This is a genomic window from Streptomyces sp. NPDC020192 (genome assembly GCF_044388685.1).
GTDB lineage: Bacteria > Actinomycetota > Actinomycetes > Streptomycetales > Streptomycetaceae > Streptomyces.
In genome coordinates this window covers 112,287-167,404 of the sequence record NZ_JBIRXG010000019.1, presented here as the reverse complement: position 1 = coordinate 167,404, position 55,118 = coordinate 112,287, and the positions used below count along the sequence as shown (strand labels likewise).

The window sequence follows — 55,118 nt, the reverse complement described above, 5'->3', positions numbered from 1 at the left end:
CGGCGGCGATGACGGTGACCGGCGGCGCGGACGCGCTGCTGCACGTGCGGGCGCGGGACGTGGAGCACTTCGAGGAGGTGCTGGAGCGCATCCGCGCCGAACCGTTCATCCGGAAGACGATCAGCGTCATGGTGCTGTCCCACCTGCTGCCCGAGAGCCCGGAGGCGGGCGCGACCCATCCGGCCCCGGAATGACGCGTCCTCCCTGGGCGGCGCGAACTATGCGCACCACTCATGCGTAAATCCCACCCAGAGCGCAGTGATGCTGCGTATGCGCGCAGCTTTTCTCGCTTGTCGGCCGTCGATCTCTGTTTCTACTGTTGTGTCACCCCTCAGTGACACACAGGAAACCGGAGGAAACCCTCTGTGGCCACAAGCCGTGTGCCGCGTTCCCGGCGCTTTCTCGTCTGTGAACCCAGACATTTCGCCGTCAGCTACGCGATCAATCCCTGGATGCATCCCGACCGACCGGTCGACGTGGATCTCGCCCAGGAGCAGTGGCAGGCGCTGATCCGCGCCTACCGCACCCACGGGCACACCGTCGAGTCGGTCGAGCCGGTGCCCGGCCTGCCCGACATGGTCTTCGCCGCCAACGCGGCGTTCGTGGTCGGCGGCCGGGTCTTCGGCTCGCTGTTCCACGCGCCCGAACGGCGCCCCGAGTCGGTGCACTACGACACCTGGTTCAAGACGGCGGGCTACGACGTGTACCGCCCCGAGTCGGTGGCCGAGGGCGAGGGAGACCTGGTGTGGACGGGCCGGTACGTGCTCGCCGGCACGGGGTTCCGCACCACCCGTGAGGCGCACCGGGAGGCGCAGGAGTTCCTCGGCCACCCGGTGATCGGCCTGACCCTGGTGGACCCGTACTTCTACCACCTGGACACGGCGCTGTTCGTGCTCGACGACGACAACGTCTGCTACTACCCCGAGGCGTTCTCGGCGGGCAGCCGCGAGGTGCTGCGCCGGCTGTACCCGGACGCGGTGCTCGCCACCCGCGAGGACGCGATGGTGTGGGGCCTCAACTCCGTGTCCGACGGCCGCAACGTCTTCATCGCCCCGCAGGCCGAGGCGCTCGCCGAGAACCTCGCCGGCCACGGCTACGTCCCCGTCCCCGTCGACCTGTCGGAGTTCCACAAGGCCGGCGGTGGCATCAAGTGCTGCACCCAGGAGATCCGCTGATGACCGCACCCGCCCAGGCTCGTACGTCCGCCGAGCTGATCCGCGCGGAGGAGCCGGTCCTCGCGCACAACTACCACCCGCTGCCCGTGGTCGTCGCCCGGGCCGAGGGCACCTGGGTCGAGGACGTCGAGGGCCGGCGCTATCTCGACATGCTCGCGGGCTACTCGGCGCTGAACTTCGGCCACCGCCACCCGGCGCTGATCGAGGCCGCGCACCGCCAGCTCGACCAGCTGACGCTCACCTCCCGCGCCTTCCACAACGACCGGCTCGCCGAGTTCGCCGAGCGGCTCGCGGAGCTGACCGGGCTGGACATGGTGCTGCCGATGAACACCGGCGCGGAGGCCGTGGAGAGCGCCGTCAAGGTGGCCCGCAAGTGGGCGTACGACGTCAAGGGCGTCCCGGACGGACAGGCCACGATCGTCGTCGCGGCGGAGAACTTCCACGGCCGTACGACGACCATCGTCAGCTTCTCCACCGACGAGACGGCCCGCAGCGGCTTCGGCCCGTTCACGCCCGGCTTCAAGGTCGTGCCGTACGACGACCTGGCCGCGCTGGAGGAGGCGGTCGACGAGACGACGGCGGCGGTGCTGATCGAGCCCATCCAGGGCGAGGCCGGCGTCGTCATCCCCGCCGCCGGCTATCTCGCCGGGGTGCGCGAGCTGACCCGGCGCAAGGGCTGTCTGTTCATCGCGGACGAGATCCAGTCGGGCCTCGGCCGTACCGGCCGTACCCTCGCCGTCGAGCACGAGGACGTCGTGCCGGACGTGCTGCTCCTCGGCAAGGCGCTCGGCGGCGGCATCGTGCCGGTGTCGGCGGTGGTGGCCCGGCGCGAGGTGCTGGGCGTGCTGCACCCGGGCGAGCACGGCTCCACGTTCGGCGGCAACCCGCTCGCGGCGGCGGTCGGCACGGCCGTGATCGACCTGCTGGAGACCGGCGAGTTCCAGCGGCGGGCCACCGAGCTGGGCGTGCTCCTGCGCGACGGGCTCGCCGAGCTGACCGGGCACGGCGTGGTCGGCTTCCGGGCGCGCGGACTGTGGGCGGGCGTCGACATCGACCCGGCGATCGGCAGCGGGCGCGAGGTCAGTGAGCGGCTGATGCGGGAGGGAGTCCTGGTGAAGGACACCCATGGCTCCACCATCCGGCTGGCGCCCCCGCTGACCATCACGGCGGAGGAGCTGCGCTCGGCGCTGGCGGCACTGGAGAAGGTGCTCGGTTCGTGACCGGGGGCGGGGGCGGTCGTACGCCGCCCCCGCCGCTTCGAGAGGCCCCCGCCGGACGCCCGAAGGGTGAAGATTGAGCCACGAGGGGGTAGAACCACTCTCAGCGACAGAGAGGCCGGCCGTGGGCACTCACGAGAAGCAGGACGCTGCCCCGCAGCGGTTCGACGTGGCCGATGCCGCGCCCCTGCTGCTCGACGCCCGGGGCGTGGTGACCAGCTGGACCCGGGGTGCCCAGCGGCTGCTGACGTACACGGCCGCCGAGGTGGTGGGCACCGACGCGACCGGTCTGCTGTCCGCCGAGGACGCCGCGCGGGTGCCCGAGCTGGCCGAGCGGTGCCGCAGGGACGGCGGCTGGGCGGGGCTGCTGACCGCGCGCCGCAAGAACGGGCAGCCGGTCCGGGTGATGGTGCGGGTCACTCCCGCGATGGAACCCGGCGGCGCGCCGCACTGGCTGGTTCTGGTCTCCGACGTCTCCGGGGCCCGCGGCTGGGACATGAGCCGCGCGGTGCTGGAGCAGATGGTGGCCGAGTCCCCCGTCGGCATCGCGATCGTGGACACCGATCTGCGCTGCGTGTGGTCGAACACGGCCCTGGAGAGCTACGGCGGCGGCTCCCCGCGGCAGCGGCTGGGGCGCCGGCTGGCGGAGATCCAGCCGGGCATCGACTCCGAGGGCATCGAGACGCAGATGCGGCGCGTGCTGAAGACCGGCCGCCCGATCGTCGGGTACGAACATGTGGGCAAGGTGCGCTCCGCGCCGCTCCGGGAGACGGCGCACATGATGTCGTTCACCCGCCTCGACGACGACCAGGGCCACCCGATGGGCGTGTACTACACCGTCGTCGACATCACCGACCGGCACCGCGCCCGGCAGCGTCTCGCCCTGCTGGACCGGGCCGGCGAGCAGATCGGCCGCAGCCTGGACATCGTACGGACCGCGCAGGAACTGGCCGACGTGGCCGTGCAGGACTTCGCCGACTTCGTCATGGTGGACCTGCTGGAGTCCGTGCTGCGGGGCGCGGAGCCCGAGCCGCCGGGCGACACGGATCGGGTGCCGCTGCGGCGCGCCGCGCACCAGTCGGTGGACCCGGGGGTCCCGGAGGCCCTCGTCGGGATCGGTGAGGTGGCCAGCTATCTCGCCGGATCGCCCCTGATCCGCTGTCTGACCACCGGCCGCTCCTGGCGCGAGGAACGGCTCGAGCCGCTGGCCGGGGGGTGGGCCGCGGACATCCCGAGCGACCGGGAGGAGACCTTCCCGGACCTGGGTCTGCACAGCGTGATGATCGTGCCCGTCCGCGCGCGGGGCGTCACGCTGGGCGTCACCTCCTTCTTCCGGCGCCATCACCAGGACCCGTTCGACGAGGACGACCTGAGTCTCGCCGAGGACCTGGTGTCCCGGGCGGCGGTCTGCGTGGACAACGCCCGCCGCTACACCCGCGAGCGGGAGGCGGCCCTGGTCCTGCAGCGCAGCCTGCTGCCGCAGCGGATGCCCGAGCAAGCGGCGGTGGAGGTGGCCGCCTGTTACCGGCCGGCGGATGAGCTGACCGGCCTCGGCGGCGACTGGTACGACCTCATCCCGCTGTCCGGTGCGCGTGTCGCCCTGGTCGTGGGCGAGGTGCCGGGGCACGGGATCGACGCCGCCGCGGCCATGGGGCGGCTGCGCACCGCCGTCCGCACCCTCGCGGCACTCGATCTGCCGCCCGAGGAGGTCCTCGCGCACCTCGACGACCTGGTGGCGCGGACGGCCGACGAGGAGGGCGGGCCGCCCGAGCCTCCGGTGGCGGCCGGCGCGGAGTCGGTGGGCTCGGGGTGTCTGTACGTCGTCTACGACCCCGTCGACGGGCGGTGCAGAATGGCCGCCGCCGGCCATCCCGCGCCCGCCGTCGTCCGGCCCGACGGCGCCGTCGGCTTCGTCGCCCTCCCGCAGGGGCCGCCGCTCGGGGTGGGCGGTGCGCCCTTCGAGGCGGTCGAGCTGACCCTGGCCGAGGGCAGCACGCTGGCCCTGCACACCGACGGTCTGCTCGCGCACGGGTACGGCGACGGGACGGCCGACGCGGACCGCGACCGGCTGCGCCGCGCCCTGGAGGAGCGCGGCGACTCGCTCGACCTGTGCTGCCGGACGGTCATCGACACCCTGGTCCCCGCCCGGCCGCACGACGACGTGGCCCTGCTGCTGGCCCGCACCAGGCTGCTCGGCGCCGGCCGGGTCGCCGACTGGGAGCTGCCCGCCGACCCGGCCGTGGTCGCCGACGCCCGCAAGGAGGCCGCCCGGCAGCTGGACGAGTGGGGTCTGGAGGAGCTGGCGTTCACGCTCGAACTGGTCGTGAGCGAGCTGGTCACCAATGCCATCCGGCACGCCGAGGCTCCCATCCGGCTCCGGCTGATCAGGAACCGGACGCTGATCTGCGAGGTCTCCGACGGCAGTGCCACGGCGCCGCATCTGCGTCATCCGCGTGCCATGGACGAGGGCGGCCGCGGACTGCTGCTGGTCTCCCAGTTCACCCAGCGCTGGGGGACCCGCTTCGTACCCGGCGGGAAGGTGATCTGGGCCGAGCAGTCCCTGACGGATCCGCCGGCCTGACATGCGAGGCACGCACATACGTCGCACGAGGTGGGAAAATGGCGTGACTCCGGTGGATGGACGGTAGCCATGAACGACGCGGCCATCGACTACGCGGGGGTGTTCCAGGCGCTCCCGGGCATGGTGGCGCTGCTGACGCCCGACCTGATCTACGTGGACGCCAACGAGGAGTATCTGCGGGTGGCCGGGCGTACGCGCGAGCAGGTGGTAGGGCGCCACCTCTTCGACGTCTTCCCGGACAACCCGAACGACCCCGGCGCCTCGGGCATGCGCAACCTGGCCGCCTCGATGGCGCGGGTCGTGGCGACCGGCGAGCGTGACGCCATGGCCCTGCAGCGGTACGACGTCGAGGATCCCGAGCGGCCCGGAGAGTGGGAGGAGCGGTACTGGAGCCCGGTCAACGCGCCGGCTTTCGGCCCGGACGGGAAGGTGGCGCTGGTGGTGAACCGGGTCGAGGAGGTCACCGAGCTGATCCGGGCCCGCGGCGGCCCCGGCGGCAGCCGGTCCCGCGTCCTCGAGGCCGAGCTGTACACACGCGCCCGCGAACTGCAGGAGCTCAACGAGCGGTTGCGTCAGGCCCACGCCCGCGAGCGCGAGGTGGCCCTCGCCCTGCAGAAGGCGATGCTCCCCGCCCCCCGGCAGGTCGGCCACCACCAGGTGGCGGTGCGCTACCGGCCCGCGGCCGGCGCGCTGAACGTGTGCGGGGACTGGTACGACATCGTCGACCTGGTGGGCGGCCACGGCATGGCCGTGGCCGTGGGCGACGTGGTCGGGCACGGTCTGGAGGCCGCCGGGGTGATGGGCCAGCTGCGCAGCGCGCTGAGCGCCGCCTCCCGGGTCGCCGTGGGGCCGGGCGAGGCCCTGAACGTGCTGGGGCTGTACGCGCACGTCGTCGACGGGGCCGAGTCGGCCACCGCCGTCTCGACGTTCATCGACTTCGACCACCACACGATCAGCTACAGCAGCGCGGGGCACCCGCCGCCCGTCCTGGTCCACCCCGACGGCCGCGTGGAGTTCCTCGACCAGGCCACCGACCCGCCGCTCGACGCCCGCCCCGACCCGTTCCCCAGACCCCAGGCCTGGACGGCCTACGCCGAGGGCGCCACGCTCGTCCTCTACACCGACGGCCTGATCGAGCGCCGGGGCGAGGACATCGACACCGGTCTGGCCCGCCTCGCCGACTCCCTCGACCGCCACCGCGAGGAGGACCCCGAGGACCTCGCGGACGCGGTCCTGCTGGAGCTGCTGCCTCCCGGTGGCGCCACGGACGACACGGCGCTGGTCATCGTGCGGCTGTAGCGGGTGCGCGGGCATGAGGGGGGTGCCGGGTGGTTACGTATGACTTACGTATCACCGCAGACGTACGAGTGAGGGGCGAGCCGTGTTCTACTACCTGCTCAAGTACGTGCTGCTGGGACCCCTGCTGAGACTGGTCTTCCGGCCCCGGATCGAGGGGCTGGAGAACGTACCCGCGGAGGGGCCGGCCATCGTCGCCGGGAACCATCTCTCCTTCTCCGACCACTTCCTGATGCCGGCGATCCTCAAGCGCCGGATCACGTTCCTGGCGAAGGCGGAGTACTTCACCGGCCCGGGGCTCAAGGGCCGGCTCACCGCGTTCTTCTTCCGCAGCGCCGGCCAGATCCCGGTGGACCGCTCGGGCAAGGAGGCGGGGCAGGCGGCGATCCGCGAGGGGCTGAACGTGCTGGGCAAGGACGAGTTGCTCGGCGTCTACCCGGAGGGGACCCGGTCGCACGACGGGCGGCTCTACAAGGGCAAGGTCGGCGTCGCCGTGATGGCGCTCAAGGCCGGCGTACCGGTCGTACCCTGCGCGATGATCGGCACGTTCGAGGCCCAGCCGCCCGGCAAGGTCATCCCGAACATCCACCCCGTCACCATCCGCTTCGGCAGACCCCTCGACTTCTCCCGCTACGCCGGCATGGAACGGGAGAAGGCGATCCTGCGCGCCGTCACCGACGAGATCATGTACGCGATCCTGACGCTCTCCGAGCAGGAGTACGTCGACGAGTACGCGGCCGTCGTCAAGGCCCGCCAGGCCGCGGAGACGGGCGGGAAGGAGCGCAAGTTCCCGCGGGCACCGCTCAGTTGACGGCCGTTGCGTGAGTGAGGGGCGGCCGGAGCATCCCGGCCGCCCCTCGTCACCGTACGGAGGTCACGGCTTGGGCGTGGCGTGCGGGCCGCAGGTCACGTCCGCGCCGTCCAGCTTGCCGTCGATCAGGTACGCGTCGACGCGCTGGTTGATGCAGGGGTTGACCAGGCCGGTCACACCGTGGGAGCCCGCGTCCTTCTCGGTGATCAGACGGGAGCCCGCGAAGCGGTCGTGCAGCGTGACGGCGCCCTCGTACGGGGTGGCGGCGTCCCGGGTGGACTGCACGATCAGCACCTGCGGCAGGCCCTTGTGAGTCGTGACGTCGACCGGGTTCTGCTGCTTGACCGGCCAGGTGGCGCACGGCAGGTTCATCCACGCGTTGGCCCAGGTCATGAACGGGTACTGCGCGTTGAGCCGGGTGTTGTCCCGGTCCCACTTCTTCCAGCTGGTCGGCCACTTGGCGTCGGTGCACTCGACGGCCGTGTAGACGGCGTTGCCGTTCTCCGAGGCGATGTTGCCCGCGGTGTCGGACATGTTGGGCGCGGCCGCGTCGACGAGCGCCTGGGTGTCACCGGCGACGTACTTGCCGAACACCGTGGCGACCGGCACCCACGAGGAGTCGTAGTACGGCGCCTTCTGGAAGAAGGAGATCAGCTCGGCCGGGCCGACGACCCCTCCGATCGGGCTCTTCTTGGCGGTGGCGCGCAGCTGGAGCCACTTGGCCTGGACGGCGTCGCGGGTGGTGCCGAGGTGGAAGGCGGCGTCGTTCTTGGCGACCCAGTCCTCCCAGTCCTTCCAACGGCCCTCGAAGGCGATGTCCTGGTTCAGGTTGGCCTGGTACCAGATGTTCTCGCGGGCGGGGTTGACCACGCTGTCCACGATCATGCGGCGCAGGTGGCCCGGGAAGAGGGTGCCGTAGACGGCACCGAGGTAGGTGCCGTAGGAGACACCGAGGTAGTTGAGCTTCTTCTCGCCCAGGGCCGCGCGGATGACGTCGAGGTCGCGGGCGGTGTTGGGCGTGGTCATCTGCTGGAGCATCGCACGGCCGGTGCGGTCCAGGCAGCCGTCCGCGTACTGGCGGGCCAGCTTGCGCTGGGCCAGCTTGTCCGCCTCGGAGTCCGGCACCGGGTCCATCTTCGGCGCCTTGGCGAACTCCTGCGGGTCCTCGCAGGAGATCGGCGCGGAGTGGCCGACGCCGCGCGGGTCGAAGCCGACGAAGTCGTAGGCCTTGGCGACGTTGGCCCACACGGGGTTCTTGGTGGTGACGCGGCGCGGGAAGCGCAAGCCCGAGCCGCCGGGGCCGCCCGGGTTGTAGACGAGCGCGCCCTGGCGCTCGGCCTTGGTACCGGTGTTGCCGATGCGGTCGACGGCGAGCTTGATCTGCTTGCCGTACGGGTGGGCGTAGTCGAGCGGCACGCTGACCCAGCCGCACTGGATGGGCTTCTCCAGCCCCCAGTCGGCCGGGCAGTCCTGCCAGTTGATGCCCGCCTCGGCGGCGCGGGCGGCGGCGATCTCGGCGCCCCTGGCCTCCCGGCCCTGGCTGGGCCGGCCGGCGGCGCTGGCCGCGGGTGCCGTCACGGCGCCGGCGACCAGAGTGGCGGTGACAAGTGCTCCGGCCGAACCGAGCGCCAACAGGCGGCTCTTCGGTCTGTTCTCCCTCAAGTGGGCCCCTCCCCCTACATCAGGATCACTGCGAGTGGTCAGTTCGGGGGATCCTCTCGGCTGTGAGCCGTCTGGGAACAGGGGTCGCCTGCCATCTTTACCAATCCGATAACCGGACGATCATGTTCGGCTGCTGAGCCGTGCTAGTGACTCGTCGAGGAGTCGTCGTAGCCGTAGTGCGTCCGGTGCCACGGCGCTGACCAGTGCCGCGGGACCGGCCAGCGGTATCAGAGCGGCGCACTCGTCCAGCATCCGGGGCTCGGCCGGGTGTGTGGCGAACTCGGGTCGTACGACCACAAGTTGACCCACCGCGCGATGCCCCGCCAGCACCGCCGGACCGTCCCAGCCGTCCGGCGCCCCAGGCCCGCAGGCCAGTTCCTGGTCCAGCACCGTCCGGCCCGCGACGCGTACGGTCAGTCGGCCGGTGAGCCGCCCGGGCTCCTCTCCCGCTCGCCCGAGCACCTGTTCCTCGCGCAGTACGAGCCGGGCTCCGGCGGCGAGTTCGGCCCGCGTGGTGACGTGCAGATCGCTGCCGTGGGCCGAGATCAACTGCTCGGGGAGCCAGTGCAGTTCGGCATCGTCGGCCACGTCGAGCCGGACGTCGTAGCGGGCCTCGTCCTTGGTCTGGCCCGGCAGGGCGATGGTGGCGGCCGCCGACCCGACGTGCAGCCGCGCGCCCGCCGCGACGCTCGCCGACAGCGCGAGGCGGTCGCCGCCGAGGGGGCCGCTCATCGCGCCGACGACCATCACCTTCGCCTCGCCGTCGACGGCCCGGGTACGCCGCAGGGCCAGCGGGCCCTCTCCGTCCAGCACGGGCAGTGCGGTGCCGCCGCGGCCGTCGGGGCGGGCGACGATCCGCGCGTGCGCCCGGACGCCGGTGGTGGTCACGCCGTCCACGCGGCGAGCCGTTCCCGTACCCAGGCGGCTACGTCGGCGACCCCGTGCTCGCCGCGCAACGACTGGAAGACGACGGGGAGTTCGGCGCGCTGCGCCTTGGCGTCGGCGGCCATCCGGGCGAGATCGGAGCCGACGTACGGCGCGAGGTCGGTCTTGTTGACCACGAGCAGGTCGGCGGTGGTGACGCCGGGGCCGCCCTTGCGCGGGATGTCGTCGCCGCCGGCCACGTCGATCACGAAGATCTGCGCGTCCACGAGCCCCCTGGAGAAGGTCGCGGTGAGGTTGTCGCCGCCGGACTCGACGAGGATCAGGTCCAGCGGGCCGACCGCGTCCTCCAGGTCCTCCACGGCCTCGAGGTTGGCGGAGATGTCGTCGCGGATCGCCGTGTGCGGGCAGGCGCCGGTCTCCACGGCGGTGATCCGCTCGGGCGGCAGCACGGCCTCCCGGAGCAGGAACTCGGCGTCCTCGCGGGTGTAGATGTCGTTGGTGACGACGGCGAGGGACAGCTCGTCGCGCAGCGCCCGGCACAGCGCGGCGACGGTCGCGGTCTTCCCGGATCCGACGGGCCCGCCGAGCCCGATGCGCAGGGCACGGCGGGTTCCGTCGGGGCGGTGCGCGTCGGCGCTGACGGCGGCGGGGCCGGTGTGGGTGTGGTCGAGGTGCATGTACGGCTCCTATGTGGGTGGCCTGGTCCCGGGGACGGCCACTCTTGGTTCAGGCGGGTCGGGCGGGCGACGTCATGAAGCGAACAGCCGTACCGCCCAGGCCGCGTGCCACTGCGCGCCCACCTCCAGCAGGGGCCCGGACGCCGCGGGCAGCGCGTCGGCACCCTCGTCGAGTACCCTCCGGGCCGCCGCCACCGCCGTATCCGCCACGCGGTCCAACTCCGGTGCCAGCCGGGCCAGTACGCCGGTCGCGTCGAACGGGTCCAGGCTCAGCAGCCGTACCGTGGCCGTGGCCGGTCCGCTGACGCTCTCGTAGAGCGCGCAGTAGGCCGCGTCCTGCGGGGCGAGTCCGGCCGCCCGCGCGGTCAGACCGAGGACCACCGGCTGGTGCGCGCCCTTGGGGAACTGCCGTGCCAGCGCGTCGAGTTCGGCCGACGGCCAGCTCGCCCGCGCCGCCCGCAGCAGCTGTCGGCCGAGGCGCCGCGCAGCGGCCCGCAGGGCGGGCGACGGCGTGCGGGCGTCCGCCGCCGCGTCCAACTCCCCGGGATCCACACCGAGTACGGCGGCCGCCGCCAGCGCGCCCGCGACCAGTCCGGCGGTGTGCAGCCGGCCCCGGCAGAAGTCCTCCAGGCTCGCGGCGGAGGTGATCCGGCCCGCCTTGACGGCGGCCTCCGCCCCGCCGGAGTGCGCGTGCCCTCCGGCGGGAAAGCGGCCGTCGGCCAGGACGAGCAGTGCGGCCCTGCTCATCAGAAGAGGAAGTAGCGCTGGGCCATGGGCAGTTCGGCGGCCGGGGTCGCCTCGACCAGTTCGCCGTCGATGTGCACGGCGAAGCTGTCGGGGTCGATCCGGACGTCGGGCCGGGCGTCGTTCTCGCGCATGTCGGCCTTGGTGACCTGGCGCGTGGACTCGATCGCCACGAACCGCTTGCCGAGCTGCAGCCGCTCCGGGAGTCCGTCGTCGATCGCCAGCTGGGCCACGAAATTCACCGAGTTGGCTGCCGGGGCGCGGCCGATCGCGCCGTACATCGGGCGGGGCAGGATCGGCTGCGGGGTGGGGATGGAGGCGTTGGCGTCGCCCATCTGCGCGTACGCGATCTGCCCGCCCTTGAGCACGAGGAGCGGCTTGACCCCGAAGAACGCGGGCTCCCACAGCACCAGATCGGCGAGCTTGCCGGTCTCGACGGAGCCGATCTCGGCGGCGAGGCCCTGGGCGAGCGCCGGGTTGATCGTGTACTTGGCGACATACCGCCGTACCCGACGGTTGTCCGCACGGCCGTCGCCGGGCAGGGCGCCCCGCCGCCGCTTCATCACATGCGCGGTCTGCCAGGTGCGCAGGATCACCTCGCCCACGCGCCCCATCGCCTGGGAGTCGGAGGAGATGATCGAGATCGCGCCGAGGTCGTGGAGGATGTCCTCCGCGCCGATGGTGGACGGCCGGATCCGGGACTCGGCGAACGCCAGGTCCTCGGGGACGGCGGGGTTGAGGTGGTGGCACACCATCAGCATGTCGAGGTGTTCCTCGGCGGTGTTGACGGTGAACGGCCGGGTCGGGTTGGTGGAGCTGGGCAGCACGTTGGGCTGCGAGACCACGGTCATGATGTCCGGCGCGTGCCCGCCGCCGGCGCCTTCGGTGTGGTACGAGTGGATGCCCCGGCCCGCGATCGCGGCGAGGGTGTCGCCGACGAAGCCGGCCTCGTTGAGGGTGTCCGTGTGGATGGCGACCTGGATGCCGGTGCGGTCCGCCACGGTCAGCGCGGCGTCGATGACCGCCGGGGTGGAGCCCCAGTCCTCGTGCAGCTTCAGGCCGGCCGCGCCGCCGCGGATCTGGGAGAGCATCGCCTCGTGGCTGACGGTGTTGCCCTTGCCGAGGAAGCCGACGTTGACCGGGTAGGCCTCCATCGCCTCCAGCATCCGGGCCAGATGCCAGGGGCCGGGCGTCACGGTGGTCGCCTTGGAACCCTCGGCGGGACCGGTGCCGCCGCCGACCAGGGTGGTGATGCCGGAGGCCAGCGCCTCGTCGGCGATCTGCGGGCAGATGAAGTGGACGTGGGCGTCGATGGCGCCGGCGGTGAGGATGCGTCCGTTGCCCGCGATGATCTCGGTCTCGGGGCCGATGACCAGGTCGGGGTGGACGCCGTCCATGGTGTCGGGGTTGCCGGCCTTGCCGAGTGCGGTGATCCGGCCGTCGCGGATGCCGACGTCGGCCTTGACGACGCCCCAGTGGTCGACGACGACGGCTCCGGTGATCACGGTGTCGGGGGTGCCCTCGGCGCGGGTGGCGCGGGACTGGCCCATGGACTCGCGGATGACCTTGCCGCCACCGAAGACCGCCTCGTCCCCGGAGGCGCCGGGGCCGCCGGAGCGGTCCTCCTCGATCTCGATCAGCAGATCGGTGTCGGCGAGCCGGATGCGGTCACCGGTGGTCGGGCCGAACAGGTCGGCGTAAGCACCGCGGGAGATCTCAGGCACCTGCTGCTCCGTTCGCTTCTCCGCCCGCGAGGCGCCCGCGCGGGTTGTCGGTCGTCTGCGGCCCGGCGGCCTCGCGTGCGTCGCTCACATCGAGGGCACCTCCGGTCTCCCCGCGCAGCCCCGGCACGATCCGGGCGCCGGTGAGGGGGACGAGTTCGACGTCGGCGGGGATGCCGGGCTCGAAGCGCACGGCGGTGCCGGCGGCGATGTTCAGCCGCTTGCCGCGGGCCGCGGCGCGGTCGAACTCCAGGCCGGGGTTGGCCTCGGCGAAGTGGTAGTGGGAGCCGACCTGGACGGGCCGGTCGGCGGCGTTGAGAACGGTCAGACGGGTGATCTCGCGACCGTCGTTGACCTTGACGGGTTCGTCCGCGAACAGGATCTCTCCGGGAATCATCGCGGCGCCCCTCAGATGATCGGCTCGTGCACGGTGACGAGCTTCGTGCCGTCCGGGAAGGTGGCCTCCACCTGGACGTCGTGGATCATCTCGGGGACGCCCTCCATGACGTCGTCCCTGGTGAGGAGCTTGCGGCCGGAGGACATCAGCTCGGCGACGGTACGGCCGTCACGCGCGCCCTCGAGGATGTGCGACGTGATGAGGGCGACCGCTTCCGGGTGGTTGAGCCTGAGTCCACGGGCCCGGCGTTTCTCGGCGACGTCGGCCGCCACATGGATGAGCAGCCTCTCTTGCTCGTGCGGGGTCAGTTGCACGTCCCACCTCACAGTCCTCGCTCCGGACCGTGCGGGGTCCGGTTACCGCAACCACCACGCAGCAAAACTCCTGGTGGCGTGGATCGGCAGGCTAGTTCGGCGGAGTTTCAACGACGTTAACCAGACCTTGATCACTTCATGGCCGTACGACGGTCACGACACCTCGGGACCCCGGTGCTCGGCCGCGATCCCGAACCGCTGCTGTTCGCGCCGGGCGGAACCGGCCTCGCGGATCCCCGAGACCGAGCTGACGATCTGCTCTTCGACCTGCCCCTCGGCCGGAGCGTCCAGCGCGTCCAGCCGTTCCAGATCGGCGGCCGAGACCAGCGCGACCAGCGGCTTTCCATGCCGGGTCACGACGACGCGCTCACCGCCGTACACCACCCGGTTGATCAGGTCGGCGAGCTCAGCCCTGGCTTGTGTCACCGGAATCTCATAGGCCATGCCCCATTCTAACGTCACGTACATCCTGTACATTTTTTACAGAAGCTGAGCCGCGCCGACGGCCGCGTCACGAGGAGGGGTATGTCCATGTCCCGGGAATCCGCCAGCTACGCCCGCTATGTCCTGCCGGAGTTCACCGAGCGCACCAGCAGCGGCGCGCGCACGCTCGATCCCTACGGCAAGCTCTTCGAGGACCGGATCGTCTTCCTCGGCACCCCGCTCGACGACACGGCGGCCAACGACGTGATGGCGCAGCTCATGTGCCTGGAACACGCGGCCCCCGAGCGGGACATCACGCTGTACGTCAACTCCCCCGGCGGCACCTTCCAGGCGATGACCGCGATCTACGACACGCTGCGCTACGTCAGTTGCGACGTGGCCACCTACTGCCTGGGCCAGGCCGCCTCCTACGCCGCGCTGCTGCTCGCGGCCGGCACCCCGGGCAAGCGGTTCACGCTGCCCGGCGCGCGCATCGTGATCGAGCAGCCCCGGCTGGCCGAGCCGGTGCAGGGGCAGCCGAGCGACCTGCTCATCCAGGCCGAGGAGTTGAGCCGGATGCGGGCGCTGGCGGAGGAAATGCTCGTACGGCACACCGGGCGCACGGCGGAGCAGGTGCACGCCGACCTGGAACGGGACGTGGTGCTGGACGCCCCGGCCGCCCTGTCCTACGGTCTGGTGGACGGCATCGTGCCCAGCCGGCGGAGCATGCCCGGCGCACCGGACGCGAGGTGAGCCGCCGATGCTTCCGGAGCTGCCGCCGCTGCCCGCGCTGACCCGTGCCGAGGGCGACCTGATCGACCGTTACCTGGAGGCGGTCGACCTGCTGGGCAGGATCAACCCGGCCCTCGACGGCGACACCTACCGGGGTCTGCGCGCGGCCCAGGCCCTGGTGCGCAAGGCCGCAGAGCTGCGTGACGCCCTCGCGTCGATGCATCAGCGGGGCGAGACGGAGCTGCACGGGGACACGCTGGCACGGGCGTTGCGGGTGCTGGACGGTGAACGCCGTACTGCGCGCGTCGCGCTCCCGCCGGACGGCGTCCGCTGATCCGGACGCCCGAGCGGACCGACGGGACCGCGGTGTCGACATGTGCCGTTCGGACGCGACACAAACGGCCCGAACGACGTACCACCGGCCGGTGGATGTCCAGATCGTTTTCGGGGTCTTCCGACTTGCGCACAGCGCCGGTTCGGCGATCGCACGAAGGTGCATTCTCCCAGGTCCGGGGCTACGTACGGGAACTGACGATGCCTCGAACACACCACTGTCCACCCGAACGGGTGAGTGGTGAGTAACGCCACAAATCCCCGGATCCATTGGGTTTTTCGGACAGCCGTGGGTGAAGATCCGTGACTGACGACAAGCCCCCGCCACCGCGGCGGGGCGATCCGGGCGGACGCCGAGTCCTGCCGCCGCCCGGATGACCGGTCGACAGGAGTGGATCGGCAGGAGTGGAGGACCCGAGCAAGACGGGTCGCCGGAACGGATGTTCGTCTGTGCGTCACTGGCAGACGGCCGGACGTTCCGAGCAGCCCTTGGGGTGAAGCCGCGGCAACGCGGCCGGGCACCTTCGCCAGCCCGAATCCGACAGGTCATCCTTCACAGGCGGCTGACGAAGGGTTGCGCATGACTGCGCTCAATCGTGTCCCGTCGCTCATGGCCCGGGCCGGTACGGCCTCGGCCCTCACCCTCGCCGCCGTCGGCGGCTCGATCGTGGTCCCGGGTCTCGCCACCGACGCCTCGGCCGCGAGCCTCGCGACGAAAGCCCTCCAGGTCGCGGCCTCCGAGAAGGGTGCCCCGTACGCGTGGGGGGCCACCGGACCGCGCCGCTTCGACTGCTCGGGGCTGACGCTCTACTCGTTCAAGAAGGCGGGCAAGACCCTGCCGCGTACCGCAGCCGCGCAGTACAACAAGACGCACCACATCTCGGCCGGCAGCCGCCGCGCCGGTGACCTGGTGTTCTTCCACTACGGCTCGAACGTCTACCACGTCGGCATCTACGCCGGTCACAACAAGATCTGGCACGCGCCGAAGACCGGGGACGTGGTGCGGCTCCAGAAGATCTGGACCAGGAGCGTCTGGTACGGCCGGGTCAGCTGATCCGCCGTCAGGGCAGGAGCGGCTCCAGCAGCAGGGCCGCTCCCCCCACCGTCAGCGCCACCCCGGTGTCCGCCTGAAGCCCACGGGCGGCCCGGGGCCACTGCTGGTCGTCCCTTCACTGCGCCGTCGGCACCGCCCACGGCAGTTCGATGGAGACCGTCTTGCCGCCCTCCCGGGTGGGGCGGATGCGGAGTTTGCCGCCGCATTCGGCGGTGAGCCAGCGGATGATGACCATGCCGCGCCCGTTGTCCTGCTGGACGGCGGCAGGCAGTCTTTTCGGGAAGCGCGGATGACTGTCCGTGACGCCGATCCGCAGGTGTTCGTCACGGTGCAGCGCGATGTCGACCGTGAAGGTGGGTGACTGACCGAAGGTGTGCTGTACGGCGTTGGTGGCGAGTTCGGAGACGATGAGCCGCACGGTGTCGGCCGCTTCGGTGTCCGACGGCAGACCCCATTCCGCGAGGGTGCCCACGACGTACGAGCGGGCGGCGGAGACCGAGGCGGGATCGCTCGGCAGAGTGACGGATGCTTCCAGGTGGTCTGCCATGGCGACGTCGTCCCTTTCCCACGGGACCGCAGTCCGACAAGGAGCGGATTCGAGTACGGTCCCGGACTGGTGCTTCTTCGTCAGACTGCCATCACCGGGCCGGTCACGGGGAGCGATCCACCAGGATATGCATATATCTGTCGCCCAAAGCGGTGAACTCTACGACGCGAGACCGTATTCGGGCGGTCCGGAAGGAGTAAGGAGGAGCCCATGCAGAACGGGCCGGCAGTTCGGCGCCGCAAACTGGGCGCCGAACTGCGCATGCTGCGTACCGGTGCTGGGCTCACGAGCGGTGAGGCGGCCCGGCTGGTCGGCTGGCACCAGTCGAAGGTGAGCCGGATCGAGACCGGTGCCAGCGGGGTGAAACCAGCCGATGTGCACTCGCTCCTGGACGCCTACGGGGTGCGGGACGGGCATCTGCGCGAGTTGCTGCTGATGCTGGCGGGCTCCGAGGGGGCGGGCGACCGGCACCGCTGGTGGCACGCCTACCGCGGGGTGCTGCCGCCCACGTACCGGGATTTCATCAGCCTGGAGTCGCAGGCCAGCGCCATGCGCACCCTGGAGACCACGGTGGTGCCGGGGCTGCTCCAGACGCCCGAGTACGCCCGCGCGGTGACCCGGGCGGCCGTGCCCGATCTGGACGAGGAGCGCCTGGACACGCTGGTGGAGGTGCGGCTGGCCAGGCAGGACGTGCTGCGCGAGGACCCGCCGCTGAAGCTGTGCGCGGTGCTGGACGAGGCGGTGCTGCGGCGCGAGGTCGGCGGCCCCGAGGTGATGACCCGGCAGCTGGAGCGGCTGCTGGAGGCCGCCCGGCTGCCCCAAGTACGGCTCCAGGTACTGCCGTTCGGCGCCGGAGCCCATGTGGGCCTCACCGGACCTTTCGTTATTTTCTCATTTCCGAGCACTTCTGATCTGGACGTGGTTGTTCTAGACCAGTTGACGAGTAGCCTCTACCTGGAACGGAAAGAAGACCTCATGGCCTACTCCGAGGCCTTCACGACCCTTCAGTTCCACGCCCTTTCCCCCGAGGACTCGTTGGACTACATCGCCGGGATAGGTGACGGCGCGTAAGGAGGCACGCCCCCCATGTCAGCACTGCCTCGGAACGTCCCTGCCAGTACCGACCTGCACGACGTGCGCTGGCTGCGCAGCAGCTACAGCACGGGAGCCAACAACTGCGTGGAGACGGCACGGCCGCGCTCCGGCCCAGGGGCCGGAGCGCTCGCCGTACGGGACTCCAAGAGCCCGGCCGGACCCGCACTGCTCTTCTCGGCCGACAGCTGGGCGGAGTTCCTCACCGCCATCTGATCAGCACCGGTGCAGCACGGCCGTGTCACGCCGACTCATGGTCGCGTTTCGCCGATCACCCGTACAGCGCGTTCGATCTCGGCCCCGGACAGGTCCGCGCGGGCGGTCAGCCTCAGCCGCGAGATGCCGTCGGGCACGGAAGGAGGACGGAAGCAGCCCACGGCCAGCCCTGCCGTACGGCAGTCGGCCGCCCAGCGCACGGCCTGCTCCGGGGACGGAGCCCGCACGGAGACCACCGCGGCATCCGGACGCACCGCCTCCAGACCCGCGGCGGTCAGCCGTGCGTGCAGTTCCGCGGCCACCTCACGCGCCCGCGCCGCGCGCTGCGGCTCCCGCACGAGCAGCCGCAGTGCCGCCAGGGCCGCACCGGCCGCCGCCGGGGCCAGACCCGTGTCGAAGATGAAGGTCCGGGCCGCGTTGACCAGATGGTCGATCACCCGCGCCGGTCCCAGCACCACCCCGCCCTGACTGCCCAGCGACTTGGACAGGGTGGCCGTGACCACCACGTCCGCGGCGCCCGCGAGCCCGGCCGCGTACGGCGCGCCCCGGCCACCGTCGCCCAGCACCCCGAGCCCGTGCGCGTCGTCCACGACCAGCCCGGCACCGTGCTCCCGGGCGGCCTCGGCCAGCGCGGCCAGCGGTGCCGCGTCGCCGTCCACGGAGAACACCGTGTCGGAGACGACGATCGCCGCGCCCGCGTGCCCGGCCAGGGCCTTGCGCACCGCCTCCGGGTCCGCGTGCCCGACGACCTGCCGCTCACCGCGGGCGAGCCGGCATCCGTCGATGAGCGAGGCGTGGTTGCCCGCGTCGGAGACGATCAGCGAGCCGTGCGGGCCGAGCGCGGTGACCGCGGCCAGGTTCGCGGCGTAACCGGAGGAGAAGACCAGGGCCGCCTCGACACCGCAGAAGGCGGCCAGCTCGCGCTCCAGCTCGGTGTGCAGCTCGGTGGTGCCGGTGACCAGCCGGGAGCCGGTGGACCCGCCGCCCCAGGTCCGGGCCGCCCCGGCGGCGCCCTCGGCGACCTCGGGGTGGTGGGCGAGGCCCAGGTAGTCGTTGCTCGCCAGGTCCAGCAGGGCTGAGTCGGCGGGGCGCGGGCGCAGGGTCCGTACGAGTCCGGCGCGGCGGCGCGCCTCGGCCTGGTCGTCGATCCAGCCGAACGCCATGGGTCCTCCGGGGCTTTTGTAGGTAGCGGACAGACCCTAGCGGGACGACCAGCCGCCCAGGGTGTGGCAATACCCACACGGTGAACCGTCTCCGTTGTGCAAACTCTCCTTGGCCCGGGGCGGCCCCGTAGGACAGGATCGGACCTCATGGACCTGCTGAACACGCTGGTGGACAAGGGGCTTCGGCGCGAGCTGCCGACCCGCGAGGAAGCGCTCGCCGTTCTGGCCACCTCCGACGACGACCTGCTCGATGTGGTGGCCGCGGCCGGAAAGGTGCGCCGGCACTGGTTCGGGCGACGGGTGAAACTCAACTATCTGGTGAACCTCAAGTCGGGCCTGTGCCCCGAGGACTGCTCCTACTGTTCCCAGCGGCTCGGCTCCGACACCGGCATCCTTAAGTACACCTGGCTGAAGCCCGACGAGGCCTCCAAGGCCGCGGCGGCCGGGCTGGCCGGCGGCGCCAAGCGCGTCTGCCTGGTGGCGTCCGGCCGGGGTCCGACCGACCGCGACGTGGACCGGGTCGCCGGCACCATCAAGGCGATCAAGGAGCAGAACGAGGGCGTCGAGGTGTGCGCCTGCCTCGGGCTGCTCTCCGACGGCCAGGCCGAGCGGCTGCGCGAGGCGGGCGCGGACGCCTACAACCACAACCTCAACACGTCCGAGGGGACGTACGCGGACATCACCACCACCCACACCTACGCCGACCGGGTGGATACGGTGAACAAGGCGCACGCCGCCGGTCTGTCCGCGTGTTCCGGGCTGATCGCGGGCATGGGCGAGAGCGACGAGGACCTCGTCGACGTGGTCTTCTCGCTGCGCGAGCTGGACCCGGACTCGGTCCCGGTCAACTTCCTGATCCCGGTCGAGGGCACCCCGCTGGCCAAGGAGTGGAACCTCACCCCGCAGCGCTGTCTGCGGATCCTCGCCATGGTGCGGTTCGTGTGCCCGGACGTCGAGGTGCGCATCGCGGGCGGCCGTGAGGTCCATCTGCGCACGATGCAGCCGCTCGCCCTGCACCTGGCCAACTCCATCTTCCTCGGCGACTACCTGACCACCGAGGGCCAGGCCGGCAAGGCCGACCTGGAGATGATCGCGGACGCCGGGTTCGAGGTGGAGGGCGCCGACGAGGTGACCCTGCCCGAGCACCGGGCGACGGCGGCCGCGGGCGGCTGCGGGTCGCACGAGAGCGCCGGGTGCGGGTCCGTTTGTGGCTCGCACGAGGGTGCGGACGTGTGCGGTACGGCGGCCACGCCCGCGGTGTCCGTCGCGAACGAGGCTCGCACCGACCTCGTCGCCGTCCGCCGCCGGGGTGCCGGAACGGACCTCGCGCCCAATGCCTGAGCTGGGTGTACCCCACCTGCTGGAGCTGGACCGGCGGCACGTCTGGCATCCGTACGGACCGATGCCCGGGCGTGTCGAACCGCTCGTCGTGGAGTCGGCGAGCGGGGTCCGGCTGCGGCTCGCGGACGGCTCGGGCGATCTGGTGGACGGCATGTCGTCCTGGTGGTCGGCGATCCACGGCTACGGCCACCCGGTCCTCGACGAGGCGGCTCGGCGGCAGCTCGGCCGGATGAGCCATGTGATGTTCGGCGGGCTCACGCACGAGCCCGCCGTACGGCTCGCGAAGCTCCTTGTCGACATCTCGCCCGACGGCCTGGAACACGTCTTCCTCGCCGACTCCGGCTCGGTGTCGGTCGAGGTCGCCGTGAAGATGTGCCTGCAGTACTGGCGCTCCCTCGGCCGCGCGGGCAAGCGGCGGCTGCTGACCTGGCGCGGTGGCTACCACGGCGACACCTGGCAGCCGATGGCGGTGTGCGACCCCGAGGGCGGGATGCACGAGCTGTGGTCCGGCGTGCTCCCGCGCCAGGTCTTCGCGGACGCGCCGCCCGCCGCGTACGAGGAGGCGTACGCGGACCATCTGCGCGAGCTGATCGCACGGCACGCGGACGAGCTGGCCGCGGTGATCGTGGAACCGGTGGTGCAGGGCGCGGGCGGGATGCGCTTCCACTCCCCCGCCTATCTGCGGGTGCTGCGCGAGGCGTGCGACGCGCATGACGTGCTGCTGGTGTTCGACGAGATCGCCACCGGGTTCGGCCGTACGGGTGCGCTGTTCGCGGCGGACCACGCGGCCGTCACCCCGGATGTGATGTGTGTGGGCAAGGCGCTGACCGGCGGCTACCTGACGATGGCGGCGACGCTGTGCACCGCGCGCGTGGCCGACGGGATCTCGCGGGGCGAGGTGCCGGTGCTCGCGCACGGCCCGACGTTCATGGGCAACCCGCTCGCGGCGGCCGTGGCCTGCGCCTCCGTCGAGCTGCTGCTGGGCCAGGACTGGCTGTCGGAGGTCAAGCGGATCGAGTCGGCCCTGCGAGAGGGCCTGGCACCGGCGTCCGGCCTGCCGGGGGTCCGGGACGTCCGCGTGCTGGGCGCCATCGGGGTCGTCCAGCTCGACCACGAGGTGGACATGAAGGCCGCCACGGAGGCCGCCGTACGGGAGGGCGTGTGGCTGCGCCCGTTCCGCGACCTGGTCTACACGATGCCGCCGTACGTCACCTCCGACGACGACGTGGCACGGATCGCGCGCGCGGTGTGCGCCGCGGCGCGGGAGGGATGAGATGCCGGTACTGGTGATCACGGGGACGGGCACGGAGGTCGGCAAGACCGTCACCACGGCCGCCGTCGCCGCCGCGGCGCTCACGGCGGGCCGTTCGGTGGCCGTGCTGAAGGCCGCGCAGACGGGCGTACGGCCGGACGAGCGCGGGGACGCCGACGAGGTCGCGCGGCTCGCGGGTCCGGTCACGGCGACCGAACTGGCCCGCTTTCCGGAGCCGTTGGCGCCGGGTACGGCGGCCCGGCGGGCCGGGATGGCGCCGGTGCACCCGCGGGAGGTGGCCGACCGGGCGGCCAAGCTGACCACCGAGCACGATCTGGTGCTGGTCGAGGGTGCGGGCGGGCTGCTCGTCCGTTTCGACGCGGCCGGCGGCACGCTCGCTGATGTGGCCCGGCTGCTGGACGCACCGGTGCTGCTCGTGGCCTCGGCCGGGCTCGGCACCCTGAACACCACGGAGCTGACGGCCCGCGAACTGCGGCGGCGTGAGCTGGAGTTGGCCGGCCTGGTCATCGGCAGCTGGCCCGGCTCCCCCGACCTCGCCGCCCGCTGCAACGTGGCCGACCTGCCGGAGGTCGCGGAGGCCCCGCTGCTCGGCGCGATTCCCTCCGGGGCGGGAGCAGTGCCGCCCGGCGACTTCCGGAGTGCCGCGCCGGGCTGGCTCGCGCCTCGGCTGGACGGGGTGTGGGACGCGGAGGCGTTTCGGGTGCGAGTGGCGTCGTAGGGGTGCCCTCGTGCTTCCCGGGGGACAATCACCCTGAGAACGTCCTCCGGGAGGTGCCATGCGACTGGCGTCGGCTGGGTCTGCCAAGGTGGCCCCGAGTCCCGTCCACCATCCGGTGTTCGCCCGGTTCTACGCCCGCTGCAGCGTGGGCGCCGAGACCCGGCTCGGTCTGGCCGACATTCGGGCGCGGCTGCTCACCGGGCTGTCCGGGCGGGTGATCGAGATCGGCGCGGGGAACGGGCTGAACTTCGCGCACTACCCCGCCGCCGTCGCCGAGGTCGTCGCGATCGAACCGGAGCCGCTGCTCAGGCGGTTGGCGCTGCAGGCCGCGCTGCGCGCCCAGGTACCGGTCGACGTCGTACCGGGCGCGGCGGAGGCGCTGCCGGTCAAGAGCGAGGGCTTCGACGCGGCGGTGCTGTCGCTGGTGCTGTGCAGCGTGCGGGACGTGGCGCGGACGCTGGCGGAGGTACGGCGGGTGCTGCGGCCAGGCGGCGAGGTGCGGTTCTTCGAGCACGGGCGGGGCGGCGGCCGGGCGATGACGCTGACCCAGCGGGCCCTGGACCGCACCGTGTGGCCCGCTCTGTTCGGCGGCTGTCACGTGGCCCGCGAGCCGGTCGCCGCACTGCGCGAGGCCGGGTTCGAACTCGGGCCGCACAGGCGGCTGTTGCTGCCGGAGCAGGGCCCGAAGCTGCCGACGTCGTACACCGCGCTGGGCGTCGCCTGGCGGCCGAGGGAGCCGGAGGACCGCTGACCGGCCCCGGCAGGGCGACGTACGTCAGATGCTCCAGCGGCGCAGCTCCCGCGCGATGTCGTCCACGTCCGTCCCGCCGTCCTTCACCAGCCGGGCGAGGTCGCGCACCTGCTCGGCCGTGGTGACGACCTTGACACCGCTCGCGACCAGGTAGGCGTAGGCGACCGCCGAGGCGAAGAGCGCGTTGGAGCGCTCCAGCGCCGGTACGTGGATCAGCAGCTGGAGCAGGGACGCGGCGCGGGCGTGCGGGTCGTCGTAGACGGGCACGCCGAATATCTCGGCCCGGTGCCGGGCGACGGCGGCGATGAGCGCGCCCCAGTCGGTGACCTGCGGGTCCCCGGGCGTGCGCTGTTCGGCGAGCATGAGCAGCCAGGCGAGGTCGATGCTGAGCTCGTTCAAGGGATCAGCGGCCGTCCTCGGTGCCGGTGCCGGTGCCGCGGGTCTCGGTGAACTCCTCGGCGAACACGGTCTCGTACTGCTTCATGAAGTCGGCGGCGGCCTCCACGAACGTCCGGCCCGCCTCTCCGGTGTCCTGTCTGACCAGCTCTTCGATGTAGCGGTTGACGCTGATGCCACGGGCCAGGGCGCGTTCGCGGGCCGCGCGGGCGGTGCCTTCGTCCACGCGCACGTTCAGCTGGGTCTTCGCCATGCTTAGACGCTAGCGCCCAGATGCTAGCTACGGCAAGGGCGCGCGGAACCGGCGCGCCGGGCCGGCCTGTCCCTCACGCGCTCCGTCCCCTACGCTCGCCCGGGACGGGCGGTTCACGCGACCGGGAGGCGGTCTTGTCCACACCTGCTGCACAGCACGTGCCGGGCCCCGCGCCGAACGGCGGGATCGCGGCCCGCGCCCGGGGGCTGACCAAGGCCTACGGCTCCGGCGAGACGGCCGTTCTCGCCCTGGACGCGGTGGACGTCGACATCACACGCGGCCGCTTCACCGCCGTGATGGGACCCTCGGGGTCCGGGAAGTCCACGCTCATGCACTGCCTGGCGGGGCTCGACACCGTGTCGGCCGGGCAGGTGTGGCTGGGCGACACCGAGATCACCGGGCTGAAGGAGCGGGAGCTGACCCGGCTGCGGCGCGACCGGATCGGGTTCATGTTCCAGTCGTTCAACCTCATCCCGACGCTCACGGCCGCCGAGAACATCACGCTGCCGATGGCCATCGCGGGCCGCAAGCCCGACGAGAAGTGGCTGGAGCAGGTCATCGACACGCTCGGCCTGCGGGACCGCCTGACCCACCGGCCCGCGCAGCTCTCCGGCGGCCAGCAGCAGCGGGTCGCGTGCGCGCGGGCGCTGGTCTCCCGGCCGGAGCTGATCTTCGCCGACGAGCCGACCGGCAACCTGGACTCGAGGGCCGGCCTGGAGGTGCTGGGTTTCCTGCGCGGCGCGGTGGACGATCTCGGGCAGACGGTCGTCATGGTCACCCACGATCCCGGCGCCGCCGCCCACTCCGACCTGGTGCTCTTCCTCGCGGACGGGCGGATCGTGGACGAGATGCAACGCCCGACGGCCGAAGCCGTACTGGAACGGATGCGCATTCTTCCTGGGGGGAACCCCCAGACCCCCAGGTTCGACGTCGTCCGGGACCGGCTCGGCGACGACAGCGCCGCCACCCAGGAGGACTGACCCGGTGCTCAAGGCGACCCTGAGGAGTTTCCTCGCGCACAAGGGGCGGCTCGCGCTGTCCGCGCTGGCCGTGATCCTGTCCGTGGCGTTCGTCGCGGGCAGCCTGATCTTCTCCGACACCGTCACCCGTACCTTCGACCGGCTCTTCGCCTCCACGGCCGCCGATGTGACCGTGCAGCCGAAGCAGGACCTGAAGTCCCCGGTGCCCGGCGGCACGGTGCAGACCCTGCCCGCCGCGCTGCGGGACCGGGTGGCCCGGGTGCCCGGGGTCACGGCGGCCCGCGCGGACGTCAAGGTGCAGAACGTCGTGGTGGTCGACGGCCGTGACAAGTCCGTCGGTCCGACCACGGGCGCTCCGACCATCGCCACCGCCTGGTACGTCAGCGACCGCTCCCCGGTGCGGCTGACCTCCGGCCATGCGCCGCGGGGTGCGGGCGAGGCGCTGCTGGACACGGACACGGCGGACAAGAAGCACGTACGGATCGGCGACCCGCTGACGGTGCAGGCGCAGCCGGGCACGTTCCGGGTCCGGGTCGTCGGGATCGCCACGTTCACCACGACCAACCCGGGCGCGGCCCTGGTCTTCCTGGACCCGGCGGTGGCGGGCCGGGAACTGCTCGGCTCCCAGGCGCTGGCGACCAGCGTCTCGGCGGACGCGGCGAAGGGCGTGTCCGACCCGGAGCTCAAGCGCCGGATCGGCGCGTCGATCGGCACCGGCACCTACGACCTGAAGACCGCGAACGAACAGGCCAAGTCGGCGGCGGCCGCGCTCGGCCCGTTCCTGGACGTGATCAAGTACGTGATGCTCGGTTTCGCCGGGGTCGCGCTGCTCGTCGGCGTGTTCCTCATCGTCAACACGTTCTCCATGCTGATCGCCCAACGCACCCGTGAACTGGGCCTGTTGCGGGCGCTCGGCGCGGACCGGCGGCAGGTGCGGCGCTCGGTGCTGACCGAGGCGCTGCTGCTCGGGCTGGTCGGCTCGACGCTCGGTCTCGGGGCCGGGATCGGGCTGGCGCTCGGGCTGATCCGGCTGATGAGCGCGTTCGGGATGAATCTCAAGGCCACGGAGATGGTTCTCGGCTGGGAGACGCCGGTGGCCGCGTACGTCGTCGGCCTCGGCGTCACCTTCGTGGCCGCGTATCTGCCCGCGCGGCGGGCGGCGGGGGTGTCGCCGATGGCGGCCCTGGTGGACGCGGAGGTCGCCGGTGTCGGCAAGCCGCTGAAGGCGCGGGCGATCGTCGGCGCGGTGCTGGGGGCGGCCGGGGCGGCGGCGCTGGCCGGATGCGCGGCGGCCACGAGGACCGCGCAGGCGGCCTCGCTGCTGGGCGTCGGCGTGGTCCTGACGCTGATCGCGACCGTGGTCGCCGGGCCGCTGCTGGTGCGGCCGGTGATCCGGGTGCTGGGCGCGGCCTTCCCCGCGCTGTTCGGCCCGGTCGGGAGGATGAGCCAGCGCAACGCGCTGCGCAATCCCCGCCGTACCGGCGCCACGGCGGCGGCGCTCATGGTGGGCCTCGCCCTGGTCGGCGGGATGTCGGTGGCGAGCGCCTCGATGTCGGCGTCGTTCGACCGGCAGATCGACCGGACGCTGGGCGCCGACTTCATCGTCCAGAACACCAACTACACGCCGTTCACGAAGGAGGTGCGGGACACCGTCGTCGCCACGCACGGCGTCGGGCGCGTCGTGCGGCGGCGGCTCACCCCGATCGCCGTACGGCTGCCGAACGGGGACCGGGTCGAGACGGCCGCCGTCGGATACGGCCCCGGGCTGGACGACGTCGTGCACATCACGTACGCGCAAGGAGGCACGGCGGCCGCGCTGGCGGACCGTCACCTGGCCATGGACGCCGGCTTCGCCAGGGACCACGGCGTGCGGCTCGGCAGCGTGCTCCCGGTGGAGTTCCCGGGCGGACGGCACACCGAGCTGACCGTCGGAGCGCTCACCGAGCAGGACACGGCGGAGGGCTTCGGCGCCCAGGGCGCCCTGTACTTCGGGCTCGCCACGTTCGAGAAGTACGTGCCGAACGGCCAGGACTCCGTGCTCTACGTCAACGCGGCCGCCGGTACGAAGCCGCAGGACCTGCGCCCCCGGCTGGAGCGGGCGCTGGGGCCCTTCCCCCAGGTCCAGGTGCGCAACCAGACCGACTACAAGCAACTGGTCCACGATCAGATCGCCGTCCTGCTGTACCTGGTGTACGCCCTGCTCGCCCTGGCGATCGTCATCGCCGTACTCGGTGTGGTCAACACCCTCGCCCTGTCGGTGGTGGAGCGGACGAGGGAGATCGGCCTGCTGCGCGCGATCGGGCTGGGGCGGCGGCAGTTGCGCCGGATGATCCGGCTGGAGTCGGTGGTGATAGCGGTCTTCGGCGCGGTCCTCGGTCTGGCGCTGGGCCTGGTGTGGGGCCTGAGCATGCAACGGGTGCTGGCCCTGCGCGGGCTGAGGGAGCTGGCGATCCCCTGGACCACGATCGTCGCGGTCGTGATCGGCTCGGCGGTGGTGGGCGTGGTGGCTGCTCTGCTGCCGGCCCTACGGGCGTCACGGCTGAACGTACTGGCGGCGATCGCCCACGAGTGACGGCCCTCGATCGGTGATCACTCACGGCTGACGGGCGCGTCCCCCGGTGCCGGCCGTCGGCGTGATGGAATCGTGGGACGAGGCTCAAGTCGTCCGCTGTCGAGGAGAGTTCATGTCGCGCCCGTTCCGCTTCGGGGTCTGTCTGTTGACGCCCGCGCCCGCCGCCGAGTGGCGGGCGAAGTGCCGTCGTGCCGAGGAGCTGGGCTACGACGTGATCCTCGTCCCGGATCATCTCGGCATGGTCGCGCCCTTCCCGGCACTGGTCGCGGCGGCCGAGGCGACCGAACGGCCCCGGCTCGGCACGTTCGTGCTCAACGCGGGCTTCTGGAATCCGGCGCTGCTGGCCCGTGAGGCGGCGACCACGGACGCGCTCACCGGCGGGCGCCTCGAACTCGGGCTCGGCACCGGGTATGTGCCGGCCGAGCACGAGGCGGCCGGGCTGCCGTACGGCTCGCCGCGCGAGCGGGTGGACCATCTCGCCCACACGGTCGACGAGGTGGCCCGGCTGCTCGGCTCGGCGGATCTCCCCCGGTCCCGGGTCCCGCTGCTGATCGGCGCCAACGGTGACCGGATGCTGCGGCTGACCCCCGAGCACGCGGACATCGCGGCCTTCACCGGGGCCCGGCCGGGGTCCGTGCCCGGGACCCTGGAGCCCCTCACCGCCGGGGAACTGGACGAGCGGGTGGCCCGTTACCGAGAGCTGGCGGCGGGCCGGGCCGAGGCGGCGGAGCTGAACCTGCTCCTCCAGCTGGTGGCGGTCACCGACGACCCCGAACCCGTACTGAAGCCTCTGCTGGAACGGCAGTCGCAGCTGTCCCTGGACCAGGCGCTCGCCCTGCCCATCGTGCTGGCCGGACCGCTGGACGACCTCGTGGCACGTCTGCGGGCGCAGCGCGAGCGGTTCGGGTTCTCGTATCTGACCGTCCTGGAACCGTACATGGAGGCGTTCGCGCCGGTGATGGAACGGCTGCGCGACGAGTCCGCATAGTGGAAATCGGCCCGGCGGACCTGCTGTCCGTGATCCGCTGCTCCCATGACCGATCTGCGGATACGCCCTGCCCTCGCCGACGACCTCGATGCCGTGCTCGCCTTCTGGAAGACGGCCGCCGAGGGTACCAGCATCAGCGACGACCGGGACGGGGTGGAACGCCTCGTCGCCCGTGATCCCGAGGCCCTCATCCTCGCCGAGCGCGGCGGCGAGCTGGTGGGCACGGTGATCGCGGGCTTCGACGGCTGGCGCTGCCATCTGTACCGGCTCGCGGTCCATCCGGAGCGGCGCCGGCAGGGCATCGGCTCGGCGCTGCTGGCCGCGGCCGAGGAGCGCTTCGTACGGCTCGGCGGGCGGCGCGCGGACGCGATGGTGCTGGTCCGCAACGAGACCGCGCACCACGCGTGGGGTGCGGCCGGGTACGAGGCACAGGAGCACTGGCGGCGCTGGGTGAAGCCGCTCGCCGACTGAGCCTGAAAGGCGACTCCGGAAGGCCTGTTTTGCGCATCCTTTACCATTGAGGGAGCACTCGGCACTCGATCCTCGATGAAAGGTTGTGAGCGTCCGCCCATGGGCGAGCCTCCCAGTCCGCGACACCGCGCGTTCCGCCCTGCCCTGTCCGAGCATGGGACGGGGGTGACCCGATGACCGAAGTGCTGCTCCTGCTGGTGGCGATCCTGCTGTCGCTCGCCTGCGGTGCCTTCGTGGCGGCGGAGTTCTCGCTGACCACGGTGGAGCGCGGCGAGCTGGAGCGGGCGGCGGAACGCGGCGAGCGCGGTGCCGCGGGCGCCCTGAAGGCCGCACGGAACCTGACCTTCCAGCTCTCCGGCGCCCAGCTCGGTATCACCGTGACCAACCTGGTCGTCGGTATGCTCGCCGAGCCGTCGATCGCCAAGCTGCTCGCCGGCCCGTTCCGGGCGCTGGGCCTGTCGGGCGGTACGGCGAGTTCGGTCGCCCTGGTGGTCGGTACGGCCCTGTCGACGGTGTTCCTGATGGTCGTCGGGGAGCTGGTGCCGAAGAACTGGGCGATCTCCGCGCCGCTGGCCATGGCCAAGCGGGTGGGCAATCCGCAGCGCTGGTTCAGCGCGGCCTTCCGGCCCTTCATCACGCACCTGAACAACACGGCCAACCGTTTCGTGCGCCGGCTGGGCATCGAGCCGGCCGAGGAGCTGGCCTCGGCGCGCGGCCCGCAGGAGCTGGCGGCCCTCGCCCGGCACTCCGCCAAGGAGGGCGCGCTGGAGGCGGACACCGCCGAGCTGTTCGTGCGCACGCTGAACCTGGCCGACCTGACGGCGGAGAACGTGATGACCCCGCGCGTCCAGGTGATCGCCCTGGAGGCCCAGGCGACCTGCGAGGACGTGGCGAACGCGACCCGGGCCACCGGTCTGTCCCGGTTCCCGGTCTACCGGGGCACTCTGGACTCGGTCGTCGGCACCGCCCACATCAAGGACGTGCTGGCCATGCCGGCCGAGCAGCGCCGCCACCGCCGCGTCTCCCAGGTGATGCGCGAGCCGCTGCTGGTCCCCGAGTCCCTGACCGTCGACCGGCTGCTGGACCGGCTCGGCGGCAAGCGCACCATGGCCGTCGTCATCGACGAGTACGGCGGCACGGCGGGCGTGGCCACGCTGGAGGACATCGTCGAGGAGGTCGTCGGCGAGGTGCGGGACGAGCACGACCCGCACGAGACGCCCGACCTCGCCCCGGCCGGCGCGGACGACCGGGGCCGGGCCCTGTACTCGGCCGACGGCGCCGCCCGCACCGACCAGCTCGCGCGCGTGGGACTGCGTGTGCCCGAGGGGCCGTACGAGACCCTGGCCGGCCTGGTCGCCGCCCGGCTCGGCCGGATACCGCGGACCGGTGACTCGGTCGAGGTCGCCGGGTGGCGGCTGGACGTGGTGGACGCCTCCGGCCACCGGGCGGCCCGGGTGCTGCTGCACGCGCCGCTGGACGACGAGCAGACCCACGAGAGCCCGGAGGAGGCGCGATGACCGCCGTACAGCTGCTGATCGGGCTGGCGACGCTCGTCGTGAACGCCTTCTTCGTCGGCGCCGAGTTCGCGCTGATCTCCGTGCGCCGCTCGCAGATCGAGCCGCTGGCCCAGGAGGGCGACCGGCGTGCGAAGAGCGTGCTGTGGGGGCTGGAGCACGTCTCGGCGCTGCTGGCCGCCGCGCAGCTGGGCATCACGCTGTGCACGCTGGTCCTGGGTGTGGTCGCCGAGCCGGCGATCGCGCATCTGCTGGAGCCGGTGTTCCACGCCGTCGGGGTCCCCGTGAGCGCGGGCCACGCGGTGTCCTTCGTGATCGCGCTGACCCTGGCGACGTATCTGCACATGCTGCTGGGCGAGATGGTCCCGAAGAACATCTCCCTCGCGGAGCCGGTGCGCAGCGCGCTGCTGCTCGGCCCGCCCCTGGTGGCGCTGTCCCGGGCGCTGCGCCCGGTGATCTTCACGATCAACGCCTTCGCGAACGGGCTGCTCAAGCTGCTGCGGGTGGAGGCGAAGGACGAGGTCGCGGCGACCTTCACGGACACCGAACTCGCCGAGATCGTCAAGGACGCCAGCCAGGCGGGCCTGATCGACGACCGGGCGCAGGAGCGCCTGCACGACGCCCTGGAGCTGGGCAGCCGACCGGTGCGGGACGTCGTCGTGCCGCTGGAGAAGGTGGTCTACGCGCGCGTGGGCGTCACCCCGGAGGAACTGGAGCGTCTGTCGGCCGAGTCGGGCTACTCCCGGTTCCCGGTGGTCGACGTGGGCCGCCGCATCGTGGGCTACCTGCACGTCAAGGACGCGCTGGACGCCTCGCCCCAGGACGTACCGTTCCGGCTGCGGGACATGCGCCCCATCGCCCGCGTACGGGAACGCACCCCGCTGGACGACGTCCTCACCGCCATGCGCGGCAGCCGCACCCACCTGGCAGCCGTACTCGGTGACGACGGCCGGCTGTCCGGCCTGGTGACCATGGAGGACGTCCTGCGAGAACTCTTCGGCCAGCCCGCGTGAGCCTCCGGCGGATCCGGCGGGCGTGGACTGCGGCGTGCCCGGGCTGTTTGGGGGGCTGACCGACCGGCGGGTATGGCGGCGGGATACCATCGCTGACGCCATGCAGACGAATCCCGCATCTCCCCCGTACAGCAGCCTGGTCGCGGTCGGCGACTCCTTCACCGAGGGCATGTCGGACCTGCTGCCCGACGGTTCCTACCGGGGCTGGGCCGATGTGCTCGCCGCGCGGATGGCGGTCCGTGCCCCGGGCTTCCGGTACGCCAACCTCGCCGTGCGCGGCAAGCTGGTCGGGCAGATCGTCGACGAGCAGGTGGACCGGGCGGCGGCCATGAACGCCGACGTGATCACGCTGGTCGGCGGCCTCAACGACACGCTGCGGCCCAAGTGCGACATGGGCCGGGTGAAAGGCCTGCTGACCGAGGCCGTGGAGCGCCTGGCGCCGTCCTGCCGGCAGCTGGTCCTGATGCGCAGCCCCGGCCGCCAGGGCCCGGTGCTGGACCGGTTCCGGCCGCGCATGGAGGAGCTGTTCGCCTGCGTGGACGAGCTGGCCGGGAAGCACGGCGCGGTCGTCGTCGACCTGTACGGCGCGCCCGCGCTGGGCGATCCCCGGCTGTGGGACGTGGACCGGCTGCACCTGACGGCGGAGGGGCACCGCAGGGTCGCCGAGGCGGTGTGGCAGACGCTGGGGTACGAGCCGGAGGACGCCGAGTGGCACGTGCCGATGCCGGCCTCGCTCCCGCCGGACTGGGTGACGCGGCGGGTGGCGGACGTACGCTTCGCCCGGCAGCACCTGCTGCCGTGGATCGGCCGCCGCCTGACCGGCCGCTCCTCCGGCGACGGCCGGACAGGCGCCCACTTCAGCGCTGAGCTGGGCAAAGCCTTCTGGGTCACCCCTGCGGACCACACGAACCCCGGCTCTGTGACGGACTGGCGACGGGTGGGGCCCTGACCTGGAGCCCGCCCGGCTGCCACGCACCGACTGAACATGGACCTGCCGGCCACCGCCCTCCCCCGGCGGATCCACGATCACGCGACGCTCAGCCATAGCCTCACACACTCCGCCACGGGCCTCGAAGGCCGCCCGATCAGTCAGCCTGAATCCGGCCTGCTTCGAGCAGCTGCTTGAGGCGGGCCAGATCCTTCGTGTTCGCCCGGCGCATCGCGGCGGCCATCACCGGCGCAGCGACCCTCGCGAAGCCGGCGGGTTCGCCGCGGTTGCGCAGGGTCATCCGAGTGTGCGTCGCGTCGACGGATTCCCAGGTGTAGGTGGTCTCCATCGGAAACGGGCCCTGCGCGGTCCGCATCACCATCTTGTCGGAGCTGTATTCGAGGACCTCGTAGGTGTAGGTGAGGGCGCGTCCGAGGAAGTTCGCCACGAAGTCCACCTGCGAGCCGACGACGAGCGGCGGCTCGGTACGCCAGCGAACGGAGACGATGTTCACGTACCACTCGGGCGCCTTGTCGGGATCCCCGGCGTATGCGGCCACCTCAGCACGCGGACAGGCGATCACGGTCTCGGTCAGCACGTCGACTGCCACGGTCTTCTCCTGAACTCGTGCCGGCTTCACATGGTGACGGATCGTTCGCTCCTGCCGGAGCAGCGCGCCGCGATCACCGGGAACCGTGTGGCCTCGTACCACCAGCCGGTGTAACGTCGTGATCAGCAGTCGTGGTTCCGAAGTCCCGTTCGCCCGTGATCGCAATCACGGGCGTTTTTGCTGTTCAACGCCTCTCCGGACCAGGGCGATCACCTCCGGGTCCCGCACCGTGCGGGACCCGATACGACTCCCCTCTAAGGAGACAGAAACATGGCCAAGGGCACTGTGAAGTGGTTCAACTCGGAAAAGGGCTTCGGCTTCATCGAGCAGGACGGCGGCGGCCCGGACGTCTTCGCCCACTACTCGAACATCGCCGCCCAGGGCTTCCGCGAGCTCCAGGAAGGCCAGAAGGTCGAGTTCGACATCACCCAGGGCCAGAAGGGCCCGCAGGCGGAGAACATCCGCCCCCTGTAGTCCCGAACACCGAAGAAGCCCCGGCCAGTGGGTACATCCCGGCTGGGGCTTCGTCGGTTCCGCCCGCCTCGATGAGCCCACCGATCAACTGAGCGACCATCGGTCGACTCCTGACGGTCCAAGGCTCAGCCGAACGCCCTCGGCTTGGACGTCAACGCCCGATCGAGGCCGGCGGAATCACTCACGGGCGCCCCGTATCTCTGCCTGACGGCCTCAGCCGGTGAAGGAGAACGGTCATGCGGTAGCCCCTTGAATCCGGTGTTCGGGCTGCTCGGGAGCGCGCCGATCGTCGGGGGGCTCCTCGGAGGACCGCACGGAGGATGACGTGCGGAGCAGCCGCGTGCACGAGGGCTCGCCCAACGGGCCGACTCAGGTTGTCTCGCTCGTCTCCGGCTGCAGCCGAGGACGCCTGGGCACCGTGACCGGCCTTGCCAGCACCTGGTCCAGGGTGTCGGCGAGGAATCGCGCCGGGTCCGGGACCGTTGTCATGACCCGCAGGGCGACGATCGCGTCCGGTCGCACCAGCAGGGCCCCGGCGTCGGACAGCCACGGTGCGCAGACCTGGTGCGCCGGTAGGCCGACGTCCGCCGCGGCGGCGAGCCACCGGTCGCCTGCGGCGCCCACCAGCAGGGTCCACCGGGACGCGACCAGGTCGAGCGTGGAGACCCCGTCGACCCACGCGTGGGGCACCCGTGAACCCGGCGACCCGTCCAGCGCCACCGCCAGGTCCACCGTGGACGGGAGTTCCGGCCGCGAGTCGACGACGGCGGCCGAGTCGTACCGCTGGCCGAGGTGCACGATCGGCGCCGCCCATACCCCCGCGGCCGCCCTGGCGGCGTCGGCCTCGGGTCCACGCCCCCAGTGCAGCTGCGGGTCGGCGACCCTGCGCATCGCCTGGTCCAGCGTCGCTGCGGCGACCGGCTCGCGCTCTTGCGCGTAGGTGTCGAGCAGCCCGGCGCCGGCCACACCCTTGTGGACGGCGGCCAGCTTCCACGCCAGGTTGTGAGCGTCGGCGACACCGGTGTTGAGGCCGAACGCGCCCAGAGGTGCCACAGTGTGCGCGGCGTCGCCGACGAGGAAGACGCGGCCGACGGCGAAGCGTTCGGCCAGGGAACTCCGGGGCCGCCACGGGAGCACGCTGCGCATCTCGACGTCGAGGTCGGGATCGCCGACCGCCGCGCGGACGACCGCGGCACAGCGCTCGGGCGTGAAGTCCTCGGGGTGCTCGCCCCCGTCGACGTCGCAAGCGACGTGGAAGACCCAGTCCGTCTCGCCGTCCACGGTAACCAGCAGGCCGGGCGCCTCCGGCGTGGTGATGGTGCAGGTACCGAAGGACATCCCCCGTAGGTGGGCTCGGAGGTCGGCTCGGAACAGGATGTTGATCATCGACTTGCCCAGGTCGCCCGCCCCGGAGGTGCCCACGCCGAGCGCGGTCCGCACGGCGCTGCGCGCGCCGTCCGCGGCCACCACGCGCGCGCAGCGCAACGAGTAGCGGCCGTCGGGCCCCTCCAGTTCGACGTCGACCCCGTCGGCGTCCTGCGCGATGCCGACCAGTCGGGTCGACCAGCGCAGATCCGCTCCGCGGCGCGCCAGGTCGGCCGCCACCACGTCGTCGAGGCGGTCCTGCGCGCAGACACCGCGCAGCCTGAACGGCGTCGTTTCCAGTTCAGCGGCCGACGGCGGCGGCATGGGAACGGTCACGACGTCGCCTGCGCCCATGTCGACGACGGTTCGCGCCACCGCCTTGGCCGTGGCGCCCCGAAGGTCGACCGCGACGGCGTCGACGGCGGTGTCGAGCCCGAGCTCGCGGAGGACCTCTACGGTACGCGACCCGATGCCGGTGGCGCGCGGGTGGACCGACGGCCCGGGCCGGCGTTCGACGAGCACTGCGGGGACGCCGTGGTGGGCGAGCAGCGCCGCGGTGAGCAGCCCGACGCTGCCGCCTCCAACCACGAGAATCGGCACTTCTGGATACGTTGTTTCCGTCATGGATACATCGTATCCACAAGATAGGATGCCCATCAAAGAGGAAGGGAACCACCCGATGACCGAACCCGCTCCCTGGTCGGTGTGGACCAGGCCGCGTCCCGAACCGCGCCGACGCGCGCCGGCGGTGGAGCAGTACGTGGCCGCCGCGCTGGCCATCGCCGACGCGGAAGGCTTGGCCGCGGTGTCGATACGCCGGGTCGCGGGCGACCTCGGTTCCGGGACGGCCACCCTCTACCGCTACATCACCAACCGCGACGAACTGGTGGACCTGATGGTCGACGCGGCGCAGGGTGAGGACCCGCTCCCCGAGCCCACGCGGGACTGGCGCGCCGACCTGGCCGCGGTCGCGCGCGCGCTGCGCGCGACCCTGCTGCGGCACCCGTGGCTGGCGGGCGAACTGGCGGGCAGGCCCTCGCTCGGCCCCAACTCGTTGCGGCGGTCCGAATCCGCGCTGCGCGCCGCCGTCGGGCTCACGCCCGACATCACCCAGGCCTCGCAGGCACTCGGCGCCATACACGCGTACGTGCTCGGCTCCGTGGCCGCCCAGCAGGCCGTTCGGCGCGCCGAGCAGCGCACCGGCCTGACCGAGGAGCAGTGGCAGCGCAGCGTCGGCCCCTACATCAGCGAGGTCCTCGCGGCGGGCAAGCACCCGATGCTCGCCCGCCGCGTCCTCGAAGCCCAGGAACCCGACCCCGACGTCGACTTCGCGTTCGGCCTGGACTGCGTCCTCGACGGCCTTGCAGCCCGAGTGGGTCACTGACCGGTCAATACGCGTGCCAGTTCACGTCACCCTTCGCTGACAGCGACAGCACCATGTCGTCGACACCGGTCAGCCTGCGCTGCCGCTTCTTCACGATCTGCGGTTCGAAGGTGCCGGCGGTGTCGCGGGGCACCTTCACCTCGACCGGGCCGACATCGGTCAGCACCGTCTCCGCCCGCGTGCCGTTACGGGAGTTGCCGTTGTTCCTACCTGCCGCGTCGCGCTCGCCATGGCCGACGTGATCAGTGATCTCGCCCTCCAGGACGGACTCCAGCACCAGCTAGCGCCGCTTGCGCTTTTTCTTGCTCCGGTTGTCGGCGCTCGGCTTGGCACCGCTCGGCCGGCCGGGCGCCGTCGGGTTCGCCGCGGCCTCGCGCAGGCCGATCCGGCGAGTCTGCCAGACGGTCAGCTCCCACAACCCGATCGCGACGCCGACTCCCACGACGCCGACGGGGAGGGAGCTGAAGTCGGCATCGGCGGGCTGCGGAGCCAGCCAGCCGCTCGGGTCCACCAGCAGGTCCTCGGCGGTGCCCGCGTCCTCGGTGCCGTTGCAGCCCATGCCGACGATGTCGGCGTGGGCCATCGGCCTGCCGTCGGTCCGTTTCAGCCTGCAGTGGTAGATCGGGCCGGTCCTGCCCTTGGTGGTGTACACCGAGGTGATCCGCACCTCGGTACGCTGCCCCCGGCTCTGCATCAGCGCGGCCTGGAAGACCAGCCCGGAGCCGAGCACGACGGCCAGTCCGGTGATCAGCCCGGCGAAGAACACCCACCCGTTGGTCGCGGTCGCCATCAGCACCGCGATCGCGAGGGCCACGGTCAGCACTCCGAGGATCAGCGCCGCCGAAAACCAGTCCGGGCTGGTGCCGAGCACGCCGATGCCCACCATCAGCAGGGGGACGAGCGCGGCCGTGCGGGCGAGCCGCCGCACCACGTGCGGGGGCCAGGCCACGTTCTTCCGGGACCCGGGCGCCATCAGCGGCCCTCGAACCGGCGCAGCCCGGCCCGCCGGGACAGCCAGACCAGCAGCTCGAAGAGTACGAGTACGACCGGCAGGGCCCACGCGGCGATGTCGATCCCGCTGTAGTCCGTGTCGGCCGGCTGCGGCGCCGTCCAGCCGTGCGGGTCGACGAGGACGTCCTCGGTCTGCCCGACTTCCATCGGCCCGTCGCAGGAGTCGTTGCCCAGCTCGGCGTGCTTGAGCGACTTGCCGTCCACCCGCCCCAGAAGGCAGGTGTACTCCGGCCCGTGCTTGCCCTGGTACGTCTTCACCGAGGTGACCCGCACCTCCACCCGCTGCCCTTGGTGCGCCATCACCTCCGCCTGCAGCACCGGCCCCGGCCCGGACAGCGCGGCGATCCCCACGATCACCCCGCCGACGATCAGCCACCCGTTCGGCGCTGCGGTGATCATCAGCGAGAGAGTCGCGATCAGCGCGCAGGTCCCGAACGCCAGTCCGACCCCGCTCCAGTCCGGATTGGCGGCCAGCAACGACAGCCCGACGATCACCGGCGGACCGAAAAACGCCATCGTGGTGAGGCGGCGTACCTGCCGGGACGAGGCGGCGGTGGCTATGCGAGGCACGGCGTCAGTGTGACGAACGGGGTCGTCAGGCTGAAGAGCGGGGTCCGTTACTACAGTCGTCGCTCTCGATGAGCACCTGTGACCCGAGCGATGTGGCATGCCTGGCGCACCGGGCACCGGCCCTGGCGTGAGGAGATGTCCCGGCCCGGCGAGCGTGCGATGGTGCACGTATGGGGAGGTGACGTATTCCTCCGGGGCGGTGGAGCTTTACTTGCCCGCCGACGTCCGGGCAGCCAGGGCACTCGTCCTGCTCTACGGCGCCAAGATCACCCGCATCTCCACCCTCAAGACGGACGACGTCCACCGCACCGCGAAGGGCAGCAGCACCATCGCCCTCGGACGCCACCCCACCATACGGGGGGCAGGCGTAACGTCCTCCGCGTTGCGCCTACGACCGGGCGGAGCCACCTGCGGTGCGACAGCGCCCAGTGACGCGGGTCTCGTAGCTTCCGCCGAACAACCCCATGGCGCTGGCCTGCACAAACCGCCAGTAGAATCTGGACACGTGACTTCTGCGCCCGCCAAGCCCCGCATCCCGAACGTCCTCGCCGGACGATACGCCTCCGCCGAGCTCGCCACGCTCTGGTCCCCCGAGCAGAAGGTGAAGCTGGAGCGGCAGCTCTGGCTCGCCGTGCTGCGGGCCCAGAAGGACCTCGGCATCGAGGTGCCGGACGACGCGATCGCCGACTACGAGCGCGTCCTCGACACCGTCGACCTGGCCTCGATCGCCGAGCGCGAGAAGGTCACCCGGCACGACGTGAAGGCGCGGATCGAGGAGTTCAACGACCTCGCCGGGCACGAGCACGTGCACAAGGGCATGACCTCCCGTGACCTCACCGAGAACGTGGAGCAGCTGCAGATCCGGCTGTCGCTGGAGCTGATGCGCGACCGTACGGTGTCCGTCCTGGCTCGTCTGGGCAAGCTGGCCGGCGAGTACGCCGAGCTGGTCATGGCCGGCCGCTCGCACAACGTGGCCGCGCAGGCCACCACCCTCGGCAAGCGGTTCGCGACCGCCGCCGACGAGCTGCTCGTCGCCTACGGCCGTGTCGAGGAGCTGCTCGGCCGCTACCCGCTGCGTGGCATCAAGGGTCCGGTCGGCACCGCGCAGGACATGCTGGACCTGCTCGGCGGCGACGCGGCGAAGCTCGCCGAGCTGGAGAACCGGATCGCGCGGCACCTGGGCTTCTCGCAGGCGTTCACCTCGGTCGGCCAGGTGTACCCGCGCTCGCTGGACTACGAGGTCGTCACGGCGCTGGTGCAGCTGGCGGCGGCGCCGTCCTCGCTGGCCAAGACGATCCGGCTGATGGCCGGGCACGAACTGGTCACCGAGGGCTTCAAGCCCGGCCAGGTCGGCTCCTCCGCCATGCCGCACAAGATGAACACCCGCTCCTGCGAGCGCGTCAACGGCCTGATGGTCATCCTGCGCGGCTACGCCTCGATGACCGGCGAGCTGGCGGGCGACCAGTGGAACGAGGGCGACGTCTCCTGCTCGGTGGTGCGCCGGGTCGCGCTGCCGGACGCGTTCTTCGCGCTGGACGGTCTGCTGGAGACCTTCCTGACGGTCCTGGACGAGTTCGGCGCCTTCCCGGCGGTCATCGCCCGTGAACTGGACCGCTATCTGCCGTTCCTCGCCACCACCAAGGTGCTCATGGGCGCCGTGCGCGCCGGGGTCGGCCGTGAGGTCGGGCACGAGGCGATCAAGGAGAACGCCGTGGCCACCGCGCTCGCGATGCGCGAGCAGGGCGCCGAGCGCAACGACCTGCTCGACAAGCTCGCCGCCGACGAGCGGCTCCCGCTCGACCGCGAGCAGCTCGCCGCGCTGATGGCCGACAAGCTGTCCTTCACCGGTGCCGCCGCCGACCAGGTCGGTGTCCTCGTCGGCCGGATCGAGGAGATCGTCAAGCAGCACCCGGAGGCGGCCGGATACACCCCCGGGGCGATCCTCTGACCCGCTTCAGCCGGGAGGAACTGGAGGCCGCCCGCGACCGTCTCGTACCGGACGTCGTCGGGGACGGCCTCGACATCCTCTTCTGCGGTATCAACCCGGGCTTGCTCACGGCGGCGACCGGTCACCACTTCGCCCGCCCCGGCAACCGCTTCTGGCCGGTGCTGCACCTGTCCGGTTTCACGCCGAGGCTGCTGAAGCCGGCCGAGCAGCGGGAGCTGCTGTCGTACGGGCTGGGCATCACGAACGTGGTGGCGCGGGCGACCGCGCGGGCCGACGAGCTGAGCGCCGAGGAGTACGTCGAGGGCGGGCGGCTGCTCACCGAGAAGGTGGCGCGGCTGACGCCGAGGTGGCTGGCCGTGGTCGGGGTGACCGCGTACCGGGCGGCCTTCGGTGACCGGCGGGCTCACGTGGGGCCGCAGGAGCGGACGTTCGGGGACACCCGGGTGTGGGTGCTGCCCAATCCCAGCGGGCTGAACGCGCACTGGACGGCGGCGACGATGGCGGAGGAGTTCGCCCGGCTGCGGGCCGCCGCGTCGGCCTAGGCGGTCACGGCGGGTCGATCTCGGTCACTATGCCCAGGAGCTGGAACGGAAGCTCCTCGTACCCCTGGGACACACCGAGGGCGAACCATCTGCCCGGCACGGGGGCCTGCCACAGGTGGACGTCCGGCACGTGCTCACTCAGCCCGGCCCAGGGCTCGTCGATCTCCTCGCCTTCGAGCGTCCGCAAGAAGACGCCGCGCAGGCTGAAGCACTGCGGCGGCCCCCACCGACCGGTGAGCAGCTCCGTGAGGCCGTCCCGGTCGGCCTCGTACTGTGCCGCCGCGTCCTCCCGGTCCGCGGCGTCGCCGTCCCAGAAGTCGCCACTCGTCCGTAAGGCGGCTATGTGGAATCCGGGCCCGCTCTCGCCGCGCTCCGTACTGCCGTGCGCCGTGGGGAACTCCCGTGCGCACAGCGACTCGATGACGGTCAGGCACTTCGCGATGTCCATGTGATCCAGTAAAGCGGGGGCCACTGACAATTGGCGGGCCGTCAGGCGTCCCTGCGGTGCAGGCTCCACGCGCCCGCGAGCAGGGCGGCCGTCGCCCACAGCGCGGTGACCGCGAGCCCGCTCCACGGGCCGAGGGCGCCGTCCCAGGTGCTGTGCAGGGCCACCTGACCGGCGCGGTCGGGGAGGAAGTCGGCGACGCCGCCGGACAGGTCGCCGACGACGAACGACACGATCAGCACGAACGGGACCAGCACGGACAGGGTCGCGACGCCGCTGCGCAGCACGGCCGCGAGTCCGGCCGCGAACAAGGCCATCAGGGTCAACTGGAGGGCGCAGCCGACGGCGCCGCGCAGGCCCTCGGTCCACTGCGGACCGGCCGTGCCGAGGACCGCCTCGCCGACCAGCAGGGTGACCAGCCCGGTGAGGAGGCCGGCCGCCAGCACGGGCAGGGCGATCGCCGTGACCTTGGCGGCGAACCACCGCCACCGGTCCGGCACCGCCGACAGCGTCAGCCGCAGCGCGCCGCCCCCGAACTCCGCCGAGACGGCCGTCGTACCGAAGGCGATCGCGGCGATCTGGCCGAGGTTCACGCCGAAGAACGCCGAGTACAGCGGGTCCTCGCCGGCACCGCCGGATGCCGAGGCGGCCGAGAAGGCAGTGGTGGCGAGGAGGATTCCGGCAAGGCCGCCGAGCAGCGAGCGCAGGGTACGGATCTTGATCCACTCGGCGTGCAGCACGGGTGCGAAGGGCATGGTCAGGCCTCCTGGGGCAGTGCGGTGAACTCGGCCTCGGTCGCGGTCAGATCGAGGTAGGCCTCCTCCAAGGTGGCCTCCCGCGCGGCGAGTTCCAGGACGGGGACACCCGCCTCGGCCATGAGCCGGCCGAGGTCGTCCACGCGCGCGTGCCGCACGGTCCGGGCCCCCTCCGCGTCCCGGGTGGCGTCGAGCCCATGGCGGGCGAGCAGGTCGTCGAGCACGGCGGGGTCGGTGGTGCGGACGCGGACGTGGGGCCGTACGCGTGCGTGGATGAAGTCCCGGACCGGTGTGTCGGCCAGCAGCCTGCCCCGGCCGAGGATCACGAGGTGGTCGGCGAAGGCGGCGGTCTCGCCCATCAGATGGCTGGAGACCAGGACCGTGCGGCCCTGCACGGCGAGGCGGCGCAGCAGCGTCCGGATCCAGACGATGCCCTCGGGGTCGAGGCCGTTGGCAGGCTCGTCGAGCAGGATCACCTCGGGATCCCCGAGCAGGGCGGCGGCGATGCCGAGCCGCTGGCGCATGCCGAGGGAGTACGTCCGCACCCGGCGCCGCGCCACCGCGGCCAGGCCGGTCTCCTCCAGGACGGCGTCGACCCGGCGGTCCGGGATGCGGTTGCTCGCCGCGAGGGCACGCAGATGGTCGCGTGCGGTGCGCGAGCCGTGCGCGGCGCGGGCGTCGAGCAACGCGCCCACCGTGCGCAGGGGTTCACGCAGTGCGCCGTAGGCCCGGCCGCCGATCGTGGCGGTGCCCGAGGTGGGCCGGTCGAGGCCGAGGACGAGACGCATGGTCGTGGACTTGCCGGCGCCGTTGGGGCCGAGGAAGCCGGTGACGCGGCCGGGGCGCACGCTGAAGGTGAGCTGGTCCACGGCCCGCCGTCCGCCGTACTTCTTGGTGAGGTCGCGTACGTCGATGCTGGTCATGGCGACCAGACTGGCGAACACGGGACCCCGGGTCCTCCCCCGCCGGTGGAGAGTCCCTCCCCCGTGCGGGGGAGGCCCGCTGTCGGTGCCGCCTGCGACGATGGCGTCATGGCCTGGATGTCCCGCTTCCTGCGCCCGCTGCTGCGCGGGACGACGTACACGCGCCTGCTGCATCTGTGGGTGCCGATGCTGATCGTCAGCATCTGGCTCTTCATCGACAAGTCGACACCCTGGGCGCCCGCGCTGGTCCTCGTCCCGGTCGGTCTGCTGCCCGCGGTGCGGATGGGCGAGGGCGTGCAGGCGCGGCTGTTGCTCACTCCGGGCGAGGCGGAGCCGGGCATCTCCGTGGTGCCGTCGGCGACCTGGCGGGACCGGCTGCGCACGGTGCTGTGGCTGGAGCTGCGGATGCTGCTGGGCGCGGTGGCGATGTTCGCGACGGTGTGGCTGCCGGTCATCGCCTTCGAACTGGCCCGCTGTGCCTGGGGACAGGCGCCGTCCGGGGTGCCGCTGCTGGACCGGCTGCCGCCGTACCGCGCCTGGGCGTTGCTCGCACCACTCGCGCTGCTCGCCCTGTACGGCGTGGTCGTCGGGCTCGGCGAGCTGATCACGGCCTGCGCGCGCCGCCTGCTGGGGCCGTCTGCGGCGGAGCGGCTGGCCGCGCTGGAGGAGCGCACCGAGCAGTTGCTGGAACGCACGCGGATCGCACGGGAGTTGCACGACTCGATCGGGCACGCCCTGACGGTGGCGGTGGTGCAGGCCGGTGCGGCGCGGGCGGCGGGCGATCCGGAGTTCACCGAGCGCGCGCTGGACGCCATCGAGGAGACCGGCCGGGCGGCCCTGGAGGACCTGGAGCGGGTGCTGGGCGTGCTGCGGGAGACCGGGCGGCCGGTGAGCGCCCGGCCCACACTGGCCGACGCCGGCCGGCTGCTGGAGTCGGCGCGGGCCTCCGGGGCGAAGGTCGACGCCGAGGTGACCGGTCCGGTCGCGGCCCTGCCGGGGACGGTGTCCCGGGAGGGGTACCGCATCCTGCAGGAGGCGCTCACCAACGTACTGCGGCATGCGGGAGCCGTGCCCGTGCGGGTCAGGGTCGCGGTCACCGACGATCTGCTCGCCCTGGAGGTCCGCAACCCGCTGCCGGCCCCGATACCCGGCCCCGGCCGGGGCAGCGGCCTGCGCGGCATACGCGAGCGGGCCGCGCTCCTCGGCGGCAGCGCCCGTACCGGCCCGGACGAGGGCGACTGGCAGGTGCGGGCGCGGCTGCCGCTCGGCTGATCGCGGCGGATCGGGCCGCTCAGCTGATCTACGCTGGGCGGATGCCGGTCACCGTTCTCCTCGTCGACGACGAACCCCTGGTCCGCGCGGGTCTGCGGGCCGTGCTGGAGGCGCAGCCCGGCATCGAGGTGGTGGGCGAGGCGGCCGACGGGGCCGCGGTGATCCCCCTGGTGCGGCAACTGCGGCCGGACGTGGTCGCCATGGACGTACGGATGCCGTTGCTGGACGGGATCGAAGCCACGCGCGCGGTGGTGCGCACGGTGGCCGACCCTCCGAAGATCCTCGTGGTGACCACCTTCGAGGACGACGAGTACGTGTACGAGGCGCTGCGCGCGGGCGCCGACGGGTTTCTGCTGAAGCGGGCCCGGCCTGCCGAGATCGTGCATGCGGTGCGGCTGGTGGCGGAGGGCGAGTCGCTGCTCTTCCCGGCCTCCGTACGACGCCTCGCCGCCCGGTACGGCGACGGCGAGCGCCCGGCGCGTGCCGTGCTGGAGCGGGCCCGGCTGACGGAGCGGGAGGCGGAGGTGCTGCGGCTCATGGCCCGCGGCCTGTCGAACGCGGAGATCGCCGCCCGGCTGGTCGTGGGCACGGAGACGGTGAAGTCGCATGTGAGCGGCGTACTGGCGAAGCTGGGCGCGCGCGACCGCACCCAGGCCGTGATCGCGGCCTACGAATCGGGGTTCGTGGAACCGGGCTGAGCCGTACCGGCGGCGCTCGTGGGCGGGGCCCGGCACTCGCCGGGGTGCGTCCGGCCGAGTACGATCCGCCCAACACCCCCCCCCCGCGAGCTGGAAGGACGGACGGTGGCGCAGCTGACCGGCGGCGATCCCTCGCTGCTGCGAAGGATCAATTCCGCGGTGGTGCTGCACGCGCTGCGCGCCACGGACTGCGCGACGCTCACCGAGATCACCCGGGTCACCGGACTGTCCCGGCCGACCGTCGAGGGCGTCGTCGAAGGGCTCATCGAGGGCGGACTCGTCGTGGAGACGGCCGACGACGGCGGCACCGCGCGCCGTCAGGGTCGGCCCGCGCGCCGGTTCCGGTTCCGGGCCGAGGCGGGGCATCTGCTGGGCCTGGAGATCGGGCCGCACCGGGTCGCCGCGCTGCTGTCCGACCTGGACGGGCGGGTGCTGGGCGCGCAGGCCAAGGAGGTCGACGAGACGGCTTCGGCGGACGAGCGCCTGGACCGGCTGCGCGGGGCGGTCGCCGAGCTGCTGCGCCGGGCCGGGATCGCGCGCGGCTCGCTGCGGGCGGTCGGCGTGGGCACGCCGGGCATCGTGGAGACCGACGGCACGGTACGGCTGGGCACCGCGCTGCCGGAGTGGACCGGCCTGAAGCTGGGCGAGCGGCTGAGCCGGTCCTTCCGGTGCCCGGTGCTGGTGGAGAACGACGCCAACGCGGCGGCCGTCGCCGAGCACTGGAAGGGTGTGGCGACCGACTCCGACGACGTGGTGTTCGTGCTGGCGGGGCTGAGCCCGGGTGCGGGTTCGCTGATCCGCGGACGGCTGCACCGGGGGTACGGCGGGGCGGCCGGGGAGATCGGCGCGCTGCATCTGCTGGGCCGGGAGGCGACGCCCGAGACGCTGTTGTCCACCACCGACGAGCCGCTGCACCCGCTGGACGAGCCGGCCGTCGCCGAGGTGTTCGCGCTGGCGCGTGAGGGCGATCAGCGGGCGCGGGCGGCCGTCGAGCGGTTCATCCAGCGGCTCGTGCACGACGTGGCCGCGCTGGTGCTGGCGCTCGATCCCGAGCTGGTCGTGATCGGCGGGTGGGCCGCCGGCCTGGACGGCGTTCTGGAGCCGCTGCGGCGCGAACTGGCCCGCTATTGCCTGCGGCCGCCTCAGGTGGCGTTGTCCTTGCTGGGTGAGGCGGCCGTGGCGACGGGTGCGTTGCGGTTGGCTTTGGACCACGTCGAGGAGCAGTTGTTCGCGGTGGATGGCTCGGTGACAGCCCGTCGGTGAACGATGCGCCGTGACAGTGTGGGTCGTCGTACGACTGCCGCACCGTCGTGGTTGATCGCGCCCACGCGGCGGAGCCGCATATCGGATACAGCCTCGCGCCCCCTTGAGGAATCGCCCCCGCCCGGCGTTCCACACGTGCCCCGAGCTTTGGAAACGATCAGGAAGCCTGGCGCTCCGGATCGTGGTGTATCTCCACCCCCGCCGAGTCCCCGAAGGTCAGCCGGCAGGTGTCCGCGCGGTAGGTGGCGATGGACAGCGCGGCGGTGCGGGCCTCGGCTACGAAGCGGGTGGTCACGACCAGGACCGGGGAGCCGGGGAGGCGGTCGAGTTCCTTGGCGTCGTCCGCGCGGGCGGAGCCGAGTTCGACGGAGCGGTCCTGGCCCTCCAGGGTCAGGTGCTGGAGTTCGCGCAGCACCGCACGCGCGCGTGCCGGGCCGGACGGGGCGTCGATGGCGGTGAGGTCGGGCACCGAGGCCGCCGGGATGTAGAGGAGTTCGGTGGCGACCCGCTGGCCGTGGGACGTGCGGGTACGGCGCACGGTGTGGACGGGCTCGTCGGCGCCGGTCCCCAGGGCCGTGGCGACAGCCGCGGGCGGCACTGCCTGCTCACAGTCGACGGGCTGCCAGGCGTCTCCGGCGGCGCCCGGCCAGGCGTGCTGCTCGGTGCCGACGGCCACACCGACGCGCGGCGGCGCCACGGTCGTACCGACTCCGCGGCGGCGCTGCAGCCGGCCCTCCAGCTCGAGCTGTTCGAGCGCCTGGCGGAGCGTGGCACGGGCCACGCCGAAGCGGGCGGCGAGGTCACGCTCGTTGGGCAGGATCTCGCCGACCGAGAACTCGGAGTCCAGTGCCTCGCTGAGCACGGTCTTGAGATGCCAGTACTTCGGTTCCGGTACCGATTCCAGCTGCGTGGTCCCCACCCTAGTCCTCCGCAAGAGCCGTGGTCCGGCGGTTTTTAGCGCCCTTGTTTATTAAAGGTTGTTGCACTTCTCTGCGACCATAGGGCGGCCGTCACCCTTGGTCAAGACCAATCCTCGATCCCTTGGGGAACGCGAAGGCCCCCGTCGCACGACGGGGGCTTGAACGGGACGGCGCCTTTCGTCAGCGGGCCGTGAGGTGCCGGAGCTTGTCCGGGTTGCGGACGATGTACACAGTCGTGACGCGGCCGTCGGCGATCTCCAGCTGGAAGAGGTTGTCGGGCTGGTCGCCGTGCATGACCAGCACGGCCGGGCCGCCATTGGCCTCCACGAAGCGGTACGACATCCCCGCCGGGGCCTGCGGCACGGTGGCGGCCAGGAAACGGCCGACCTTGTCGGCGGTGTGCACGATCCGCACGGGCGTCTTGACCTTGCCGCCGCTGTCGCCGACCAGGCGGACGTCGGGGGCGAGCAGCGCCATGAGCCCGTCCAGGTCGCCCTCCGAGGCCGCGGCCAGGAAACGCTCGGTCAACTCGCGCCGTTGGGCGGGGTCGACCTCGTAGCGCGGCCGGCGTTCGTCGACGTGCCGGCGGGCCCGCCCGGCGAGTTGACGTACCGCCGCCTCGCCGCGGTCGAGCAGCGAGGCGATCTCGGCGTACGGGTAGCCGAACGCCTCCCTGAGCACGAAGACGGCCCGCTCCAGGGGCGAGAGCGACTCCAGGACGACCAGTACGGCGAAGGAGACGCTGTCGTCGAGCAGGACGCGGTCGGCGGCGTCCGGGGCGGTGTCGCCGGACTCGGTGACGTAGGGCTCCGGCAGCCACGGACCGACGTACGCCTCGCCGCGCGTCCGCACCTGGTGGAGCCGGTCGATGGCCAGGCGGGTGGTGATGCGCACCAGGTAGGCGGCCGGTTCCCGGACCTCCGCCCGGTCGACACCGGACCAGCGCAGCCAGGCGTCCTGGACCACGTCCTCGGCGTCGGCCACGCGGCCGAGCATGCGGTAGGCGACCCCCATGAGCAGGTGCCGGTGTTCTTCGAAGACGTCGGTCGCGGTGTCGGCGCTCACCGCCCCATCCCATCCGACACGCGCGTCGCGTGTCCAGTCGGATCCCTCCGACACGCGCCCGGCGCGTCCGGCCCGAATCGGCACGTCCGGCGCCGGTCCGGATCACAATGACCGCGGACCGCCGGGGGTCGGCGGCCAGGTGCGCGAGAGGTGGCCGATGCGGTACGGGGTACTGGGCACGGGCGAGGTGGGCCGCACGCTGGCCGGCCGGCTGGTGGAGCTGGGGCACGAGGTGACCCTCGGGTCGCGCACCAGGGACAATCCGGTGGCGGCGGAGTGGGCCACGGCCGCGGCGGGCCGGGCCCGCGCGGGCACGTTCGCGGACGCGGCCGAGGCGGGTGAGGTCGTCATCAACGCGGTGAGCGGCCGGGTGGCGCTCGACGCCCTGCGGGCCGCCGGTGCGGAGCACATCGACGGCAAGGTCCTGGTGGACGTCTGCAATCCGCTGGCCTTCGAGGACGGGCAGCCGCGGCTGGACCCGGTGGAGTCGGACAGCGTGGGCGAGCAGATCCAGCGGGCGTTCCCGCACGCGCGCGTCGTGAAGACGCTGAACACGGTCAACTGCCAGGTGATGGTGGAGCCGGGGCGGGTGCCGGGCGCGCACAACATCTTCGTGAGCGGTGACGACGCCGGGGCAAAGGCGGAGGTGACGGCGCTGCTCGGGGAGTTCGGCTGGCCGGCGGAGCGGGTGCTGGACCTGGGCGGGATCCGTTCGGCGCGGGCGGTGGAGATGTATCTGCCGCTGTGGCTGACGATGTTCCGGAACACCGGGAGCGCGGACTTCAACATCGAGGTGCGCCGGACGGGTTGACCCTCCGGGATCACCCCGGGGGCTACCGGCGGGTAGCAATTGCTGACAAGCTGTCTACGGCATTCGTCGGCACCCACCGCTCGTCACACCCCCATCGTCCGTCGCACTCCGACCGTCCGTCAGCACCCAGACGAGGAGCACCCCATGTCCGCCACCGTCTCCTTCCCGGTCCCCGGTCCGCGCGGCCCGAAGGACGTGACCGTGTCCTACGCGCGCGTGGGGCGCGGCGAACCGCTGGTCCTGCTGCACGGCATCGGTCACCACCGGCAGGCCTGGGACCCGGTGGTGGACATCCTCGCCACCGAGCGGGAGGTGATCGCCGTGGACCTGCCGGGCTTCGGCGCCTCGCCGGGCCTGCCGGACGGCCTCGACTACACCCTGCCCGCCACGAACGCCGTGCTCGGCGCCCTGTTCGAGGCGCTGGAGCTGGACCGCCCGCACATCGCGGGCAACTCGCTGGGCGGTCTGCTCGCCTTGGAGCTGGGCCGGGAGAAGCTCGTACGGTCCGTGACGGCCCTCTCCCCCGCCGGGTTCTGGACCGAGGCCGAGCGGCGCTACGCCTTCACGGTGCTGCTCACGATGCGGGCCGTCGCCCAGCGGCTGCCGCTGCCGCTGGTGGAGCGGATGTCGCGGACGGCGGCCGGGCGTACGGCGCTGACGAGCACGATCTACGCCCGTCCCGCGCATCGCGCACCCGAGGCCGTGGTGGCCGAGACCCTCGCGCTCGTGGGGGCCGACGGGTTCGACGCGACGCTGCGGGCGGGCCGGACGATCCGGTTCACCGACGAACTGGCGGGCCTGCCCGTCACGGTGGGCTGGGGCACCCGCGACATGATCCTCGTGCGGAGGCAGGGCGTGCGCGCCAAGCAGATGATCCCGCACGCCCGCCTGGTGCGGCTGCCCGGCTGCGGCCACTGCCCGATGAACGACGACCCGGCACTGGTCGCGCGGGTCATCCTCGACGGCAGCCGCTGACCGGCGGTCACCGGACCGGCGCGGACGGACCCCTGCCCCACGGACCCCTGCCCCACGGACACCTGCCTCACGGGCCGCTGTTCACTTCGGGTTTGCGTGCGCGCCGCAGCGTCCCAGTAGGTGTGGCTCTGCACACTGGCCGGAAACCGTCCCTGGAGGCGCAGCCATGTCCCACCGTCCCTCTCCCGGACGCCGCAGCGTTCTGCGCGGCTCGCTCGCCGCGTCGGCGGCCCTGACCCTGCCCGCCGGTCTCGGCGCGGCCCCGGCGTTCGCCCTCTCCGGTCGCCCCCAGGCCGACTGGGGCGTGCAGGCGGGCGACGTGACCACCGACTCCGGTCTGGTGTGGGTGCGTGCGGACCGGCCGGCCCGGATGATCGTGGAGACGGCCGCCTCCGAGTCGTTCCGCAACCCGCGCAGATGGCACGGCCCGCTGCTGGGCTCCGGCACCGACTTCACCGGCACCACCCGGCTGCACGGCCTGCCCGCGGGCGAGCAGATCCACTACCGGGTGCTGCTCGCCGACCCGGACGACCCGCGCCGTACCGGCGAACCGGTGACCGGCACCTTCCGTACCGCGCCCGTGAAGCGGCGGCACGGCGTGAAGTTCGTGTGGTCGGGCGACCTCGCCGGACAGGGCTGGGGCATCAACGAGTCCATCGGCGGCTACCGGATCTTCGACGCCATGGCCAAGGTCGACCCGGACTTCTTCCTGTGCAGCGGCGACAACATCTACGCCGACGGCCCGATCTCCGCCACCGCCACCCTGCCCGACGGCAGCGTCTACCGGAACGTCACCACCGAGGAGAAGTCGCATGTCGCGACCACCCTCGCCGACTACCGGGGCAACTTCCGCTACAACCTGCTGGACAAGGCGCTGCGCCGGTTCAACGCCCAGGTCCCGAACATCATCCAGTGGGACGACCACGAGGTCCGCAACAACTGGTACCCGGGCGAGGTCATCGGCACCGGCACCCCCTACCCGGCGGGCACGAAGCTCGACGACCTGGCGCTGCGCTCGCGGCAGGCCTTCTCCGAGTACTTCCCGATCTCCACGATCAGCGGACGCCCGGACGGCAGGATCTACCGCAAGGTCGGCCACGGCCCGCTGCTCGACGTGTTCGTGCTCGACATGCGCACCTACCGCAACGCCAACTCGCCCGACAACCAGACCACGGACCCGGTCGGCATCCTCGGCCGCGAGCAACTGGAGTGGCTCAAGCGGGAGCTGGCGAAGTCCCGCGCGGTGTGGAAGGTGATCGCCAACGACATGCCCCTCGGACTGGTCGTGCCCGACCCGGTCGAGGGCAAGCCGAACTTCGAGGCGGTCTCCCAGGGCGACCCGGGCGCGCCGCTCGGCCGTGAGCTGCAGATCGCCGAGCTGCTGCGGTTCATCAAGCACCGGCGGATCACCGGCACGGTGTGGCTGACGGCCGACGTGCACCACACCTCCGCCCAGCACTACGACCCGTCGCGGGCCGCGTTCAAGGACTTCGAACCGTTCTGGGAGTTCGTCTCCGGCCCGCTGAACGCCGGTGCCTTCCCGGCCAACGCGCTGGACGGCACGTTCGGCCCGGACCGGGTGTTCGTGAAGGCGCCGACCACCGCCAACGTGTCGCCGGCCCAGGGCTACCAGTTCTTCGGCGAGGTCGACATCGACGGTGACAGCGGCGAACTGACGGTCCGGCTGCGGGAGTACGACGGCACCGTGCTGTTCACGCAGACGCTCCAGCCGGGCCGCGTCGGCCAGTAGGCAGCGGCGGGTAGGCTTCACCTCACACCGTGCCGCGCTACGGCGTCATCCCCCGGAGCGCGGCAAGGTCCCGCCACCCGCTCACACCGGGCCCGACAGGGATAGTAGAAAGCGGGACAAATGGGGCGGAGCATGCTTTACCCATCGGTCACAAAGCGTTCGTGATCACGCAACACCCTTCCTTCACAGTGGGGTGCATGACTCCAGAGATCTCTGATGTGACCCGGGCGAAGCACGGACGCCCCGTACACCACTGGCGGCGGGACCTCGTCGATCTCGCCGCCCTCTTCACGGCCGTCGCGGTCGCCGACGGGGTGGCGAACCTGGTCGGGCACGGCCCCGACGGTCCCGCCCTGCTGGTGATCTCGGCGCTCGCGCTGGCCGCGACGGCGGGCTTCCACACCTGGTGGGCACGGCGCCACGGCCACGCACCGCCGGCCGACGATACCGGTCCCCGGCCGACCGCCGAGACGCGGTCGGCCGGGCCCGCAGGGCAGCCCGGTACCGCCGCGGACGACATGCCCGGCACCGCCGCGCTGTGGCGGATGCGGACGACCGTCAAGGACGAGCCGGGTTCGCTGGCGGCGCTCTGCGCGGCCCTGGCCGGGCAGCGCGTCGACATCCTGAGCCTCCAGACGCATCCGTTGGCCGACGGCACCGTGGACGAGTTCCTGCTGCGGGCACCGGGCGCCCTCGCGGCGGCCGGGATCACCCGGGCCGTCGCGCTGGCCGGGGGCAGGTCCACCTGGATCGAGCGGGCCGACGCCCACGACCTGGTCGACGCCCCGACCCGGGTGCTGGGCCTCGCCGCACGCACCGCGCTGGACGCGGCCGAACTGCCGTTGGCACTACGGCAGTTGCTGGGTCGGTGCACGATCCGCTCACTGCCCGGGACGCCGGTCGGCGGGGGCCGCGGGCCCGAGCCGGTGCCGGTCGAAGGGGTGCTGGAGGACACCGTGATGCGGCTGCGCGCGCCGGAGGGCGGGGTGCTCACGGTGGAGCGGCCGTATCTGCCGTTCACGCCGACCGAGTTCGCGCGGGCCCGGGCGCTGGTGGAGCTGGACAGCCGGCTCGGCCCGCGCATCCCGCGCGGCCAGGACGTGCTCACGCTGCCCGAGGGGAGCGACATCACCGTCCGCCGGGTCGACACCGGTGACCTGGCGGCGGCGAAGGCGATGCACGAGCGGTGCTCGCCGCGCACCCTCGGGATGCGCTACCACGGCCCGGTCGGCGACGCGAGCCGCTATCTGAACCATCTGCTCAGCCCGCGCTTCGGGCGGACGCTCGCCGCCCAGACCGCCTCCGGCCGCCTCGTCGGCCTCGGGCATCTGCTGTGGGACGGCGACGAGACCGAGGTCGCGCTGCTGGTCGAGGACGACTGGCAGCAGCGCGGCATCGGCGCCGAACTCCTCGGCCGGCTCGTGGCGATGGCCGTGGAGGCCGGCTGCGCGAGCGTGTACGCCGTCACGCAGGCGTCCAACACCGGCATGGTCGCCGCGATGCGTGGCCTCGGGCTGCCGTTGGACTACCAGATCGAGGAGGGCACGCTCGTCATCACGGCCCGCCTGGACACGGCTTCGGCGGTCTCCCGCGCGCGGCTGGGCGACACGGCCCACCGCGACTGATGGAAAACCGCTCGAACGGACACGCCGCTCAGACGAATCCGCCGCGACGGTGCTGTCCGGCGGTGCCCGCCCCCGCCATACCCACCACCGGCCGCTCCGGCAGCGCGCCCAGCGCACTGTCCAGGTCCGCCCACAGGTCGTCCACGTCCTCCAGCCCCACCGACAGCCGCAGCAGCCGGTCGCTCACGCCCGCCCCGCGCCGGTCGTCGGCGTCGACGATGCGGTGGCTGATGGACGCGGGGTGCTGGATGAGCGTGTCGACGCTGCCCAGGCTCACCGCCGGGGTGACGAGCCGGACCCGGGAGATGACGTCGTGCGGGTCGCCGTACACCTCGAAGGCGATCATCGCGCCGCCCAGCCGCGGGTAGTGGACGCGGGCCACGCGCGGGTCAGCGGTGAGCCGGCGGGCCAGTTCGGCGGCGTTCGCGGAGGCGGCCCGGACCCGCACCGGGAGCGTGGACAGTCCCCTCAGCAGGAGATAGCCCGCGAGCGGATGCAGGACGCCGCCGGTGGCGAATCGTATCTGCCGTAGCCGGCCCGCGAACTCCTCGTCGCAGGCGACCACCCCGGCCAGCACGTCCCCATGGCCGCCGAGGTACTTGGTGGCGCTGTGCAGCACCAGCCGGGCGCCCTGTTCGGCCGGGCGTTGCAGCACGGGCGTGGCGAAGGTGTTGTCGGCGAGCAGCGGCACCGAACCGCAGGCGTGGGCGACGGCCCGCAGGTCGAGTTCGGCGAGGGTCGGGTTGGCCGGGGACTCGACCATCACGAGCCCCGTGTCCGGGCGCAGCGCGTCGGTGATCCCGGCCGGGTCGGTCCAGGTGACCTCCGTACCGAGGAGCCCGGCGGTCAGCAGGTGGTCGCTGCAGCCGTACAGGGGTCGTACCGCGACCACATGGCGCAGGCCCATGGCGGACCGGGCGAGGAGGACGGCGCTGAGTGCGGCCATGCCGCTGGCGAAGGCGACCGCGGAGCCGGTGCCCTCCAGGCGGGCCAGGGCGGTCTCGAAGCGGGCGACGGTCGGGTTGCCGAGGCGGCCGTAGACGGGCGGCCCGACCGGGTCGGCGCCGTCGGTCGCGAAGGCGTCGATGCGGGCGGCCTCGGCGCGGCTGTCGTAGGAGGGGTAGGTGGTGGACAGGTCGATCGGCGGGGCGTGCAGTCCCTGGCGGGCGAGGTCGTCGCGGCCGGCGTGCACGGCCTCGGTGGCAAGGGCTCTGGTCGCGGTGCGTACGCCGTCGTAGGCACCGGTGCTCGCTGTGTCCATGGCGGGAAGGGTGAACAGTGAACGGTTTCCTGGGGCGGAGCACCGTGTTACGTTCGGCCAATGGCCGAATCTGTCGTACTGGATCCGGTGGACCTCCATCTGCTGCGGCTGCTGCAGAACGACGCCCGGACCACCTACCGCGACCTCGCCGAGCAGGTGGGGGTCGCGCCGTCGACGTGTCTGGACCGGGTGACCCGGCTGCGCCGCTCGGGCGTGATCCTCGGCCACCGGTTGCAGCTCGATCCGGCGAGGCTGGGGCGCGGGCTGCAGGCGCTGCTGTCCGTGCAGGTACGACCGCACCGGCGGGAGCTGGTCGGGCCGTTCGTGGAGCGGATCCGGGCGCTGCCGGAGGCGCGCACGGTGTTCCATCTGACCGGACCGGACGACTATCTGGTCCATGTGGCCGTCGCGGACATGGCCGATCTGCAGCGGCTGGTGCTCGACGAGTTCACGGCACGGCGGGAAGTGGCCCGGGTGGAGACCCGGTTGATCTTCCAGCAGTGGGAGTGCGGCCCGCTGCTGCCGCCCGGCCACGCCCAGAGCTGAATCCCCCGAACGCGGGTGACGCGGAGATCGTCCTCGTACGAGGATGGGCGGCATGTCTGAGACCAAGAGCCCGCTGCCCCGTCAGGTGGCCGACGCGTATGTGGACGACCTCATCGCCCTCGACCCGGTCACCGGCACCTATCTCGGTGTGAAGGAGAGTTCGCGCCGGCTGCCCGACTACTCGCCGGCCGGCCAGGAGGCCCTGGCGGAGCTGGCGCGGGCGACCCTCGCCAGGCTCGACGAGGCGGAGCGGCAGCCCGGCGCGGACAGCGACGTGGAGCGCCGCTGCGGGCGGCTGCTGCGCGAGCGGCTGACCGCCGAGCTCGCGGTCCACGAGGCGGACGAGCACCTGCGCGCGGTCGGCAACATGAGCACGCCCGGCCACTCGGTGCGGGACGTCTTCACGGTCACCCCGCAGGAGACCGCGGAGGACTGGGCGGCGATCGCCGAGCGGCTGCGCGCGGTGCCCGGCGCGCTCGCGGGCTACCGCGCCTCGCTCCAACTGGGCCTGGACCGTAAGCTGTTCGCGGCGCCGCGGCCGACCGCCACCTTCGTCGAGCAGCTCACCGAGTGGACGGACACCGGCTCGGGCCGCGGCTGGTACGAGGACTTCGCCGCCGCCGGACCGGACGCGCTGCGCGCCGAGCTGGACGCGGCGGCCGGCGCC

57 protein-coding genes, 1 pseudogene and 1 riboswitch (2 of these 59 cut by a window edge) are annotated in these 55,118 nt (G+C 72.3%); of the genes and pseudogenes, 35 read left to right on the top strand and 23 right to left on the bottom strand.

The features are described 5' to 3' along the window. The 6 genes from ACH47Z_RS31935 to ACH47Z_RS31910 all read left to right on the top strand — a co-directional run. Window positions 1-194: the 3' end of an Lrp/AsnC family transcriptional regulator gene (locus tag ACH47Z_RS31935; protein ID WP_399079887.1), read on the top strand. It extends 292 nt beyond the left edge of the window; only the last 194 of its 486 coding nucleotides appear in the window; the start codon falls outside the window, past its left edge; it ends in the stop codon at window positions 192-194. A gap of 171 nt (window positions 195-365) precedes the next feature. After that, the gene (gene ddaH / locus ACH47Z_RS31930; protein WP_399079885.1) at window positions 366-1,175 is read left to right on the top strand and encodes a dimethylargininase; all 810 of its coding nucleotides are present in this window, start codon (window positions 366-368) and stop codon (window positions 1,173-1,175) included. Continuing rightward, on the top strand, window positions 1,175-2,395 hold the full coding sequence (gene rocD / locus ACH47Z_RS31925; protein WP_399079884.1) for an ornithine--oxo-acid transaminase: 1,221 nt from the start codon (window positions 1,175-1,177) through the stop codon (window positions 2,393-2,395). Before ddaH ends, rocD begins: the two co-directional genes overlap by 1 nt. Window positions 2,396-2,516: 121 nt before the next feature. Beyond that, a complete protein-coding gene (locus tag ACH47Z_RS31920) occupies window positions 2,517-4,973 on the top strand; it encodes a SpoIIE family protein phosphatase (protein ID WP_399079882.1) in 2,457 nt (818 codons plus the stop codon). 69 nt (window positions 4,974-5,042) lie between these two features. Next, window positions 5,043-6,272 (top strand): PP2C family protein-serine/threonine phosphatase, encoded by a 1,230-nt coding sequence (locus ACH47Z_RS31915; protein WP_399079880.1) that lies wholly within the window; start codon window positions 5,043-5,045, stop codon window positions 6,270-6,272. An 82-nt stretch (window positions 6,273-6,354) separates the two neighbouring features. Further along, the gene (locus ACH47Z_RS31910; protein WP_399079878.1) at window positions 6,355-7,080 is read left to right on the top strand and encodes a lysophospholipid acyltransferase family protein; all 726 of its coding nucleotides are present in this window, start codon (window positions 6,355-6,357) and stop codon (window positions 7,078-7,080) included. Window positions 7,081-7,143: 63 nt separating this feature from the next. On the opposite strand, the gene ACH47Z_RS31905 is transcribed toward ACH47Z_RS31910, so the two are convergent. The 8 genes from ACH47Z_RS31905 to ACH47Z_RS31870 form a co-directional block, all read right to left on the bottom strand. Next, on the bottom strand, window positions 7,144-8,742 hold the full coding sequence (locus tag ACH47Z_RS31905; RefSeq protein ID WP_399079876.1) for an alpha/beta hydrolase: 1,599 nt from the start codon (window positions 8,740-8,742) through the stop codon (window positions 7,144-7,146). A 120-nt stretch (window positions 8,743-8,862) separates the two neighbouring features. Next, window positions 8,863-9,630, bottom strand: a complete 768-nt coding sequence (locus tag ACH47Z_RS31900; protein ID WP_399079874.1) for an urease accessory protein UreD — start codon at window positions 9,628-9,630, stop codon at window positions 8,863-8,865. Continuing rightward, window positions 9,627-10,304 carry an urease accessory protein UreG gene (gene ureG / locus ACH47Z_RS31895; RefSeq protein WP_399079872.1) on the bottom strand — a complete coding sequence of 226 codons (678 nt, stop codon included), beginning with the start codon at window positions 10,302-10,304 and terminating at the stop codon, window positions 9,627-9,629. Before ureG ends, ACH47Z_RS31900 begins: the two co-directional genes overlap by 4 nt. A 72-nt stretch (window positions 10,305-10,376) precedes the next feature. Next, complete coding sequence (locus ACH47Z_RS31890; protein WP_399079870.1) at window positions 10,377-11,051, bottom strand: urease accessory protein UreF; 675 nt, start codon at window positions 11,049-11,051, stop codon at window positions 10,377-10,379. Next, a complete protein-coding gene (locus tag ACH47Z_RS31885; RefSeq protein WP_399079868.1) occupies window positions 11,051-12,772 on the bottom strand; it encodes an urease subunit alpha in 1,722 nt (573 codons plus the stop codon). Before ACH47Z_RS31885 ends, ACH47Z_RS31890 begins: the two co-directional genes overlap by 1 nt. Continuing rightward, window positions 12,765-13,166, bottom strand: coding sequence for an urease subunit beta (locus tag ACH47Z_RS31880; protein WP_399079866.1), 402 nt, complete (start codon window positions 13,164-13,166; stop codon window positions 12,765-12,767). The genes ACH47Z_RS31885 and ACH47Z_RS31880 overlap by 8 nt, the downstream gene beginning before the upstream one ends. An 11-nt stretch (window positions 13,167-13,177) precedes the next feature. Then, complete coding sequence (locus ACH47Z_RS31875) at window positions 13,178-13,480, bottom strand: urease subunit gamma (protein WP_225098894.1); 303 nt, start codon at window positions 13,478-13,480, stop codon at window positions 13,178-13,180. 153 nt (window positions 13,481-13,633) lie between these two features. Continuing rightward, entirely contained in the window at window positions 13,634-13,924 is a 291-nt protein-coding gene (locus tag ACH47Z_RS31870) for a type II toxin-antitoxin system Phd/YefM family antitoxin (RefSeq protein WP_399079864.1), read from the bottom strand. 87 nt (window positions 13,925-14,011) lie between these two features. On the opposite strand from ACH47Z_RS31870, the gene ACH47Z_RS31865 reads away from it, so the two are divergent. The 3 genes from ACH47Z_RS31865 to ACH47Z_RS31855 all read left to right on the top strand — a co-directional run bounded on the left by ACH47Z_RS31865 (window position 14,012) and on the right by ACH47Z_RS31855 (window position 16,022). Then, window positions 14,012-14,656: an ATP-dependent Clp protease proteolytic subunit gene (locus tag ACH47Z_RS31865; protein ID WP_399079862.1), complete on the top strand. Its 645-nt coding sequence runs from the start codon at window positions 14,012-14,014 to the stop codon at window positions 14,654-14,656. Window positions 14,657-14,663: 7 nt separating this feature from the next. After that, the gene (locus tag ACH47Z_RS31860; protein WP_399079860.1) at window positions 14,664-14,969 is read left to right on the top strand and encodes a hypothetical protein; all 306 of its coding nucleotides are present in this window, start codon (window positions 14,664-14,666) and stop codon (window positions 14,967-14,969) included. Between the two features lie 340 nt (window positions 14,970-15,309). Beyond that, window positions 15,310-15,545: riboswitch (cyclic di-AMP (ydaO/yuaA leader) on the top strand. A 3-nt stretch (window positions 15,546-15,548) separates the two neighbouring features. After that, complete coding sequence (locus ACH47Z_RS31855) at window positions 15,549-16,022, top strand: C40 family peptidase (RefSeq protein WP_399079857.1); 474 nt, start codon at window positions 15,549-15,551, stop codon at window positions 16,020-16,022. A 115-nt stretch (window positions 16,023-16,137) separates the two neighbouring features. Here ACH47Z_RS31855 and ACH47Z_RS31850 read toward each other — a convergent pair whose 3' ends face one another. Further along, the gene (locus ACH47Z_RS31850; RefSeq protein ID WP_399079855.1) at window positions 16,138-16,569 is read right to left on the bottom strand and encodes an ATP-binding protein; all 432 of its coding nucleotides are present in this window, start codon (window positions 16,567-16,569) and stop codon (window positions 16,138-16,140) included. A gap of 210 nt (window positions 16,570-16,779) precedes the next feature. On the opposite strand from ACH47Z_RS31850, the gene ACH47Z_RS31845 reads away from it, so the two are divergent. Then, a complete protein-coding gene (locus ACH47Z_RS31845; RefSeq protein ID WP_399079853.1) occupies window positions 16,780-17,640 on the top strand; it encodes a helix-turn-helix domain-containing protein in 861 nt (286 codons plus the stop codon). Between the two features lie 15 nt (window positions 17,641-17,655). After that, window positions 17,656-17,877, top strand: coding sequence for a DUF397 domain-containing protein (locus ACH47Z_RS31840; protein WP_399079850.1), 222 nt, complete (start codon window positions 17,656-17,658; stop codon window positions 17,875-17,877). Window positions 17,878-17,912: 35 nt separating this feature from the next. On the opposite strand, the gene ACH47Z_RS31835 is transcribed toward ACH47Z_RS31840, so the two are convergent. Further along, a complete protein-coding gene (locus ACH47Z_RS31835) occupies window positions 17,913-19,040 on the bottom strand; it encodes an 8-amino-7-oxononanoate synthase (protein ID WP_399079848.1) in 1,128 nt (375 codons plus the stop codon). Between the two features lie 147 nt (window positions 19,041-19,187). Here ACH47Z_RS31835 and bioB point away from each other — a divergent pair, with 147 nt between their 5' ends. Genes bioB through ACH47Z_RS31815 form a run of 4 tightly spaced genes read left to right on the top strand, consistent with a single transcriptional unit; the run spans window position 19,188 to window position 23,123 of the window. Further along, entirely contained in the window at window positions 19,188-20,381 is a 1,194-nt protein-coding gene (bioB, locus tag ACH47Z_RS31830) for a biotin synthase BioB (RefSeq protein ID WP_399079846.1), read from the top strand. After that, a complete protein-coding gene (locus ACH47Z_RS31825; protein ID WP_399079844.1) occupies window positions 20,374-21,654 on the top strand; it encodes an adenosylmethionine--8-amino-7-oxononanoate transaminase in 1,281 nt (426 codons plus the stop codon). The genes bioB and ACH47Z_RS31825 overlap by 8 nt, the downstream gene beginning before the upstream one ends. A 1-nt stretch (window position 21,655) precedes the next feature. Continuing rightward, window positions 21,656-22,372, top strand: coding sequence for a dethiobiotin synthase (bioD, locus tag ACH47Z_RS31820; RefSeq protein WP_399079842.1), 717 nt, complete (start codon window positions 21,656-21,658; stop codon window positions 22,370-22,372). A 58-nt stretch (window positions 22,373-22,430) separates the two neighbouring features. Beyond that, complete coding sequence (locus ACH47Z_RS31815) at window positions 22,431-23,123, top strand: class I SAM-dependent methyltransferase (RefSeq protein ID WP_399079840.1); 693 nt, start codon at window positions 22,431-22,433, stop codon at window positions 23,121-23,123. Between the two features lie 24 nt (window positions 23,124-23,147). On the opposite strand, the gene ACH47Z_RS31810 is transcribed toward ACH47Z_RS31815, so the two are convergent. Together ACH47Z_RS31810 and ACH47Z_RS31805 are read right to left on the bottom strand one after the other, a co-directional pair. After that, entirely contained in the window at window positions 23,148-23,522 is a 375-nt protein-coding gene (locus ACH47Z_RS31810) for a fic family toxin-antitoxin system, toxin component (RefSeq protein ID WP_399079838.1), read from the bottom strand. Window positions 23,523-23,526: 4 nt separating this feature from the next. Further along, entirely contained in the window at window positions 23,527-23,772 is a 246-nt protein-coding gene (locus ACH47Z_RS31805; RefSeq protein ID WP_399079836.1) for a toxin-antitoxin system HicB family antitoxin, read from the bottom strand. Window positions 23,773-23,906: 134 nt separating this feature from the next. Here ACH47Z_RS31805 and ACH47Z_RS31800 point away from each other — a divergent pair, with 134 nt between their 5' ends. The 7 genes from ACH47Z_RS31800 (at window position 23,907) to ACH47Z_RS31770 (ending at window position 32,259) form a co-directional block, all read left to right on the top strand. Continuing rightward, window positions 23,907-24,752 carry an ABC transporter ATP-binding protein gene (locus ACH47Z_RS31800; protein ID WP_399079834.1) on the top strand — a complete coding sequence of 282 codons (846 nt, stop codon included), beginning with the start codon at window positions 23,907-23,909 and terminating at the stop codon, window positions 24,750-24,752. A gap of 4 nt (window positions 24,753-24,756) precedes the next feature. Further along, window positions 24,757-27,324, top strand: coding sequence for an ABC transporter permease (locus ACH47Z_RS31795; protein WP_399079831.1), 2,568 nt, complete (start codon window positions 24,757-24,759; stop codon window positions 27,322-27,324). A 112-nt stretch (window positions 27,325-27,436) separates the two neighbouring features. Further along, a complete protein-coding gene (locus ACH47Z_RS31790; RefSeq protein ID WP_399079829.1) occupies window positions 27,437-28,312 on the top strand; it encodes an LLM class F420-dependent oxidoreductase in 876 nt (291 codons plus the stop codon). Window positions 28,313-28,357: 45 nt separating this feature from the next. Next, on the top strand, window positions 28,358-28,783 hold the full coding sequence (locus tag ACH47Z_RS31785; RefSeq protein ID WP_399079827.1) for a GNAT family N-acetyltransferase: 426 nt from the start codon (window positions 28,358-28,360) through the stop codon (window positions 28,781-28,783). Between the two features lie 173 nt (window positions 28,784-28,956). Next, window positions 28,957-30,300, top strand: a complete 1,344-nt coding sequence (locus tag ACH47Z_RS31780; RefSeq protein WP_399079825.1) for a hemolysin family protein — start codon at window positions 28,957-28,959, stop codon at window positions 30,298-30,300. After that, window positions 30,297-31,310: a hemolysin family protein gene (locus ACH47Z_RS31775; protein ID WP_399079823.1), complete on the top strand. Its 1,014-nt coding sequence runs from the start codon at window positions 30,297-30,299 to the stop codon at window positions 31,308-31,310. The genes ACH47Z_RS31780 and ACH47Z_RS31775 overlap by 4 nt, the downstream gene beginning before the upstream one ends. Window positions 31,311-31,410: 100 nt before the next feature. Next, complete coding sequence (locus ACH47Z_RS31770) at window positions 31,411-32,259, top strand: SGNH/GDSL hydrolase family protein (RefSeq protein WP_399079821.1); 849 nt, start codon at window positions 31,411-31,413, stop codon at window positions 32,257-32,259. A gap of 136 nt (window positions 32,260-32,395) precedes the next feature. Here the strand turns inward: ACH47Z_RS31770 and ACH47Z_RS31765 are convergent, their stop codons facing one another. Then, entirely contained in the window at window positions 32,396-32,836 is a 441-nt protein-coding gene (locus tag ACH47Z_RS31765; protein ID WP_399079819.1) for an SRPBCC family protein, read from the bottom strand. A 282-nt stretch (window positions 32,837-33,118) separates the two neighbouring features. Between ACH47Z_RS31765 and ACH47Z_RS31760 the strand changes: the two genes are divergently transcribed. After that, window positions 33,119-33,322, top strand: a complete 204-nt coding sequence (locus ACH47Z_RS31760) for a cold-shock protein (protein WP_399079817.1) — start codon at window positions 33,119-33,121, stop codon at window positions 33,320-33,322. 369 nt (window positions 33,323-33,691) lie between these two features. Here ACH47Z_RS31760 and ACH47Z_RS31755 read toward each other — a convergent pair whose 3' ends face one another. After that, window positions 33,692-35,311 carry an FAD-dependent monooxygenase gene (locus ACH47Z_RS31755; protein WP_399079815.1) on the bottom strand — a complete coding sequence of 540 codons (1,620 nt, stop codon included), beginning with the start codon at window positions 35,309-35,311 and terminating at the stop codon, window positions 33,692-33,694. 55 nt (window positions 35,312-35,366) lie between these two features. Between ACH47Z_RS31755 and ACH47Z_RS31750 the strand changes: the two genes are divergently transcribed. Further along, window positions 35,367-36,071, top strand: a complete 705-nt coding sequence (locus ACH47Z_RS31750) for a TetR/AcrR family transcriptional regulator C-terminal domain-containing protein (RefSeq protein ID WP_399079813.1) — start codon at window positions 35,367-35,369, stop codon at window positions 36,069-36,071. 28 nt (window positions 36,072-36,099) lie between these two features. Here ACH47Z_RS31750 and ACH47Z_RS31745 read toward each other — a convergent pair. The 3 genes and pseudogenes from ACH47Z_RS31745 to ACH47Z_RS31735 all read right to left on the bottom strand — a co-directional run. Continuing rightward, a pseudogene (locus ACH47Z_RS31745) lies at window positions 36,100-36,348 on the bottom strand (transposase); the annotation flags it as partial. Between the two features lie 3 nt (window positions 36,349-36,351). Next, window positions 36,352-37,044, bottom strand: a complete 693-nt coding sequence (locus tag ACH47Z_RS31740; RefSeq protein WP_399079811.1) for a hypothetical protein — start codon at window positions 37,042-37,044, stop codon at window positions 36,352-36,354. Next, window positions 37,044-37,652 carry a hypothetical protein gene (locus ACH47Z_RS31735; protein WP_399079809.1) on the bottom strand — a complete coding sequence of 203 codons (609 nt, stop codon included), beginning with the start codon at window positions 37,650-37,652 and terminating at the stop codon, window positions 37,044-37,046. Before ACH47Z_RS31735 ends, ACH47Z_RS31740 begins: the two co-directional genes overlap by 1 nt. A 505-nt stretch (window positions 37,653-38,157) precedes the next feature. Between ACH47Z_RS31735 and purB the strand changes: the two genes are divergently transcribed. Both purB and mug read left to right on the top strand, forming a co-directional pair. After that, the gene (gene purB, locus ACH47Z_RS31730) at window positions 38,158-39,600 is read left to right on the top strand and encodes an adenylosuccinate lyase (RefSeq protein WP_399079807.1); all 1,443 of its coding nucleotides are present in this window, start codon (window positions 38,158-38,160) and stop codon (window positions 39,598-39,600) included. After that, window positions 39,597-40,142: a G/U mismatch-specific DNA glycosylase gene (gene mug, locus ACH47Z_RS31725; protein WP_399079960.1), complete on the top strand. Its 546-nt coding sequence runs from the start codon at window positions 39,597-39,599 to the stop codon at window positions 40,140-40,142. Before purB ends, mug begins: the two co-directional genes overlap by 4 nt. Before the next feature lie 4 nt (window positions 40,143-40,146). On the opposite strand, the gene ACH47Z_RS31720 is transcribed toward mug, so the two are convergent. The 3 genes from ACH47Z_RS31720 to ACH47Z_RS31710 are packed head-to-tail and all read right to left on the bottom strand — an operon-like array spanning window position 40,147 to window position 42,265. Then, window positions 40,147-40,590, bottom strand: a complete 444-nt coding sequence (locus ACH47Z_RS31720) for a hypothetical protein (RefSeq protein ID WP_399079805.1) — start codon at window positions 40,588-40,590, stop codon at window positions 40,147-40,149. Between the two features lie 41 nt (window positions 40,591-40,631). After that, window positions 40,632-41,342: an ABC transporter permease gene (locus ACH47Z_RS31715; protein ID WP_399079803.1), complete on the bottom strand. Its 711-nt coding sequence runs from the start codon at window positions 41,340-41,342 to the stop codon at window positions 40,632-40,634. A 2-nt stretch (window positions 41,343-41,344) separates the two neighbouring features. Continuing rightward, window positions 41,345-42,265: an ABC transporter ATP-binding protein gene (locus ACH47Z_RS31710; protein WP_399079802.1), complete on the bottom strand. Its 921-nt coding sequence runs from the start codon at window positions 42,263-42,265 to the stop codon at window positions 41,345-41,347. A gap of 117 nt (window positions 42,266-42,382) precedes the next feature. Between ACH47Z_RS31710 and ACH47Z_RS31705 the strand changes: the two genes are divergently transcribed. The 3 genes from ACH47Z_RS31705 to ACH47Z_RS31695 all read left to right on the top strand — a co-directional run bounded on the left by ACH47Z_RS31705 (window position 42,383) and on the right by ACH47Z_RS31695 (window position 45,498). After that, complete coding sequence (locus ACH47Z_RS31705; RefSeq protein WP_399079958.1) at window positions 42,383-43,537, top strand: sensor histidine kinase; 1,155 nt, start codon at window positions 42,383-42,385, stop codon at window positions 43,535-43,537. Between the two features lie 41 nt (window positions 43,538-43,578). After that, window positions 43,579-44,235 carry a response regulator gene (locus ACH47Z_RS31700; RefSeq protein WP_399079800.1) on the top strand — a complete coding sequence of 219 codons (657 nt, stop codon included), beginning with the start codon at window positions 43,579-43,581 and terminating at the stop codon, window positions 44,233-44,235. Between the two features lie 105 nt (window positions 44,236-44,340). Beyond that, window positions 44,341-45,498 carry an ROK family transcriptional regulator gene (locus tag ACH47Z_RS31695; RefSeq protein WP_399079798.1) on the top strand — a complete coding sequence of 386 codons (1,158 nt, stop codon included), beginning with the start codon at window positions 44,341-44,343 and terminating at the stop codon, window positions 45,496-45,498. A 157-nt stretch (window positions 45,499-45,655) separates the two neighbouring features. On the opposite strand, the gene ACH47Z_RS31690 is transcribed toward ACH47Z_RS31695, so the two are convergent. Both ACH47Z_RS31690 and ACH47Z_RS31685 read right to left on the bottom strand, forming a co-directional pair. Next, window positions 45,656-46,417, bottom strand: coding sequence for a GntR family transcriptional regulator (locus ACH47Z_RS31690; protein ID WP_399079796.1), 762 nt, complete (start codon window positions 46,415-46,417; stop codon window positions 45,656-45,658). A 181-nt stretch (window positions 46,418-46,598) separates the two neighbouring features. After that, window positions 46,599-47,483 (bottom strand): RNA polymerase sigma-70 factor, encoded by an 885-nt coding sequence (locus tag ACH47Z_RS31685; RefSeq protein WP_399079794.1) that lies wholly within the window; start codon window positions 47,481-47,483, stop codon window positions 46,599-46,601. Between the two features lie 157 nt (window positions 47,484-47,640). On the opposite strand from ACH47Z_RS31685, the gene ACH47Z_RS31680 reads away from it, so the two are divergent. The 4 genes from ACH47Z_RS31680 (at window position 47,641) to ACH47Z_RS31665 (ending at window position 52,644) form a co-directional block, all read left to right on the top strand. Beyond that, a complete protein-coding gene (locus ACH47Z_RS31680; RefSeq protein WP_399079791.1) occupies window positions 47,641-48,294 on the top strand; it encodes an NADPH-dependent F420 reductase in 654 nt (217 codons plus the stop codon). A gap of 144 nt (window positions 48,295-48,438) precedes the next feature. After that, the gene (locus tag ACH47Z_RS31675) at window positions 48,439-49,269 is read left to right on the top strand and encodes an alpha/beta fold hydrolase (RefSeq protein WP_399079789.1); all 831 of its coding nucleotides are present in this window, start codon (window positions 48,439-48,441) and stop codon (window positions 49,267-49,269) included. 166 nt (window positions 49,270-49,435) lie between these two features. Further along, a complete protein-coding gene (locus tag ACH47Z_RS31670) occupies window positions 49,436-51,019 on the top strand; it encodes an alkaline phosphatase D family protein (protein WP_399079787.1) in 1,584 nt (527 codons plus the stop codon). 197 nt (window positions 51,020-51,216) lie between these two features. Then, entirely contained in the window at window positions 51,217-52,644 is a 1,428-nt protein-coding gene (locus tag ACH47Z_RS31665; RefSeq protein WP_399079785.1) for a GNAT family N-acetyltransferase, read from the top strand. A 28-nt stretch (window positions 52,645-52,672) separates the two neighbouring features. Here the strand turns inward: ACH47Z_RS31665 and ACH47Z_RS31660 are convergent, their stop codons facing one another. After that, the gene (locus tag ACH47Z_RS31660) at window positions 52,673-53,905 is read right to left on the bottom strand and encodes a trans-sulfuration enzyme family protein (RefSeq protein ID WP_399079783.1); all 1,233 of its coding nucleotides are present in this window, start codon (window positions 53,903-53,905) and stop codon (window positions 52,673-52,675) included. A 60-nt stretch (window positions 53,906-53,965) separates the two neighbouring features. On the opposite strand from ACH47Z_RS31660, the gene ACH47Z_RS31655 reads away from it, so the two are divergent. After that, the gene (locus tag ACH47Z_RS31655; protein ID WP_270085030.1) at window positions 53,966-54,451 is read left to right on the top strand and encodes an Lrp/AsnC family transcriptional regulator; all 486 of its coding nucleotides are present in this window, start codon (window positions 53,966-53,968) and stop codon (window positions 54,449-54,451) included. Window positions 54,452-54,503: 52 nt separating this feature from the next. Beyond that, a protein-coding gene (locus tag ACH47Z_RS31650; RefSeq protein ID WP_399079781.1) for a DUF885 domain-containing protein crosses the window boundary here: on the top strand, window positions 54,504-55,118 show its beginning. Its footprint extends 1,074 nt past the window's final position; the window shows 615 of its 1,689 coding nt (coding positions 1-615); its start codon is at window positions 54,504-54,506; its stop codon lies beyond the right edge, outside the window.

Coding starts and splice junctions, on each gene's coding strand:
- rocD (WP_399079884.1), top strand. CDS start 1,175: ATGACCGCACCCGCCCAGGCTCGTACGTCCGCCGAGCTGATCCGCGCG.
- ACH47Z_RS31915 (WP_399079880.1), top strand. CDS start 5,043: ATGAACGACGCGGCCATCGACTACGCGGGGGTGTTCCAGGCGCTCCCG.
- ureG (WP_399079872.1), bottom strand. CDS start 10,304: ATGCACCTCGACCACACCCACACCGGCCCCGCCGCCGTCAGCGCCGAC.
- ACH47Z_RS31890 (WP_399079870.1), bottom strand. CDS start 11,051: ATGAGCAGGGCCGCACTGCTCGTCCTGGCCGACGGCCGCTTTCCCGCC.
- ACH47Z_RS31880 (WP_399079866.1), bottom strand. CDS start 13,166: ATGATTCCCGGAGAGATCCTGTTCGCGGACGAACCCGTCAAGGTCAAC.
- ACH47Z_RS31870 (WP_399079864.1), bottom strand. CDS start 13,924: ATGGCCTATGAGATTCCGGTGACACAAGCCAGGGCTGAGCTCGCCGAC.
- ACH47Z_RS31865 (WP_399079862.1), top strand. CDS start 14,012: ATGTCCCGGGAATCCGCCAGCTACGCCCGCTATGTCCTGCCGGAGTTC.
- ACH47Z_RS31860 (WP_399079860.1), top strand. CDS start 14,664: ATGCTTCCGGAGCTGCCGCCGCTGCCCGCGCTGACCCGTGCCGAGGGC.
- ACH47Z_RS31855 (WP_399079857.1), top strand. CDS start 15,549: ATGACTGCGCTCAATCGTGTCCCGTCGCTCATGGCCCGGGCCGGTACG.
- ACH47Z_RS31850 (WP_399079855.1), bottom strand. CDS start 16,569: ATGGCAGACCACCTGGAAGCATCCGTCACTCTGCCGAGCGATCCCGCC.
- ACH47Z_RS31845 (WP_399079853.1), top strand. CDS start 16,780: ATGCAGAACGGGCCGGCAGTTCGGCGCCGCAAACTGGGCGCCGAACTG.
- ACH47Z_RS31840 (WP_399079850.1), top strand. CDS start 17,656: ATGTCAGCACTGCCTCGGAACGTCCCTGCCAGTACCGACCTGCACGAC.
- ACH47Z_RS31835 (WP_399079848.1), bottom strand. CDS start 19,040: ATGGCGTTCGGCTGGATCGACGACCAGGCCGAGGCGCGCCGCCGCGCC.
- bioB (WP_399079846.1), top strand. CDS start 19,188: ATGGACCTGCTGAACACGCTGGTGGACAAGGGGCTTCGGCGCGAGCTG.
- ACH47Z_RS31825 (WP_399079844.1), top strand. CDS start 20,374: ATGCCTGAGCTGGGTGTACCCCACCTGCTGGAGCTGGACCGGCGGCAC.
- bioD (WP_399079842.1), top strand. CDS start 21,656: ATGCCGGTACTGGTGATCACGGGGACGGGCACGGAGGTCGGCAAGACC.
- ACH47Z_RS31815 (WP_399079840.1), top strand. CDS start 22,431: ATGCGACTGGCGTCGGCTGGGTCTGCCAAGGTGGCCCCGAGTCCCGTC.
- ACH47Z_RS31805 (WP_399079836.1), bottom strand. CDS start 23,772: ATGGCGAAGACCCAGCTGAACGTGCGCGTGGACGAAGGCACCGCCCGC.
- ACH47Z_RS31790 (WP_399079829.1), top strand. CDS start 27,437: ATGTCGCGCCCGTTCCGCTTCGGGGTCTGTCTGTTGACGCCCGCGCCC.
- ACH47Z_RS31785 (WP_399079827.1), top strand. CDS start 28,358: ATGACCGATCTGCGGATACGCCCTGCCCTCGCCGACGACCTCGATGCC.
- ACH47Z_RS31780 (WP_399079825.1), top strand. CDS start 28,957: ATGACCGAAGTGCTGCTCCTGCTGGTGGCGATCCTGCTGTCGCTCGCC.
- ACH47Z_RS31775 (WP_399079823.1), top strand. CDS start 30,297: ATGACCGCCGTACAGCTGCTGATCGGGCTGGCGACGCTCGTCGTGAAC.
- ACH47Z_RS31770 (WP_399079821.1), top strand. CDS start 31,411: ATGCAGACGAATCCCGCATCTCCCCCGTACAGCAGCCTGGTCGCGGTC.
- ACH47Z_RS31760 (WP_399079817.1), top strand. CDS start 33,119: ATGGCCAAGGGCACTGTGAAGTGGTTCAACTCGGAAAAGGGCTTCGGC.
- ACH47Z_RS31755 (WP_399079815.1), bottom strand. CDS start 35,311: ATGACGGAAACAACGTATCCAGAAGTGCCGATTCTCGTGGTTGGAGGC.
- ACH47Z_RS31750 (WP_399079813.1), top strand. CDS start 35,367: ATGACCGAACCCGCTCCCTGGTCGGTGTGGACCAGGCCGCGTCCCGAA.
- ACH47Z_RS31740 (WP_399079811.1), bottom strand. CDS start 37,044: ATGGCGCCCGGGTCCCGGAAGAACGTGGCCTGGCCCCCGCACGTGGTG.
- ACH47Z_RS31720 (WP_399079805.1), bottom strand. CDS start 40,590: ATGGACATCGCGAAGTGCCTGACCGTCATCGAGTCGCTGTGCGCACGG.
- ACH47Z_RS31715 (WP_399079803.1), bottom strand. CDS start 41,342: ATGCCCTTCGCACCCGTGCTGCACGCCGAGTGGATCAAGATCCGTACC.
- ACH47Z_RS31710 (WP_399079802.1), bottom strand. CDS start 42,265: ATGACCAGCATCGACGTACGCGACCTCACCAAGAAGTACGGCGGACGG.
- ACH47Z_RS31705 (WP_399079958.1), top strand. CDS start 42,383: ATGTCCCGCTTCCTGCGCCCGCTGCTGCGCGGGACGACGTACACGCGC.
- ACH47Z_RS31700 (WP_399079800.1), top strand. CDS start 43,579: ATGCCGGTCACCGTTCTCCTCGTCGACGACGAACCCCTGGTCCGCGCG.
- ACH47Z_RS31680 (WP_399079791.1), top strand. CDS start 47,641: ATGCGGTACGGGGTACTGGGCACGGGCGAGGTGGGCCGCACGCTGGCC.
- ACH47Z_RS31675 (WP_399079789.1), top strand. CDS start 48,439: ATGTCCGCCACCGTCTCCTTCCCGGTCCCCGGTCCGCGCGGCCCGAAG.
- ACH47Z_RS31670 (WP_399079787.1), top strand. CDS start 49,436: ATGTCCCACCGTCCCTCTCCCGGACGCCGCAGCGTTCTGCGCGGCTCG.
- ACH47Z_RS31665 (WP_399079785.1), top strand. CDS start 51,217: ATGACTCCAGAGATCTCTGATGTGACCCGGGCGAAGCACGGACGCCCC.
- ACH47Z_RS31660 (WP_399079783.1), bottom strand. CDS start 53,905: ATGGACACAGCGAGCACCGGTGCCTACGACGGCGTACGCACCGCGACC.
- ACH47Z_RS31655 (WP_270085030.1), top strand. CDS start 53,966: ATGGCCGAATCTGTCGTACTGGATCCGGTGGACCTCCATCTGCTGCGG.